Source organism: Streptomyces sp. NPDC043812 (assembly GCF_056436245.1).
The window spans coordinates 1-57,671 of the sequence record NZ_JBWKCY010000032.1; the positions used below are offsets into that span (position 1 = coordinate 1).

Sequence of the window (57,671 nt, forward strand, 5' to 3'; positions counted from 1 at the left end):
CGTTCGGGCCGAGCAGCGCGAACACGGACCCGGCCGGCACCACCAGGTCGACGCCGTCGAGCACGACCTTGTCACCGTAGGACTTGCGCAGCCCGTTCGCCGCGATGGCCAAGTTGGTCATGATGGGTGCTCCTTTAGAGGCTGCGGGCGGCGATGTCGCCGTAGGCGGTGGTCGCGTGGATGTTCAGGCCGGCGGCGCCGTCGGTGTTCTTGAGCGCGTTGTGGATCCGGCCGTAGGTGGTGCCGGCGTCCAGGGAGGCGGAGACTCCGCGGGCGGCGCCGACCGAGATCTCGCCGGACTCGGTTCGCAGTTCGACCGTGCCGCGCACGGCCTCGGCGATGTGGATGTCGCCCTTCTGGGTGCTGATCTCCGCGGGGCCGCCCAGGCGGCCGACCGAGACGTCGCCGGCGAGGAGGGTGAGGCGGGCGCTCGCGGCCTCGTCGAGCTTGACCGAGCCCTGCGCGCCCTCGAAGGCGACGTCACCGAGCCGTCCGACGCCCCGGAACTCGGCGCCGGCCGCCTTCGCCTCGATGCGGGACCCGGCGGGCAGCTGGATGGTCACCTCGACGGATCCGGAGCTGCCGAGGATCCGGTTCTTCGCCGGTGAGGCCTCGATCCGCAGGACACCGTCGCCGTATTCGACCGTGGTCTGCTCCGCCGCCTTCACATCGCGGCCGTTCGAAGCGTCCGCGGGCAGTACCTCGACCGTGGTGTCGGCCCGGTCGGCGGCGATGAACCGGATGCGTCCCGCAGGGATGTCGAGGACGGCAGACACCGGGGCGGGGGTGTCGAACTTCTGCATCGTGCGCTCCTTCGATCCGTTGTTTCCGATGACGGAAACGCTACGTTGCGTTCATGGATCCAGCAATAGCGTCGTTGCGCAGGATTGACATCAGAGCAGGTAGATGCCGAGATTTCGTTGCAATGGTTTTGACTCTAATGCAACAACCCTCGCTCCATTCGTTGCAATAGATTAAGAGTGAACGCTATACTGGAGACACCACGGACCACGAAGGAGACCTCGATGCCGGGAGGCAGGCTCACCCAGCAGGAACGCCAGCAGATCGCGCTGGGGCTGGCCGACGGGCTCGCCTACGCGGAGATCGCCAGGCGTCTCGACCGTCCGACCTCGACGATCACGCGTGAGGTGATGCGGAACGGCGGCCCCACCGCCTACCGCGCCGACCTGGCCCACCGCGCCACCGAACGCCGCGCCCACCGGCGCAGGCAGGCCACGCCCCGGGGGCCGGAGGCACTCCCACAGGCCCACGGACGCGACGCCGAGGCCGTGCGCGAGTACGAGGAGATGTTCAGCACCGTCCTCATGCAATCGGGCCTGTCCAACAAGATGATGTCCCGAGTGCTGGTCTGCCTCTACACCACCGACGCGGGCAGCCTCACCGCGTCCGAACTCGTCCAGCGCCTCCAGGTCAGCCCGGCGTCCATCTCCAAAGCGATCACGTTCCTCGAGAGCCAGGGCCTCGTCCGCCGGGAACGCGACGAACGCCGCCGCGAGCACTACATCGTCGACGACGACGTCTGGTACCAGTCGATGATGGCCAGCGCCCGGTCCACCGCCCAGCTCGTCGAGACCGCACGGCAGGGCGTCGGCATCCTCGGCCCCGAAACCCCGGCCGCCGTCCGCCTCGAGAACATCGCCCGCTTCCTCGACTTCGTCACCGAGAGCATCACCCGCGCCGCGGAGCAGGCCCGCGAGATCCTCTACACCAAAGCCGAAACGACCTCAGGCGGCACTGCCGAGCCACGTTCAGATCGCGGATAGACAACCGACTTGATGCTCACGGCCAGTGGTGTACGCGCCGGAACCTTCGACCTGAGCCGACCCATCGCCCGCCCCCAGGCGGCCTCGTTCATGGGCCCATCTCGACCAAGCGCAGCAGGTGCACCGGCCCGGCAGGGCGTCGTCCCGCTCGGAAGTCTCGCCGCCGATGGCATGTCGATCTTCTGTGACCTGCTGGTTGTCTGTTGTCTCACCGCGATGTCACCCAAGATCAGTCTCAGATCGATGCCTTTCCTCGGCGGAACGATGAGTCTGCGGCTGAGCCACCGAGCACGAGGACTACCTGTGGGCTCAGATCGCGCAGATGATTTTCCCGCGCCGCGCCGGTCTGTACGCGTGAGACCGATTCACGGAAGGCTGGCGCCATGCGGAAACTGATCTACGGCATGAACCTGAGCCTGGACGGCTACATCGCCGCGCCCGGCGACGACATCGGCTGGAGTGTGCCGAGCGACGAGCTGTTCCAGTTCTGGTCTAACCAGTTGCAGGCGACCGACCTGTCGCTGTACGGGCGCAGGCTGTGGCAGACGATGAGCTCCCACTGGCCGACCGGCGACCAGCAGCCCAACGCCACCCCGGCGGAGATCGAGTTCGCGCGCCGCTGGCGGAACATGTCGAAGGTGGTGTTCTCCTCGACGATCGACAAGGTCGACTGGAACACCCGCCTGGTCACCGGCGACGCGGTCGCCGAGATCACCCGGCTCAAAGCCGAGGACGGTGGCCCGATGGCCATCGGCGGCGCGACGCTCGCCGGGGCGGCCATGCGGGCCGGGCTGATCGACGAGTACATGCTGGCCACCGCGCCGGTCCTGGTGGGCGGCGGCACGCCGTTCTTCACCGCGCTGGACAACTGGGTGAACCTGAGCCTGGTGGAGACGCGGACGTTTCCCGGCGGCGTGATCCTGACCAGGTACGAGACGAGGCGCTGAGCTGCTGGTCTCACTTCAGCTGCATAAATGTCGTCCATATGCAGCTGGAGTTGAGATTACCGGCTCAGGTCTGTGCCATGTCCACGAAGCGCGAGTAGTGGCCCTGGAAGGCAACAGTGATCGTCGCTGTCGGACCATTACGGTGCTTGGCCACGATCAGGTCCGCCTCTCCCGCACGTGGGGACTCCTTCTCATAGGCATCCTCGCGGTGCAGCAGGATGACCATGTCCGCGTCCTGCTCGATCGAGCCCGACTCACGCAGGTCCGAGACCATCGGCTTCTTGTCGGTGCGCTGCTCCGGACCACGGTTCAGCTGGGAGAGCGCGATGACCGGCACCTCCAGTTCCTTGGCCAGCAACTTGAGGTTTCGCGACATGTCCGAGACCTCCTGCTGTCGGCTCTCGGCCCGCTTGGAGCCGCCCGACTGCATCAGCTGGAGGTAGTCGATGACCACGAGTTTCAGGTCGTTGCGCTGCTTGAGCCGACGGCACTTCGCGCGGATCTCCATCATCGAGAGGTTCGGCGAATCGTCGATGTAGAGCGGCGCCTGCGATACATCGGGCATCCGGCGTGCCAGCCGGGTCCAGTCCTCATCGGTCATCGTGCCGGAGCGCATATGGTGCAACGCCACGCGTGCCTCGGCCGACAGCAGGCGCATCGCGATCTCGTTGCGCCCCATTTCGAGGGAGAAGATCACGCTGGGAAGGTTGTTCTTGATCGAGGCGGCGCGCGCGAAGTCCAGGGCAAGAGTCGACTTACCCATCGCGGGACGTGCCGCGATCACGATCATCTGGCCGGGGTGCAGGCCGTTCGTCAGCGAATCGAAGTCGGTGAAGCCGGTCGGCACACCGGTCATCTCACCACTGCGGGAGCCGATCGCCTCGATCTCGTCGAGCGCTCCCTCCATGATGTCGCCGAGCGGCAGATAGTCCTCACTGGTCCGCTGCTCGGTGACGGCGTAGATCTCGGCCTGGGCGGAGTTGACGATCTCGTCGACATCGCCGTCGGCGGCGTATCCCATCTGCGTGATCTTGGTGCCGGCCTCCACAAGCCGCCGGAGCACGGCGCGCTCGTGCACGATCTCCGCGTAGTACGAAGCGTTGGCCGCGGTCGGCACGGACTGGACCAGCGTGTGCAGATAGGGAGCTCCGCCGACCCGCGTGATCTCACCGCGTTTGACCAGTTCGGCGGCGACCGTGATGGGGTCCGCCGGCTCACCCTTGGCGTAGAGGTCCAGGATGGCCTGGTACACCGTCTCGTGGGCGGGCCGGTAGAAGTCGTGGCCCTTGATGATCTCGACGACGTCGGCGATGGCGTCCTTGGAGAGCAGCATTCCGCCGAGCACGGACTGTTCGGCGTCCAGGTCCTGCGGGGGGACCCTCTCGAAGCCGGGCCCGCTGTCCCAGGCACTCTCCCGGCCCCGGTCGTGCTGGTCCTCGCGGCCCCCACGGCCCTCGCTACCGCGTCGACGGGAGGCGGGCAGACGGTCTCCGGGGGTGTCGGCCGCCCACGGGTCGTCCAGGGGCTCGGAAATGCTCACCCGCGGCCACCTCCTCCCGTCCGCTCCGCGGACCTTTGCCGTGGCACTCTTTCTACGGCACGACACTGACAAAATGAGTCGCCTGACTCCGCTTCCGGCGCGTCGGGCGACGGTCCACGGTAGGCCCGGCGGCACCGTCAGCCAATCTGGTTATCCACAGGCGTTGTGGACGAACGACCAGATGCTGTGGAGAACCCTTCGGAACCTGTGCACGGACCGGGGGACAGCACTGTGGACAAACTCATAGCCCACCCCGGCTACCCCTTCTGACCTGCACTCTTTCCGTCCACCGGCTGTGGGGGAGAAAAACTTTTCCCCCCGGACCAAGATCAGAACAAACGGCACACGAGGTAGCCCTCGACCCGCCAGCAAGTAATGGTCACAAGGCCATTGCATCTCTTACCTGTGGAAGATTACATTGCTGCCATGACACAGGCCCCCGCCGCCCAGAAGGCACGCCGCCGCAGGCACGACCGAGAGATCGTCGCGCTGGCCGTTCCGGCCTTCGGCGCGCTCGTCGCCGAGCCGCTTTTCGTGATGGTCGACAGCGCCATCGTCGGCCATCTGGGCACCCCGCAACTGGCGGGTCTCGGTGTCGCGGCGGCCCTCCTGATGACGGCCGTGAGCGTGTTCGTCTTCCTCGCCTACGCCACGACGGCCGCGGTTGCACGCCGCGTCGGCGCGGGTGATCTGCAGGCGGCCATCCGACAGGGCATGGACGGCATCTGGCTGGCACTCCTGCTGGGGATCGCGGTCATCACCGTCACGCTGCCCTCAGCCCCATGGCTCGTCGATGTCTTCGGAGCCTCGGACACCGCGGCGCCGCACGCCATCACTTATCTACGGATCTCCAGCCTCGGCATCCCGGCCATGCTGATCGTGCTCGCGGCCACCGGTGTACTGCGCGGCCTCCAGGACACGCGGACTCCGCTGTACGTCGCCATCGGCGGCTTCACCGCCAACGCCGCCCTCAACGTCGGCCTGGTCTACGGCGCCGGCCTCGGCATCGCCGGTTCTGCCTGGGGCACGGTGATCGCCCAGTGCGGCATGGCGGCCGCCTATCTCGTCGTCGTCGTACGCGGAGCCCGCAGGCACGGTTCGTCGCTGCGCCCGGACGCGGCCGGAATCCGCGCCAGCGCACAGGCCGGCGCACCGCTGCTCGTCCGCACACTGTCGCTGCGCGCCGTGCTGATGATTGCCACCGCAGTGGCGGCCCGTCTGGGCGACACCGATATCGCGGCGCATCAGATCGTCCTGTCCCTGTGGAGCCTGCTGGCCTTCGCACTCGATGCCATCGCGATCGCCGGGCAGGCGATCATCGGCCGCTATCTGGGAGCGGGTGATGCCGAGGGCGCGCGGCAGGCATGCAAGCGCATGGTCCAGTGGGGCATCGCGGCGGGGTTGGTGCTGGGAACTCTGGTCGTTCTCGCACGGCCGCTGTTCATCCCTCTGTTCACCACCGATCAGGCGGTTCAGGACACCCTGCTCCCCGCGCTCCTCGTCGTCGCCGTGAGCCAGCCGATCGCCGGCGTCGTCTTCGTGCTGGACGGAGTCCTGATGGGCGCCGGTGACGGGCCCTATCTGGCGGGGGCGATGGTCGTCACGCTCGCGGTCTTCGCGCCGGTCGCCCTGATGGTGCCGGCACTCGGCGGAGGTCTGACCGCCCTGTGGTGGGCGATGACGGTGATGATGACCGTGCGGCTGCTGACCCTGTGGTGGCGGGCAAGGTCAGGGCGCTGGATAGTGACGGGCGCGACGCGCTGACCGAGCGTTTCACGTGAAACACCGCACCAGACATCGCAGAAGGGCCGCACCCAATGGGTGCGGCCCTTCCTGCTACTCAGTCGAGTGTGCTGCTCAGGCGGCAACGACCTCGACGCCGAGCTGCGCAGCGACCTCGGGGTGCAGACGCACAGACACCTGGTGCGAGCCCAGGGTCTTGATCGGCGAACCGAGCTCGACACGACGCTTGTCGACCTCCGGGCCACCGGCAGCCTTGATCGCCGAGGCGATGTCGGCCGGGGTGACGGAGCCGAACAGGCGGCCGGCGTCGCCGGAGCGAACAGCCAGACGCACCTTCACGGCCTCGAGCTGCCCCTTGATGGAGTTGGCCTGCTCGATGGTCGCGATCTCGTGGATCTTGCGGGCGCGGCGGATCTGCGCCACGTCCTTCTCGCCACCCTTGGTCCAGCGGATCGCGAAACCACGCGGGACCAGGTAGTTGCGAGCGTAGCCGTCCTTGACGTCAACGACGTCACCTGCGGCACCGAGGCCGGAGACCTCGTGGGTGAGGATGATCTTCATGTTTCGGTCACCCTTCCCTTATCGCGCGGTGGACGTGTAGGGCAGCAGCGCCATCTCACGGCTGTTCTTGACTGCCGTGGCGACGTCACGCTGGTGCTGCGTGCAGTTGCCGGTCACGCGGCGGGCACGGATCTTGCCACGGTCGGAAATGAACTTCCGCAGCATGTTCGTGTCCTTGTAGTCCACGTACACGGTCTTGTCCTTGCAAAAAGCGCAGACCTTCTTCTTAGGCTTGCGCACAGGCGGCTTCGCCATGGTGTTTCTCCTGTGTGATCAAGAAGTGGGCTACGAGCTGCCCTTAGAAGGGCGGCTCGTCCGAGTAGCCGCCGCCAGAACCACCGGAGCCGCCGGAGCTTCCGCCCCAGCTGCCTCCGCTCTGCTGGCCGCCGCCGGCCGGCGCACTGGTGGCCCAGGGGTCGTCGGCGGGTGCACCGCCGCCGCCCTGCTGCTGACCACCACCGGGGCCGCCGCCCCAGTTGCCGCCGCCCTGCTGGCCGCCACCGCCGTATCCACCCTGGCCGCCGCGGCCGGTGGTCTTGGTGACCTTGGCCGTGGCGTTCTTGAGGCTGGGGCCGACTTCCTCGACATCCAGCTCGTAGACCGTGCGCTTGACGCCCTCGCGGTCCTCGTAGGACCGCTGCTTCAGACGCCCCTGCACGACGACTCGCATGCCGCGCTGGAGCGACTCGGCGACGTTCTCCGCCGCCTGCCGCCAGACCGAGCAGGTGAGGAACAGGCTCTCGCCGTCCTTCCACTCATTGGTCTGCCGGTCGAAGGTGCGGGGAGTGGACGCGACGCGGAACTTCGCGACCGCCGCACCGGACGGGGTGAAGCGCAGCTCGGGGTCGTCGACGAGATTGCCGACGACCGTGATGACGGTCTCGCCTGCCATGGGTGAACCTCTCGGCGGGGATTGCTTCTGGCTGCTTGCTGCTACTCGAACCCGATGACCTCTGAGCTAGATGCTCAGTGGGTCTCGGGACGGAGGACCTTGGTCCGGAGGACCGACTCGTTCAGGTTCATCTGGCGGTCGAGCTCCTTGACGACCGCAGGCTCGGCCTGCAGGTCGATGACCGAGTAGATGCCCTCGGGCTTCTTCTTGATCTCGTAAGCGAGACGACGACGGCCCCAGGTGTCGACCTTCTCCACCTTTCCGTTGCCCTCACGGACGACGGAGAGGAAGTTCTCGATCAGCGGGGAGACAGCGCGCTCCTCGAGATCGGGGTCGAGGATGACCATCACCTCGTAGTGACGCATGTGGAACCCACCTCCTTTGGACTCAGCGGCCACGGTCGTTCCGTGGCAGGAGGGTCGTGATGCGTAAGCAACGGTATCCGCCGCCACTGACAATCCCCCTCGATCGAGAGAGACCGCGTCATGGCCTGGGCAGACACCGGTGCAGACCGTACAGAGTACCTGCACACCGGCTTCCGGTTGAAATCCGGCGGCCGATGGCCCCACTCTGTACACATCGGGTGCGCGCGGCGCTACCATGCGCCGCCTTCCGGCACAGCCAGGAGGTGCCACATGGCACAGGCAATGCGACGTCAGTCCCCCGCTTCTCTCCTCGCCACGGACGGCAAGCCTCATCCCCTTCAGGACACCCTGATGGCGGTGACGCTGGTGCTCGGCGCCATTGCTTTCGTCTCGGCGATGTTCCACAGCCTCCATCTGCTGAGCTCGTGGACCGGGCTCATCGGCATCGTCACGGGCGGCTACGGACAGTTCATCTCTGCGACCACCCGCGAACGCTTCGCGCTGATCATCGGCCTGGGAGCATCAGCCGTCGGCTTCTTCCTCGGCATGGCACACGGCGGGCTGTTCGGCGGGGTCCTCGGTTAGAACGGCGAAGCGGTAGCGGGCCCGGTGCGGCCCGCTCTTGCGTACGCCCATTCGGGGCGCTCCCACAGCGCAGTAGGCTTCGGCGCGAGAGCCGGAGCCCCTGTACCCATGGGGACACACCTGCCGAGGAGCGCCCCGCATGAGCCTGACCCTGAGGACCATCAGCCGTGAGCAGCATCTGGCATATATCCAGAGCCTGCCGTCGGCGAGTCACTGCCAGGTCCCGGCGTGGGCGGATGTGAAGACGGAATGGCGCTCGGAGAGCCTGGGCTGGTTCGACAAGAGCGGCGAACTGGTCGGTGCCGGCCTGGTGTTGTACCGCCAGCTGCCCAAGATCAAGCGCTATCTCGCCTACCTTCCCGAGGGCCCGGTCATCAACTGGTACGCCCCGAACCTGGACGACTGGCTGCAGCCGATGCTGGCGCACCTGAAGCACCAGGGTGCGTTCTCCGTGAAGATGGGCCCGCCCGTGGTGATCCGGCGATGGGACGCCCCGGCGATCAAGGCAGGCATCCAGGACCCGGACGTGAAGCGGCTGCGCGATGTCGAGGCGACCCACATCGAGCCCCGCGCCTTCGAAGTCGCCGACCGCTTGCGCAAGATGGGCTGGCAGCAGGGCGAGGACGGCGGCGCCGGCTTCGGTGACGTACAGCCGCGCTACGTCTATCAGGTGCCTCTCGCGAACCGCTCCCTGGACGACGTCCTCAAGGGCTTCAACCAGCTGTGGCGCCGCAACATCAAGAAGGCCGAGAAGGCCGGTGTCGAGGTCGTCCAGGGCCGCTACGAGGATCTCGCCGAGTGGCAGCGCCTGTACGAGATCACCGCCGAGCGGGACCGCTTCCGGCCGCGGCCGCTGTCGTACTTCCAGCGCATGTGGACCGTCCTCAACAACGAGGACCCCAACCGCATGCGGCTGTACTTCGCACGCCACAACGGCGTGAACCTGTCGGCGGCGACGATGCTCGTCGTCGGCGGGCACGTCTGGTACTCCTACGGCGCCTCGGACAACATCGGGCGCGAGGTCCGGCCCTCGAACGCGATGCAGTGGCGGATGCTGCGCGATGCGTACGCCATGGGCGCGACGGTCTACGACCTGCGTGGCATCAGCGACTCGCTCGACGAGACGGATCACCTCTTCGGCCTGATCCAGTTCAAGGTCGGCACTGGCGGTGAGGCCGTGGAGTATGTCGGCGAGTGGGACTTCCCGCTCAACAAGCTGCTCCACAAGGCACTCGACATCTACATGTCGCGCCGCTGAGGGCAGCACCGACCGCTCCGAAAACGTGGGCGACTCCGTAGTCTCGTTCATACCTCTGATACACCGCAGCCACCAGAAAGGTTCCGGGCCGGCCATGGCGCTCTCCCTCTACGTAGACACCGCGCGCTGGCGGGCGCACCAGAAGTCCGTTATCGACCATTTCCCCGGCCTCGTTCCGGTCTGCAAGGGCAACGGCTACGGTTTCGGCCACGAGCGCCTCGCGGACGAGGCGGCGCGGTTCGGCTCCGACATCCTGGCCGTGGGCACGACCTACGAGGCGGCGCGGATCAAGGACTGGTTCGGCGGCGACCTGCTCGTCCTCACCCCCTTCCGCCGCGGCGAGGAGCCCGTTCCGCTGCCGGACCGGGTGGTCCGTTCGGTCTCGTCGGTGGACGGCGTGCACGCCCTGGTGGGTGCCCGGGTGGTCATCGAGTGCATGAGCTCGATGAAGCGCCACGGGGTCACCGAGCAGGAGCTCGGTCAGCTGCACGCGGCGATCGAGGACGTGCGACTGGAGGGCTTCGCCCTGCATCTGCCGCTGGACCGCACCGACGGCTCCGACGCCGTCGAGGAGGTCATCGGCTGGATGGACCGGCTGCGTGCGGCACGGCTGCCGCTGCACACGATGTTCGTCAGCCACCTCCGCGCGGACGAACAGGCGCGGCTGCAGCAGCAGTTCCCGCAGACCCGGTTCCGTGCGCGGATCGGCACGCGGCTCTGGCTCGGCGACCACGAGGCGACGGAGTACCGCGGCGCGGTGCTGGACGTGACCCGCGTGGCCAAGGGGGACCGGTTCGGCTACCGGCAGCAGAAGGCGGCCTCCGACGGCTGGCTGGTCGTCGTCGCGGGCGGCACGTCGCACGGCGTGGGGCTCGAGGCGCCCAAGGCGCTGCACGGCGTGATGCCGCGCGCCAAGGGCGTGGCCCGTGCGGGTCTGGCGACGGTGAACCGCAATCTCTCGCCGTTCGTCTGGGCGGGCAAGCAGCGATGGTTCGCGGAGCCGCCGCACATGCAGGTGTCGATCCTGTTCGTGCCCGCGGACGCCCAGGAGCCGAGGGTCGGCGACGAGCTCGTGGCGCACCTTCGGCACACCACGACGCAGTTCGACCGTCTCGTGGACCGCTGACGCCACTCGGCCACCCGCTCGGTTGCCGATGACGGGGCGGCTGCTCTCAGGACGACCGCTGAGGCTGGTTCCCTCCGGCCGCCCCCTGCTGCGTACCCCATTCGACGAGCGGCGCCTCCACAGCCTTCGCGCCATGGCGCGAAGGCGTGGCCGCGCGGCCCAGGACGAAGACGTCCTGCGCACCGTCGAGCACCCCGCCCGAGGGGTCGTCGGAGCCGTCCACGCGCACGTCGTCGCGCTCCGGCATCAGGATGTCCCGCATGATCACTGCGCAGAGGTAGAGCGTGCCGAGCAGGTGCAGGGCGATCGCGACCTGGTAGCCCTCGGGCGGCAGTCCCTGGTGCTTCTCGCTGGTCGTGTGCGCGAGGTACAGCCAGATACCCAGGAAGTACATGACCTCGCATGCCTGCCACACCAGGAAGTCCCGCCAGCGGGGCCGTGCCAGCGCGGCGAGAGGAATCAGCCACAACACGTACTGCGGTGAGTAGACCTTGTTGGTCAGGATGAACGCGGCGACGACCAGGAACGCGAGCTGTGCGAAGCGTGGGCGGCGCGGCGCGGTGAGGGTGAGTGCCGCGATGCCCGCACAGGCCAGCAGGGTCAGCAGCAGTGCGAGCGTGTTGACCGTTTCGGCCTCGATCTGCTCGCCGGTCCGCTGGGTGATGATCAGCCAGAAGGACCCGAAGTCGACCGGCCGTTCCTGGCTGAAGGTGTAGAACTTCTTCCAGCCTTCCGGCGCGAGCAGCATGACCGGGACATTCACCACCAGCCAGGCCGCCACGGCGCCGAAGAGCGCCGTGAGGAACGCGCGCCACTTGCCCGCCCGCCAGCACAGCAACAGCAGCGGACCGAGCAGCAGGAACGGGTAGAACTTGGCGGCCGTCGCCAGCCCGATGAGGATGCCGGCGGCGAGTACGCGGCTTCGCGACCACATCAGCATCGCCGAGGCGGTGAGGGCCACTGCCAGCAGATCCCAGTTGATCGTGGCTGTCAGTGCGAAGGCGGGTGCGAGCGCCACAAGCAGCCCGTCCCACGGCCGGTGGCGGTGTGTCCGGGCCACACACACAGCGATGATCGTCGCGCAGATCATCAGCATGCCGGCGTTGACCAGCCAGTAGAACTGCTCCTGCTGCACCATGTCGTCATCGGCCACGCCCAGCCACACCGCCGCGTCGGTCACCCACGCGGCAACCTGCATGAACAGGCCGGTCAGGACCGGGTACTCGAGGTACTCCATGTCGCCGGGCAACCGGTCGAAGTACGGAATCCGGCCGTCCGCGAACCCCCGGCCGAGAAACAGGTGCGGGATGTCGGAGTAGCAGGCGTGGGTGTACTGCGAGCTGACGCCCCGGAACCAGGCCCAGTTGTAGCAGGGCAGCTTCTGCACCATGCCGAGCGCGAACATGCCGATGGCCACGAGGGCCACCACACGCACGGGCGTGAGCCGGCTGTTGCCCCCGGGCAGCGCCCAGCGCCCGGCCGGACCGCCGATCAGCTCACTGCCGGCCGCGGCGACCGGGTCGCGCCGCGTGGGGCGCACGTCGGCACTCTCCCGCCGGGCGGACAGCGCACCGCGCCGGTCCTGGTACATGCTCGTCTCTTGTGCGCTGGGCATGGTGCACATCCTGCCGTAAGGGGTGGGGGATACGGCGAGGGCCGCCGTCCCGACAGGCACGGCAGCTGGTGCCATGCGTGTCGGGTACGGCGGCCCTGCAGCCTCACAGAGGCGTTCAGCCGCTGCTATGTGCCGTCGGAGCCTCCGATGAAGCCGCCGCCGTTTCCTCCACCGTTACCGCCCCCGTTGTTGCCTCCACCGCCGTCCGTGCCTGGTGAGGTCGAGGGGCTGGTGGTGACCCCGCCGTTGGTCGCCCCCTGGTCGGTGCCTGCGTCAGTGCCGCCGGTGGGCTCGCAGCTCCAGTCCTGCCACGGGTCACAGGACGCGGAGGGGTCCGGGCTCGTCGAGGGGCTTCCGGATGGCGTCTGGGACGGCGTCTGCGAGGGGGTCTCCGAGGGCGAGTTGCTCGGCGTCGGGGAGGGGCTCACCGCGCCACCGCCCCAGATGGCTTCGCCGTCGATGGGCTCCGGCGGGTCGAACGCGACGATCTTCTCGTTCTTCAGCGCGCTCGACATGTAGTCCTGCCAGATCCGGGACGGGAACGACGATCCGTGGATCTTGGGCTGGTCGCCCGTGCCGTACATGTCCTCGAACTTGCGCGTCTTGCTCTTCTCGTCGTCGTCGAGCCGGTACATGTCGATGGCGGTCGACAACTGCGGCGTGTAGCCGACGAACCAGGCCTGCTTGTTGCCGTCCGTCGTTCCGGTCTTGCCGGCGACCTGGCGCCCGGGAAGCCGGGCCTTGCGACCCGTGCCCTCCGGGTCTTCGACGACGTCCCGGAGCACGTCCGTCACATTGGTGGCGACGGCCTTGGTGAAGGGCCGCTCGACCTCGTCCTCGTGCTCGTAGATCGTCGAACCCTTGTATTCCACGCGGGTCACCGAGTACGGGTCGCGCTGCTCGCCGTTGGCCGCGAAGGTGCCGTACGCCCCTGCCATCCGGATGGCGCTGGGGGCGGAGATGCCGAGAGAGAAGGAGGGCACGTTCGACGTCACAAGGCTGTCCTCGAGCAGGCCGGCGTCGATGGCCGACTGGCGGACCTGCGGGATGCCGATGTCCATGCCGAGCTGCACATAGGGCGAGTTGGCGGAGTGGATCATGGCTTCGCGCAGGCTGATGTTGCCGTAGCTCTGGTCGTCGTCATTGGTCTGGAGCCACTCCTTTCCCTTCTCGTTGTGCCAGATGGAACCGTCATAGTTCTTGATCTTGAGCTCGTTCTTGCCGCTGTAGCGGCTCTTGTCCGGGTCGACGATCCTGCGTTCGCTGGAGCCCTGCTCCTCCTGGAGCTCGGGGTCACGCACACCGTCCCGCATCGCGGCGGCCAGTACGAAGGGCTTGAACGTCGATCCGACCTGGGCACCGGTCGAGTCGGCGTTGTTGGTGAAGTGCGTCGTCGCGTTCGTTCCGCCGTACGTGGCGACGATCTTCCCGGTCTCGGGCTCGACGGATGCGCCACCGAACTGGACGTGGGTGTCCGTATCCGGCCGCTTCTTGGGGTCGATGTACTCGTCCTGGATCTTCTTGACGGACTTCTCGAGCTCGTCGACCTTCTTCTTGTCGAAGGTCGTGTGGATCTCGTAGCCGCCCTGCGCCAGCCTCTTGGCCGTCATGCCCTCGTGATTGTTGATGAAGTTGGCCTTGGCCAGGTCCACGAGGTAGCCGATCTGGCCACCGAGTTGCGCGTTCTTCTTCGGCTTCTTGGGCTCCGGGAACTCGCGGAACTCCTCGCGGCTCTCCAGGTGCTTGTCCTTGACCATCTCGTCGAGGATCCAGTTCCAGCGCTTTTCGGCACGGGCCCTGTTGGCCTCCGGCGTCGCTGCGGCGTCGATGGACTCGGCACCGGCCGGGTCGTAGTACGTCGCGCCCTTCAGCAGCGCAGCGAGGAACGCGCACTCGCTGGCGTTCAGCCTGTCCGCGTCCTTGTGGTAGTACGTGCGGGCCGCGGCCTGGATGCCGTACGCACCTCGGCCGTAGTACGCCGTGTTGAGGTAGCCCGCCATGATGTCGGGCTTGTCCATCTGGCTGTCGATCTTTATGGAGATGAACAGCTCTTTGAACTTGCGGCCGAAGGTCTGGTCCTGATCGTCCAGTCGCGCGTTCTTCACATACTGCTGCGTGATCGTGGAGCCACCCTGGGTCTCCTGCCCCCTGGCCATGTTGAACAGGGCACGCGAGATACCCATCGGGTCGATGCCCGAGTCCTTCTCGAATGTCTTGTTCTCGGCCGAGATCACCGCATGCTGCATGTCCAGCGGGATCTTGTCGATGCCCACGATCTGCCGGTTGACCTCACCCCCGGTCGCCACCATCTGCGATCCGTCGGCCCAGTAGTACACATTGTTCTGTGCCTCGGCCGCCTCGGCTTCCTTGGGGATGACGACCATGGCGTACGCGATGGTCGCAGCTCCCATCAGTGTTGCCACGAACGCGATGCACAGACCCGAAACGAGCTTCCAGGACGGCACCCAGCGCCGCCATCCGTACTTGTTGTGGCGCGGGTAGTCGATGAGCCGCTTCTTCCCGGGCCCGCGGCCGGAGGCGCCATAGCCTCCGCCACCCCCACCGCCGGTGCCGCGTCGGCCACCGCCGCGGCCTCCGTGGCCGGCACCCGCCGACTCGTCCATGCGTCGGCGGCCTCCCCGCTGGGCGGCGCGCCGCGCCTCGGCACGGCCGCCATAGGGGCGTTCCTCGCCGTAGGAGGCGGAAGGGGAGGCTGACGTGGCGCCCCGGCCGGGCGCTGCACGGCGGCCCGAAGGCTGCTGGGCGGCGCGCCGGGCCGCGGCGCGCCCGCCACCCTGCGGCTGCTGCGGCGGTTTGCGACGGTGCTCGCTCATCGAACGACTACTCCTCGGGCAGGCGAGACGCCTGGAAGCGGCAGTTGATTTCCGGTCCCCCCGAAATGGATACGGACGAGCTCGGTGAAGGGCTCATCCGCTGTGCATCCACGGCGATGACGCACAAGGGCGTCACATGGTTCCCGGTGGTCTGCATGCCGCACAGACTACGCACGGTCAAAACCCACCTAGACCTGAAGTTCACCCCAAATCAGGCAACTCATTGCCTATGAATTGACGATGTGACGCCGTTCACTATGGCCCCCCTTGTCGCAGCGGGAACGTACCCCTATCGTGCTGATGTATCGAGTCGATACATCAGCACGACACATCGGCACGGCATACGGACCCGGGACAGCGAGGGAGGAAGCAGTGAGCAGACGCTCAGGCATCCTTGAGTTCGCCGTGCTCGGCCTGCTCCGTGAAGCCCCGATGCACGGATACGAGCTGCGCAAGCGGCTCAACACCTCGCTGGGAATCTTCCGGGCCTTCAGCTACGGAACCCTCTATCCCTGTCTCAAGACGCTGGTCGCGAACGGCTGGTTGATCGAGGAGCCGGGAAACGCACCCGAGGACGCCCTCGCCGCCTCGCTTGCCGGCCGGCGCGCAAAGATCGTCTACCGGTTGACGGCGGAAGGTAAGGAGCACTTCGAGGAGCTGCTCTCGCACACCGGCCCCGACACCTGGGAGGACGAGCACTTCGCCGCCCGTTTCGCCTTCTTCGGCCAGACGGAACGAGAGGTGCGGATGCGGGTGCTGGAGGGCCGACGCAGCCGGCTGGAAGAGCGCCTGGAGAAGATGCGCGCCTCTCTCGCCCGCACCCGCGAGCGCCTCGACGACTACACGCTCGAGCTGCAGCGCCACGGCATGGAGTCCGTGGAGCGCGAGGTGCGCTGGCTGAACGAGCTCATCGAGAGCGAGCGGGCAGGGCGGGATCAGCGGCCCTCCCCCGAGAACACCGCTCAGCAGGACAACACATCTGGAGCGACGGGCGGCCTGCCCCGGCACGAGGGGACAGGACCTTCCGGAGGAACACCTCCCGAAGGCTCCACTCCGCCGGATCCGTCCGACGACACCGCCAAGTGAGGCCCTGCGCTCCGCAGGGTTTCATCCGGAATACCGAGATCACACACAGGGAGCAACCGGAATGGGTTCCGTTCGCGTAGCCATCGTCGGCGTGGGTAACTGCGCCGCCTCGCTGGTGCAGGGCGTCGAGTACTACAAGGACGCCGACCCGGCCGGCAAGGTGCCGGGTCTCATGCACGTCCAGTTCGGCGACTACCACGTTCGCGATGTCGAGTTCGTGGCCGCCTTCGACGTGGATGCCAAGAAGGTCGGCCTCGACCTCTCGGACGCCATCGGCGCCAGCGAGAACAACACCATCAAGATCTGCGACGTGCCGTCCACGGGCATCACCGTGCAGCGCGGCCACACCCTGGACGGTCTGGGCAAGTACTACCGCCAGACCATCGAGGAGTCCGCCGAGGCCCCGGTCGACATCGTCCAGACCCTCAAGGACAAGCAGGTCGACGTTCTGGTCTGCTACCTGCCCGTCGGTTCCGAGGACGCTGCGAAGTACTACGCGCAGTGCGCCATCGACGCCAAGGTCGCGTTCGTCAACGCCCTCCCGGTCTTCATCGCCGGCACCAAGGAGTGGGCCGACAAGTTCACCGAGGCCGGTGTCCCGATCGTCGGCGACGACATCAAGTCGCAGGTCGGCGCCACCATCACGCACCGCGTGATGGCTAAGCTCTTCGAGGACCGGGGCGTGATCCTGGACCGCACGATGCAGCTGAACGTCGGCGGCAACATGGACTTCAAGAACATGCTCGAGCGCGAGCGCCTGGAGTCCAAGAAGATCTCGAAGACGCAGGCCGTCACCTCGCAGATCCCCGACCGCGAGCTTGGCGAGAAGAACGTCCACATCGGCCCGTCGGACTACGTGGCCTGGCTGGACGACCGCAAGTGGGCGTACGTGCGCCTCGAGGGCCGCGCCTTCGGCGATGTCCCGCTGAACCTCGAGTACAAGCTCGAGGTCTGGGACTCCCCGAACTCCGCGGGTGTCATCATCGACGCCGTGCGCGCCGCGAAGATCGCCATGGACCGCGGCATCGGCGGCCCGATCCTCTCCGCGTCCTCGTACTTCATGAAGTCCCCGCCGGTGCAGTACTTCGACGACGAGGCTCGCGAGAACGTCGAGAAGTTCATCAAGGGCGAGGTCGAGCGCTAAGCGTTCTCCCCGTCCGTCCGAGGAGGGTCCCCGGGTCATCGACCCGGGGACCCTCCTCGTGTGTGACCCTTGCTCGCATGCCCGCTGTACGTGATCTGCGCGTACTACTGCGCCTGAGGAATTTCCGCCGACTGTTGGCAGTCCGCCTGCTGTCCCAGTCCGCCGACGGTGTCTATCAGGTGGCCCTTGCCACATACGTGGTCTTCTCGCCGGAACGGCAGACGTCCCCGGCCGCGATCGCGTCCGCCATGGCCGTGCTGCTTCTCCCCTATTCCTTTGTCGGCCCGTTCGCAGGGGTCCTCCTCGACCGCTGGCAGCGCCGACAGGTACTCCTCTACGGCAACTCGCTCCGCGCCCTTCTCGCCGGCTGCACTGCCCTCCTCATCCTCGCCTCGGTTCCCGACTGGCTCTTCTACGCCTCCGCGCTGTCCGTGACCGCTGTCAATCGTTTCGTGCTGTCCGGACTCTCGGCAGCCCTGCCGCGGGTCGTCGACGCCGACCGCTTGGTCATGGCCAACTCCTTGTCCCCCACCGCGGGGACGCTCGCCGCGACGGCGGGCGGTGGGCTCGCCTTCGTCGTGCGCTTCGTGGCCGACGACTCGGACGCCGCGGTCGTAGTGCTCGGGGCGGTCCTGTACCTCTGCTCGGCGCTGGCGTCTCTGCGTATGCCCCGCGAACTCCTCGGCCCGGATCCCGAGCTGGTTCAACCCCGCTTGACCGCAGCAATCGCGTCGACCGCGCGCGGGCTGACGGCCGGATTGCGGCACCTGTCTCAGCGGCGCGAGGCGGCGCAAGCGCTCGCAGCCATGACGCTGCTGCGGTTTTGCTACGGCGCCCTCACCGTGATGGTGCTGATGCTCTGCCGCTACGCCTGGTCCGACAGCGAGGATGACGGGCTCGCCCTCCTCGGCCTCGCTCTCGCAGTGTCAGGCGCGGGCTTCTTCGCTGCGGCAGTGATCTCACCCTGGGCGATCGGGCGCCTGGGCCGTCACGGATGGCTGGTCGCCTGCGCCGGGGTTGCGGCAGTGCTCGAACCGGCGCTGGGCCTGCCTTTCGCGCCTGCACCGATGCTCGTCGCTGCCTTCGTCCTGGGACTCATCACCCAGGGCTCGAAGATCGCAACGGACACCATCGTCCAGACCTCTGTCGCCGACGAGTTCCGCGGCAGGGTGTTCTCCCTGTACGACATGCTCTTCAACGTCGCCTTCGTGGGAGCAGCCGGTATCGCGGCACTCATGCTGCCGCCGGACGGGAGGTCGGCCCCCTTGGTTGTGATGGTCGCGGCCATCTACGCGGCGGTTGCCGTCATGCTCGCGCGCTGGACACCCGCCCGGGGGACGTCCCGACAGTGACGGCGAGGGCGGATGTTTCACGTGAAACATCCGCCCTCGGCCCCACCGGTGCGATGTTTCACGTGAAACATCGCACCGGCGCCTGCTCAGTCCTGGGCCGCCCACCACTCCTTGAGTGCAGCCACAGCGGCGTCATGCTCCATCGGACCGTTCTCCAGGCGGAGCTCCAGCAGGAAGGTGTACGCCTTGCCGATGACCGGTCCCGGGCCGACACCGAGAATCTCCTGAATCTCGTTGCCATTGAGGTCCGGCCGGATCGCATCCAGCTGCTCCTGTTCCTGGAGCTGTGCGATACGCATCTCCAGCCCGTCGTACGCCCGCGAAAGCGCCTGCGCCTTCCGCTTGTTTCGCGTCGTGCAGTCCGACCGAGTCAGCTTGTGCAGGCGCGTCAGCAGCGGCCCCGCATCACGCACGTAACGCCGCACCGCAGAGTCGGTCCATTCGCCGGTCCCGTAGCCGTGGAAGCGCAGATGCAGTTCCACCAGCCTCGAGACGTCCTTGACCATCTCGTTGGAGTACTTGAGGGCGGTCATGCGCTTCTTGACCATCTTCGCGCCCACCACCTCGTGATGATGGAACGAGACCCGACCGTCACTCTCAAAACGCCGTGTCCGCGGCTTTCCGATGTCGTGCAGCAGGGCAGCCAGCCGAAGCACCAGGTCCGGGCCGCCGTCCTCCAGCTCGATCGCCTGGTCGAGCACGGTGAGTGAATGCTCGTACACATCCTTGTGCCGATGGTGCTCATCGCTCTCGAGGCGGAGCGCCGGCAGCTCAGGCAACACATGCTCGGCCAGCCCGGTGTCGACAAGGAGGGCCAGTCCCTTCCGGGGGTGCGCGGACACCAACAGCTTGTTCAGTTCGTCACGCACGCGCTCGGCGGAGACGATCTCGATGCGCTGTGCCATCGACGTCATGGCCGCCACGACGTCCGGCGCCACATCGAAATCCAGCTGGGCGGCGAAGCGGGCTGCTCGCATCATGCGCAGCGGATCGTCGGAGAAGGACTCCTCGGGGGTTCCCGGCGTCCGCAGGACGCGGGCGGCGAGATCCTCGAGCCCGTTGTGCGGGTCGATGAACGTCTTCCCCGGCAGGGCGACGGCCATGGCGTTCACCGTGAAGTCGCGGCGGACGAGGTCCTCCTCGATGGAGTCGCCGTAGGACACCTCGGGCTTGCGTGAGGTCCGGTCGTAGGCCTCCGAGCGGTACGTCGTCACCTCGATCTGGAAGCGCTGCACCTCGTCCCCGACGTGACCGTCCTTCTGGGATCCGACCGTGCCGAAGGCAATGCCCACATCCCATACAGAGTCCGCCCACGGCCGGATGATCTTCAGCACGTCTTCGGGGCGGGCGTCCGTCGTAAAGTCGAGGTCGTTGCCGAGCCTTCCGAGAAGTGCGTCACGTACCGAGCCGCCGACCAGGGCCAGACTGAACCCGGCTTCCTCGAAGCGGCGGGCAAGGTCGTCGGCTACAGGGGAGACGCGCAGCAATTCGCTCACCGCGCGGCGTTGCACCTGGCTCAGGGCAGTCGGGTTCTCTTCGTTGGCGTTCGGCACAACAGAAAAGGGTACGTGCCCGGGCCGACCGGAGCGTCCCCGTTTCCTGCGGCCCGGGGAGTTCCCCGCGATCTTGTGGGCGACTCCGCGGCACTTCGACACAGCGGGCATCGTTACCATGCGTGGACGCAGGAACCAGAGAACCACCCAAAGGCAACCAGACGACAAGGGACGGGCGGGCACGTGGCCAAGGCGGCAGACTTCCAGGGGATGGGTACTTCTCCTGCCCGCCGGTGGCTGCGTCGCACAGCCTCCCTGATCACCGGCGTTCCACTCGTGGCCGGACTGCTGTGCGGTCCCGCCGCGCCGGCTGCGCACGCCGCTGAGGACGCCACCGGTTCGAGAACCGTCGATGTGTCCCTGAACACGCTGACACCGGCAGCGCCGGGCGAGAAGGACAAGATCACCGTCTCGGGCACGGTGACCAACAAGGGCAAGCAGACGATCACGGACGCTCATGTCGATCTGCGGGTCGGGCAGAAGCTGACGGGCAGGATGTCCATCGATCGCGCGGCGGACCGGACCGGCTACGACCCGGGGCTGGACGGGCCGAAGATCGACGACAAGTTCGCCGTCGACATTCCCCGGCTGGCCTCCGGGATCAGCCGTGACTTCACGGTGACCGTTCCCGCTGATGAGCTCGACCTCGACGAGGACGGCGGTGTCTACCAGCTCGGCGTCTCGCTGTCGGGCGAAACCGAGACTCTGGCCTACGATCAGGTTCTGGGCATCGAGCGGACGTTCCTCCCCTGGCAGCCGGAAGCCCCGGAGAAGAAGACCCGCCTCACCTACCTCTGGCCGCTGATCTCCACGACCCACCTCACTTCCGAGACGGGGTCCGACGAGCAGCAGACACCCGTTTTCGAGGACGAATCGCTGGCCACCGAGCTGGCCACCGGCGGCCGTCTCGATCAGCTCGTTTCCCTCGGCAAGGAGCTGCCGGTCACCTGGGTCATCGACCCCGACCTGCTGGCCACCGTGGATGCCATGACCGGGAACTACCAGGTCAAGCAGGGGGACACCACAGTTCCCGGCAAGAACCAGGCCGTGGCGAAGCGGTGGCTGAGTTCACTCGATGCCGCCGTCGAGGGGCGCAAGGTGGTCGCGCTGCCCTTCGCCGACCCTGACCTGGCATCCCTGGCGCACCGGGGCAAGGCCGTCTCCGGGGCCCTCAGCCATCTGCAGTCCGCCACAGAGGTCGCCGAGACGACCGTGGAGACGATCCTCCACGAGTCTCCGTCCGTCGACTTCGCCTGGCCCGTGGACGGCGCCATCGACTCGTCGATCGTCGACGTGGCCACTTCGGCCGGCGCGCACAAGGTGATCGCCCGCAGCGACAGCCTGCAGGACAACCTGGGATACACGCCCACCGCGGCCCGGCCCATCGGTGGCGGTACGACCGCTGTGGTGGCGGACTCCCGGCTCTCCAAAGCCTTCCAGGGCGACATGACCCAGTCCGGCGACTCCACACTCGCCGTCCAGGAATTCGTCGCCCAGACGCTCGCCCTGACTCTCCAGGCCCCCGACAAGCAGCGGAGCATCGTCGTCGCCCCACAGCGGGTACCGACAGCCGCCCAGGCCCAGTCCATGGCCCGTGCACTGCAGGCCCTAGAAGGAAAGCGCTGGACCCAGCCTCTCGACCTTGTCGCCGCCGCGGACGCGAAGCCCGATGCGGACGCCAACACCACGGTGCCCTCCGGGTCCCGGTATCCCGGCGCTCTCCGCAAGCAGGAGCTCCCCGTGGAGGCGTTCCAGGACGTCCGGAGCACCCAGGAGAAGCTCGACATGTTCGAGGGCATCCTCACGCAGGCGGACCGCGTGAACACCCCGTTCGGCCGGGCGATCGACCGTGAGCTGTCGGTGTCCTGGCGCGGCAATCCAGTGGCGGCACAGCAGTACCGGGACGGCGTCGGAAGCTATCTGCGCGACCTCACCGAAGAGGTTCAGCTGATCGAGAAGACGGACGTGACTCTGTCGGGCCGCAGTGCGACGATTCCCGTCACTGTGCAGAACCAGCTCGTCCAGGGGATCGACCATCTGGTTCTGCGCCTTCGGTCACACAACCCCACCCGGCTGAATCTCGACGGCCAGGGCATGTCCGAGCAGCCGGTCCGGGTCGACGGCGGGCACAGCCAGACGGTGAAGTTCCCTGCCGCGGCCAACGCCAACGGCCAGGTCCAGATGACCGCGCAGCTGTACACCCAGGACGGCAAGCCCTACGGCAACGCCATGTCGTTCACCGTCAATGTCTCGGAGATCACCCCGGCGGTCATGCTCGTCATCGCCGGCGGCGTGCTGCTCCTTGTCCTGGCAGGCATCAGGATGTACACCCAGCGCAAGCGGGCGGCAGCCCTGGAGGCCGCTGCGGCAGAAGACACGAACGACGAAGGCGACGAAGGTACGGAGCGTACGGACGGTGACATCGACGGCCCGGATCCCGGGCAGGCGAGTGACCTGGCACCGGACACCCGACCGGAAAGCGGCAACCCGTCGGACGCTGGTGAGAAAGTGGACCGTTGAGCGATGTCGTGGCCGGTCGGCCGGGGACGATGAGGTGGGGTAGTCATGAACGCGCCGTACGACGGTGACCGGGGGCAGGACGCGGGTGGGAACCCGTCCGGCCCGGTCCCGCCGCCGCATCAGCCCACTTCCGAACAGCACGCGGAGAGCCCGTACGCACAGGATCCCTACCTCCAGGACGCCTACGCCCATGATCCGTTCCAGGCGCAGGATCTGTCGGCCCAGGACCCTGTGACCGAAGCGCTCTACGACCGCTCGGCGCATCCGCCACCGCCTCCGGGCACCTACCAGGCACCGCAGCCGCTCTACCAGCAGCCTGCGTCGCCCCAGCACGCCCCCGACCCACGTGTCTGGGCACAGACCCCGCCACCCGAACCCGAGGGCCCCTCCCGACACCTTCCGTACGGGGACGACGCCCGAACCACCCAGTTCACAGGCGTCGACGACCTCGTAACCCGGGCGAGCGAGGAACAGCCCGAGCCGGATGCGTTCGCCCACCTCTTCCGGGACCAGCAGGCCTCCGGCCGGCCGGCTCCCGCCCCTGAAGCCATGCCTGCGACCCCCGCACCCAAGAAGCCGGCCGGACGAGCCTCCGGCCTCCTCAAGTCCAGTGCGGTGATGGCGGCCGGCACGCTGGTCTCCCGCCTCACCGGATTCCTGCGCAGCCTGGTGATCACGGCTGCTCTCGGAGCCGCACTCCTCGGTGACACCTTCACCATCGCCTACACCCTGCCGACGATGATCTACATCCTCACCGTCGGCGGCGGGTTGAACTCGGTCTTCGTCCCGCAGCTGGTGCGTGCGATGAAGGATGACAACGACGGCGGCGAGGCCTACGCCAACCGGCTGCTGACGCTCGTGATGGTGGCGCTCGGCGCCATCGTCGGCCTTGCTGTCTTCGCCGCCCCGCTGCTCATCAGGCTGATGTCCGACACGATCGCCAGCGATCAGGCGGCGAACAGTGTGGCGGTCACCTTCGCCCGCTACTGCCTGCCCACGATCTTCTTCATGGGCATCCACGTGGTCATGGGGCAGATCCTCAACGCGCGGGGGAAGTTCGGCGCGATGATGTGGACTCCGGTCCTCAACAACATCGTCATGATCACCACGTTCGGCCTGTTCATCTGGGTGTACGGCACCTCCGCCGAGTCGCAGATGGGCGTGCAGACGATCCCGCCGGAGGGTGTACGCCTGCTGGGCATCGGCACACTGCTCGGTCTCGTCGTCCAGGCACTGGCGATGATCCCGTACCTGCGTGAGACGGGCTTCCGCTTCCGCCCCCGTTTCGACTGGAAGGGCCACGGACTCGGCAAGACGGTCAAACTGGCGAAGTGGACGGTGCTGTTCGTCCTTGCCAACCAGGCCGGCGTGCTCGTCGTCACACAGTTGGCGACCGCGGCAGGTCAGGCTTCGGGCCGACAGGGCGCCGGGTTCATCGCGTACGCCAACGCCCAGCTGATCTGGGGTATGCCGCAGGCGATCATCACCGTCTCCGTGATGGCGGCCCTCCTGCCGCGAATCTCACGCGCCGCCCACGACAACGATCCAGGCGCCGTACGGGACGACATCTCGCAGGGCCTGCGCAATTCCGCGGTGGCGATCGTCCCGGTTTCCTTCGCCTTCCTCGCACTCGGCGTCCCGATGTCGTCCCTGCTGTTCGCGTCCAGCGGTCACGAGGCCGCACAGGGCATGGGCTTCATCCTGATGGCCTTCGGACTCGGCCTCATCCCGTACTCCGTGCAGTACGTCGTGCTGCGCGGTTTCTATGCGTACGAGGACACCCGGACGCCCTTCTACAACACGGTCATTGTTGCTGCGGTCAACGCCGGTGCATCCGCCCTCTGTTACACATTGCTTCCCGCGCGGTGGGCAGTCGTCGGCATGGGCGCCTCCTACGGGCTCGCCTACGCCGTGGGCGTGGGCGTCGCCTGGCGTCGGCTCAAGAACCGCCTTGGCGGCGATCTGGACGGCTCCCATGTGATGCGGACCTATGCGCGGCTGTCGATGGCGTCCGTGCCGGCCGCAGTCGCAGCGGGCGCAGTCGCCTTCGGTATCACCAAGGGCCTGGGAAGCGGCGCCGGAGGTTCGCTGGTGGCGCTGGTGGCGGGCGGGGTCGTGCTGCTGGGCGTCTTCTTCGTTGCTGCGAAGCGGATGCGCATCGAGGAACTCAACGCCCTGGTCGGCATGGTCCGCGGCCGTCTCGGTCGCTAGGACAGTCGGGTTCTGGCACAACCATCGTCGGACCCCGCGTGTCGTGCATAGCGTCCGACTGTGGGCACAATTGGCATGGCGTTTGGATATGGCGCAACGGATGGGGAGGCAGGAACGACGGTGGCGGAACGTAGCACGGCTGCCGTCGACGTGGCCGACAACGGCGGGGACGAACCGCTGACCGCTCAGGCGGGCAAGGCCACGACCGACGGGGCGGCTGAATCCCAGAAGACTGCGGAGATGACCGCACCAGGGACGGACAGCGAGGCGCGGGGCGGGGAGCCCTCCACCTCTGCACCCGAACTGCACAGCGGGCACAAACTTGCCAGACGCTACCGACTCGAGGAGTGCGTCACCCGTCTGGACGGTTTCAGCAGTTGGCGTGCCGTCGACGAGAAACTGCGGCGGGCTGTCGGAGTCCACCTCCTGCCCGCCGATCACCCCCGGGCCCGGTCTGTGCTCGCGGCCGCACGGTCCTCCGCGCTGCTCGGAGACCCTCGCTTCGTCCAGGTCCTCGACGCCGTCGAGGAGAACGACCTCGTCTACGTCGTTCATGAGTGGCTCCCGGACGCGGTCGAACTCACCGCGCTCCTGGCGGCTGGGCCGCTCGAACCGCACGATGCCTACCAGCTCGTCGAGCAGGTGTCGTTGGCCATGGCCGCAGCCCACCGTGAAGGCCTCGCGCACCTGCGCCTCACCCCCGGCGCCGTTCTGCGAACATCGACCGGTCAGTACCGCATCCGCGGCCTCGCGGTGAATGCCGCCTTGCGCGGCATCTCCGCCGACGGCCCCCAGCGCACCGACACCGAGGCGATCGGTGCCCTGCTGTACGCCGCGCTCACCCAGCGCTGGCCGTACGAGAACGACGCCTATGGCCTCTCCGGGCTCCCCAAGGGCGTAGGCCTCGTCGCTCCGGACCAGGTGCGGGCCGGCGTGCACCGTGGGCTCTCCGAGCTCGCCATGCGAGCGCTCGTCAACGACGGCGCCACCGCCTCCCGCCAGGAGCCGCCCTGCACCACTCCCGACGAACTCGCGAAAGCCGTCGCGGAGATGCCGCGTATCCGCCCGCCGGAGCCGACGTTCACCGCCCCGCCGGACTATCAGCGCACGACCTACCAGCAGGGCAACTACGGACGTCCCGCCGTCCGCCCGGGCGGGGGCGCCACCCAGTCGGCACCGCTCCCTCCCGCACCGCTCCAGAGCCGCACCGGCAAGGCGCTGAAGTGGACTGTGTGCGCATTGTTGATCGCCGCACTGGGCCTCGGCAGCTGGCAGGTCGCCGACAAGCTCCTCGACGACGACAAGAACACCGGGGACACCAACACCACGCAGACACCGGGCGAGAGTGGCGACAAGCCCAAGAAGCCTCTGGCGGAGCTGCCCATCGACGCCGCCATGGAGTTCATGCCGCACGGCTCGGGCATCCAGCAGGATCAGGTCGACAACGCCATCGACGGCGATCCTCAGACCGCGTGGGTGACGCCTCAGTACCGAGGCTTCCCCAATTTCGGCAATCTCCCCAGCCGCAAGGAGGGCAGCGGCCTCATTGTCGACCTCGGGAGGGCGCAGGACCTGTCGGCGATCGAGATCGATTTCTACCGAGCCGGTCAGACCGTGGAGTTGCTGGCCGCCGACGCATCGGCTTCCCAACCGACCACCTTGGACGGGTTCGACCAACGGCTCACCGAGCTGGAGCAGGCAGGTAGCACGCTCACGAAGGAACTGGACGCGCCGGTGAAGGCGCGCTACGTGCTGATCCGCATAACGTCACTGCCGACTGATGGCTCCCCGGGCTCTTTCCGAGGCGGCATCTCAGAGATCAGAATCAAGGGCGAGCAGGCGGGATAGATCCCGCCCGCGTACCGATCTCTGGCACTCCGAACGGGAAGGGGAGGATCTCGGTGGATGCGGACACTGATCGAGATCTCCTGGCTCGCCATGTCGCCGGGGACCCCGATGCGTTCGGTGAGCTCGTCCGGCGGCACCGCGACCGGCTGTGGGCGGTAGCGCTGCGCACCCTGGGGGACAGGGAGGAAGCCGCGGACGCGGTCCAGGACGCCCTCATCTCCGCCTTCCGTGCGGCCCACACCTTCCGCGGGCAGTCCGCTGTCACCACCTGGCTGCATCGCATCACGGTGAACGCCTGCCTCGACCGTGCCCGCAAGGCGGCGTCCCGCAAGACCTCCCCCGTCGACGACCCCGAGCGCCTGGAACAGCTGCTGGAGCCGCATGAGTCGGCGGAGGCACCGGCTGAACGGCACGACCTCCATCGTGAGCTCCTGGCGGCACTGTCGAAGCTCCCACTGGAACAGCGGGCCGCACTCGTGCTGGTCGACATGCAGGGGTATCCCGTGGCCGAGGCGGCGCGCGTCCTGGAGGTCCCCACAGGGACGGTCAAAAGCCGGTGCGCCCGTGGCCGGGCCAGATTGCTGCCGATGCTCACTCACCTGCGGGCCGAGGGCGGGGATAACCCCGATCTCGGCAGGGGAAGGAACCGGACGCCGGGGACATCCGTCCCACCGGAGTCGGGAGCAAGCGAACCAGGGCCCAATGGCCCTGCAGCCGTGAAGGGCGGAGGTGGGCGCGCGTGACATCCTCGGCCGACACGACTCGGCACCCGGACGTATCGGAGATCTCCGACCTCACCGAGGGCCTTCTTTCTCCGTCCCGCGCGGGTGAGGTACGACGGCATCTCGATGGCTGCCCGCTGTGCGCGGACGTCCGCAGTTCTCTCGAGGAGATCCGCGGACTGCTCGGCACGTTGCCGGAGGCAGGCCGTATGCCGAACGACATCGCGGGCCGCATCGATGCCGCCTTGGCTGCCGAAGCGCTCCTGGATGCGACCACACCCATGAGGGCCGCCGATGTTTCACGTGAAACATCGGTTGCGCAGTCGGCCCTGGACACCACCTCGACAGCTACCGACCGGCCCGCGGGTCATTCACGTGCGGCAACCGGCCCCGGCCGGAACCGGCGGTCACGCCGGCGGCGCACAGCGGTTCTCGGCGCAGTCCTCGGTGCAGCCGCCATCGGCGTGAGCGTGATGCTCCTGCAGTCGGTCCAGAACCCCTCGGGCAGTGACAGCGGCGCAGCAAACGATGCGAGCGTCAGCGCCACGTCGGGGGACCCGACCGAATTCTCCGGCTCTCCGGTCCAGAAGCGTGTGAGCACCCTCTTGGCGGCCGACACCGCGGCCAACGAGCCGAAGATCGAGAAGGCGCCGTCGGTCGGCAGCGACTCCTCTCCGATCTCACCCAAGAGCTCACCTGGCGCATCCGTCCCCTCCTGTATTCAGCAGGGGACAGGTCGCTCGGATCGCCCCATTGCCTTCGAACAAGGCAGGTACAAGGGCGTCGCTGCGTACCTGCTGGTGCTGCCCCACGCCACGGACAGCGCTCGTGTCCAGGCCTATGTGGTCGATGCGGCGTGTGTCGGCAATGACGCCGAGCCTGCGGGAACGCTGCTGCTGACGGAGACCTACCCACGCCGCTGAGACCTTGTCTGTGCCGCTCCGACACCTAGGGAATGCAAGCCCCGTAGGATCCGTTGGGTGGGGTGAGAGTCCGTGAACCCACCCCGTAGGCAGTTGGCAGTCTGCAGAGACGAGGAAGAAACCCGTGAGCGACGTCCGTAATGTGATCATCATCGGCTCCGGGCCCGCGGGCTATACGGCCGCGCTGTACACCGCGCGCGCATCGTTGCAGCCGCTGGTGTTCGAGGGAGCCGTCACCGCCGGTGGGGCGCTGATGAACACGACCGATGTGGAGAACTTCCCCGGCTTCCGCGACGGCATCATGGGCCCGGACCTCATGGACAACATGCGTGCCCAGGCCGAGCGCTTCGGCGCAGAGCTCGTGCCGGACGACGTCGTGGCTGTTGACCTCACGGGTGAGATCAAGACCGTCACGGACACCGCCGGCACGGTCCACCGGGCCAAGGCAGTGATCGTCACCACCGGCTCGCAGCACCGCAAGCTGGGGCTGCCGAAGGAGGACGCCCTCTCCGGACGTGGCGTCTCCTGGTGCGCCACGTGTGACGGGTTCTTCTTCAAGGACCAGGACATCGCCGTCATCGGCGGCGGCGACACCGCTATGGAGGAGGCCACCTTCCTCTCGCGCTTCGCCAAGTCCGTCACGATCGTCCACCGTCGCGACACTCTGCGCGCCTCCAAGGCCATGCAGGAGCGTGCCTTCGCCGACCCGAAGATCTCCTTCGCCTGGGACAGCGAGGTGGCGGAGATCCACGGGGACCAGAAGCTGTCCGGTCTGACGCTGCGCAACACGAAGACCAGCGAGACGTCGCCGCTGGCCGTCACCGGCCTGTTCATCGCCGTGGGCCACGACCCGCGGACGGAGCTGTTCAAGGGCCAGCTCGAACTGGACGACGAGGGTTACCTGCAGGTGGCTGCGCCCTCCACGCGCACCAGCCTGACGGGTGTCTTCGGCGCCGGCGATGTCGTTGACCACACCTACCGCCAGGCAATCACGGCCGCGGGCACCGGCTGCTCCGCCGCTCTGGACGCCGAGCGATTCCTGGCTGCGCTCTCGGACAGCGAGAAGGCCGCCGAGCCCGAGAAGACCCCCGTGGTCTGACCCTCAACTCCTCTCCCCTCACACCCGCAGAAAGTTAGGAGGCCGCCGTGGCCGGCGCCCTGAAGAACGTGACTGACGACTCCTTCGAGGAAGACGTCCTCAAGAGCGACAAGCCTGTACTGGTGGACTTCTGGGCCGCCTGGTGCGGTCCGTGCCGTCAGATCGCGCCGTCGCTCGAGGCCATCGCGGCCGAACACGGTGACAAGATCCAGGTCGTGAAGCTCAACATCGACGAGAACCCTGCCACCGCGGCGAAGTACGGCGTCATGTCCATCCCGACGCTGAACGTCTACCAGAACGGCGAGGTCGCCAAGACCATCGTCGGCGCCAAGCCGAAGGCCGCGATCGTCCGCGACCTCGAGGGCTTCATCGGCGAGTAAGCGTGGGTCGTTGTTTCACGTGAAACACGTATGGGCTCATCCCCTCAGGGGATGAGCCCATCTTCGTGTGCGCATCACAGCGGACGCAGCACCGGTTCCTTCTGTACGGCGCCCAGCAGACGGTCCAGTGCCAGCTCCACGTCTTCCTTCCATGAAAGCGTGGTGCGCAGCTCAAGCCTCAGCCGGGGGTGCGAGGGATGCGGGCGCACTGTCTTGAACCCGACAGCCAGCAAGTGGTCAGCCGGCAACATACAGGCGGGCTCCTTCCAACGGGCGTCCCCGAAAGCCTCGATCGCCCGGAAGCCACGCCGCAACAGATCCTTGGCGACGGTCTGCACGATGACCCGCCCCAGCCCCTGACCCTGATATCCCGGCATGACCCAGGCCGTCATGAGCTGGACCGCGTCCGCCGCCACAGGGCTCGTGGGGAAGGCCATCGATCGCGGCACATAGGCCGGAGGAGCGTAGAGAACGAATCCCACCGGCACCTCGTCTACATAGACCACGCGACCGCAGGATCCCCACTCGAGAAGAACTGCGGAGATCCAGGCTTCCTTCTCGAGCTGAGGTGTCCCCGCTCTTACTGCGGCTTCTCCGCTGACCGGATCAAGTTCCCAGAAGACACACGCACGACAGCGCTTGGGAAGGTCCGAAAGGTTGTCCAGCGTGAGCGGTACGAGCCGACGCCCCATGAAGGCTGTTCCTCACTTCCCTGATATGCCGCACTACGCGCGGCTGCCAGAGCGCTCCTCTCCCGAAGCAGGCTGCTGACGAATCCGCCTACTGCCCCAAGTCCAAGACCTGCTGTCACCAGTTGGCCGCGGCTCACCGCTCGCATGTGGCCCCCGCCCTCCTTCCGAGATGGCTCAAGGTGGATGCGTCATACCAGAACGCATCGTATCCACCCAGCCCCGACACGGATACCGCACAACGGCAAAGGGCGGGTCGCATTCCCTGAAAGGAACGCGACCCGCCCTGCTGACAGTGGCAGCTGAGGTGCTCAGGTGTCCTCGCCCTCGCCGGGCTCGTCACCCAGCCCCTTCTCCAGGACTCGTCCCTCACCCGGGGCCAGTGTGCCGAGGATCCTCTCCAGATCGTCTATCGAGGCGAACTCGACGACGATCTTTCCCTTCTTCTGCCCGAGGTCGACCTTCACCCTCGTCTCGAAGCGGTCGGAGAGCCGCGAGGCAAGATCGCTCAATGCGGGAGACAGCCGCGTCCCGGCACGCGGTCCCTTCGGCTTGGGCGAGCTCTTCTGCTCCGAATTGAGCAGCGTGACGATCTCCTCCACGGCACGCACCGACAGCCCTTCGGCAACGATGCGGTGGGCCAGTCGGTCCTGCTCCGCGGAGTCGTCCACAGAGAGCAGGGCTCGAGCATGGCCGGCCGACAGAACGCCGGCGGCGACCCTGCGCTGCACGGGCGGGGAGAGCTTCAGCAGACGCAGCGTGTTGGAGACCTGTGGACGAGAACGCCCGATGCGGTCGGCAAGCTGGTCATGCGTGCAGTTGAAGTCCTTGAGCAGCTGGTCGTAGGCGGCTGCCTCCTCCAGCGGGTTCAGCTGCGCCCGGTGGAGGTTCTCCAGCAGGGCATCGAGCAGAAGCTTCTCGTCCTCGGTGTGCCGAACGATCGCAGGGATTCGCTCAAGACCCGCCTCACGGCATGCCCGCCAGCGCCGCTCACCCATGATGAGCTCATAGCGATCCGGTCCCAACTGCCGCACGACGACCGGCTGCAGCAGCCCGACTTCCTTGATCGAAGTGACCAGCTCCGCCAGAGCGTCCTCGTCGAACACCTCGCGCGGCTGGCGATGGTTGGGGGTGATCGCATCGAGGGGCACCTCGGCAAAGTGCGCTCCGGCCGGCTCGCTCGGCTGCGAGGCAGGCTCCGGATCAGCCGAGATGGCGGCGTCTGACGGCGCGGCAGCGGCGGGCAGCTTGGCGACCTTGGCCGCCGCCACTCCGCGTTCCGCGGTCAACACGGGAGTCGAGGACTGAGACCCCGTCGCCCCGGACGCCGGGGTCACCTGCTGCTCCTGGGGAGCCGCGGGAATCAGCGCACCGAGCCCACGCCCCAATCCTCTACGTCGCTCACTCACTGGATCCCCTCCGACATGTTCTGCTGAGTGTTCTGACCCGCATGCGCATGCTGCGGGTCGTAGTGGAGCCCGACACCCCGCAGTGCGATCTCACGGGCAGCCTCGAGGTACGACAGGGAACCACTGGAACCCGGATCATAGGTGAGCACCGTCTGGCCATAGCTCGGCGCCTCGGAGATACGTACCGATCGGGGGATGCTCGTGCGCAGGACCTCGTCACCGAAGTGGCTGCGCACCTCGTCCGCCACCTGCGAGGCGAGCCGTGTCCGACCGTCGTACATGGTCAGCAGAATCGTCGAGACATGCAGCGAAGGGTTCAGATGCCCTCGCACCAGGTCGACATTGCGGAGCAGCTGACCGAGCCCTTCCAGCGCGTAGTACTCGCACTGGATCGGGATGAGTACTTCCGCACCGGCGACAAGCGCGTTCACGGTCAGCAGCCCGAGCGACGGCGGACAGTCGATGAGGATGTAGTCCAGGGGCTGCTCGTACGCCTGGATGGCCCGCTGGAGTCTGCTCTCCCGCGCCACCAGCGACACCAGCTCGATCTCCGCACCGGCGAGATCGATGGTGGCGGGAGCGCAGAAGAGTCCTTCGACGTCGGGGACAGGCTGTACCACCTCGGAGAGTGGCTTGCTGTCCACCAGGACGTCATAGATCGAGGGAACTTCGGCATGGTGGTCGATCCCCAGCGCCGTGGAGGCGTTCCCCTGGGGGTCGAGGTCCACGACCAGAACGCGCGCTCCGTGAAGGGCGAGCGAGGCGGCGAGGTTGACCGTGGTGGTGGTCTTGCCTACGCCGCCCTTCTGGTTGGCGACAACCATGACGCGCGTCTGGTCAGGTCGGGGCAACCCCTCACCGGCACGCCCCAGCGCCTCCACAGCCAGCTGAGCAGCACGGCCAATGGGGGTGTCATCCATCGGAGGCGGTGTTTCACGTGAAACATCCTCCCCCGTGGACTCGGTACGGGGACCGGGGACCGGATCGGTCATCGGTCCCGCGATGTTGGCGTCGGACCGCAAGGATTCACTCTCCTCGACATCAGGCTCGCAATGAACAGAGCCTGCCATGCTTTCGGGGTCGTGAACCAGCGAGGCCCGTGGTTCTGTGGAGGAATCCACCTCTGTGGACAAGTCCGTAGCCCGCACGAGGGGCTTCCGACCCCTCGTCGGGGCGGCCGCACGGCCGCGGCTGATGATTCCCTGCAGCAGTGAGCGACGTTTCACGTGAAACACGATGCACGTGCCGCAGGAGCCAACCGGGACGACACTCCGAAATGCGTACGTATGGAAGCTTGTATGGCTCAGCGGAGTCGCAGCTCAGCGGCGACGGCGCGTTCGGCTGGTCCTGGCCGCCTTGGCTCGCTTGGCGGCGAACCTCACACCGCCCGGGCTCTCGCCCACCTCCACGCGCACGACGGTGGACAGCGGATCGACGATCCCCTCGCCGACCTGAAGGACCGAGGTCTCCACCACACCGAGCTTGCTCAGAGCGGCCCGAGCCCCCTGGAGCTCCTCTTCGGCCGTATCGCCCTTGAGTGCAAGCATCTCGCCGTAAGGACGCAGCAGAGGCACACCCCAGCCGGCCAACCGGTCCAGAGGTGCCACAGCGCGCGCTGTCACCACGTGGACAGGGGGCACCTTGCCGAGCATCTCCTCGGCGCGCCCACGGACCACGGTCACATGGTCGAGCCCCAGCAGCTCGACGACTTCCTGCAGAAAGTTCGTCCGCCGCAGCAGGGGTTCGAGCAGCGTGATCTTCAGGTCCGGCCGCACCAGAGCCAGCGGAATACCCGGAAGTCCGGCACCGGAACCGACGTCGCACACGGTCACGCCCTCGGGCACGACTTCCGAGAGCACGGCGCAGTTGAGCAGATGCCGCTCCCACAACCGAGGCACCTCGCGGGGGCCGATCAGGCCACGCTTCACCCCGGCGTCCGCGAGCAACTCCGCGTACCGCACAGCCTCCGGAAAGAACTCACCGAATACCCTCCGTGCAGCCTCGGGGGCCTGGGGAAGCTCTGCTGCCTCCGTCACGGGAACCGTCCTTCCGTACCGCACTGCCGCACATGCGGACTGTGGTGGCTGACTATCAGGCTGACAAAGATCGGCCCCGCCTGCGAACACAGACGGGGCCGACAGAACAACAGGCTCAGGCAGGGAGCACGACGACGAAGCGCTGAGGCTCCTCGCCCTCGGACTCGCTGCGCAGACCGGCGGCCGCAACCGCGTCGTGAACGACCTTGCGCTCGAAGGGCGTCATCGGGTCGAGCTTCACGGGCTGCCCCGTGGACTTGACCTCGTCGGCGGCCTTCGCACCGAGCTCGGCAAGCTCCGTGCGCTTCTGCGCCCGGAAGCCGCCGATGTCGAGCATCAGCCTGCTGCGGTCACCGGTCTCGCGGTGCACGGCCAGACGCGTCAGCTCCTGAAGGGCTTCGAGGACCTCGCCGTCCCGTCCCACGAGCTTCTGCAGATCCCGGCTGCCGGCATCGCTGATGATCGAGACTGCCGCCCGGTCCGCCTCGACGTCCATGTCGATATCGCCGTCAAGATCGGCGATGTCCAGCAGACCCTCGAGGTAGTCGGCTGCGATCTCCCCTTCCTGCTCAAGGCGGGTCAGGGTGTCGCCACCCTCGGCGGCGGCGGAGATGGTGCCTTCCGTCACGGATGGACTCCTTCTTACTTCTTGGACGACGGGTGCTTGGGGCGCTGCTGCCCCTTGCGCTGTCCGGACTTGGGCTGGCGAGCGGATCCGGCGGCCTTGCCACCGGCTGCCTTGGTCGAGGTGCCGTTGGCGGTCTCGCCCTTCTGCAGCGACGTCTTCGAGGCGGAATCGCTCACGTCCTCGGAGCTCTTGGCCACGCCGCCCTGGGCAGCGGCGGACTGGCGCTGTGCCTTGCTCTGCCGCTTGGGCTGCTGACGCCTCTGTGCGCCTGCGCCCTCGGCATCCTGGAGAGCAGTCTCACCCTTGATCACGGTGCCGTCCGCCTGAGCGGTCAGACCGGCCTTGGCCAGCCCGGTGATGAACCGGCGCTCGTTGTCGTTACGGTCCGTGCCCTTGGCCACGATTGCCTGAACGACACCGCGCTTGCGCCGCGAACGGACCGCGCCCTGCGAGTTGACGCTCTTGAGCAGACGCTGCAGGTACGCGTCCTGGGCCTTGCTGCCCGGGGTCGGGTTCTGGTTGATCACGTACATCTGCTGGCCCATGGTCCACACGTTGGTGGTCAGCCAGTAGACGAGAACACCGACGGGGAAGTTGATGCCCATGACGGCGAAGATCACCGGGAAGATGTACATCAGCATCTTCTGCTGCTGCATGTAAGGCGTCTTGACCGTGAGGTCGACGTTCTTCTGCATCAGCTGGCGCTGCGTGTAGAACTGCGACGCCGACATCATGATGATCATGATCGAGGTGACAATGCGGACGTCCGTCAGGGTGGCGCCCAGCGCCTCGACCTTGGCCGGGTTGTCCATGAACTTCGCGGCGATCGGAGCACCGAAGATGTGGGCTCGCTGAGCACTGTCCACCAGGCTCTGGTTGAGGACACCGATGGTGTCTCCCGAGGCGATCTTGCTCAGCACGTGGTACAGCGCGAAGAAGAACGGCGACTGCGCCAGGATGGGAAGGCACGAGGAGAGCGGGTTCGTGCCCGTCTCCTTGTACAGCTTCATCATCTCTTCGGACTGACGCTGCTTGTCGCTCTTGTAGCGCTCCTGGATCGCCTTCATCTTCGGCTGGAGCGCCTGCATGTTCCGGGTCGACTTGATCTGCTTCACGAAGAGCGGGATCAGGCAGATCCGGATGAGGATCACCAGCGACACGATGGACAGTCCCCAGGCCCAGCCCGTGTCCGGGCCGAAGATCGCCCCGTAGAGGGAGTGGAACTGGACGATGATCCACGAGACAGGTGTGGTGATAAAACTGAAGAGACTGGCAATCGTGTCCACTAATCAGGCTCCTTGAGCATTGGGCGAGGTCTCTGCGGCGGGGCTCGGGGCTTCGGGTGCCGATCCCGGGGCAGGCACATCAGCGGCGGAGTGCCCGCCCTTGCTGCCGCGCAAGGCATCGCGCAGCATTTCGTGCCACCGAGGGCGCTTGCGCGGCGGCACATGGTCCACACCGCCCGGCGACCACGGATTACACCGCAGGATTCGCCAGGCGGTCAGGGCTGTGCCTTTCACCACGCCATGCCGGTCGATGGCCGTAAATCCGTAGTGGGAACACGACGGGTAATACCTGCAGACAGGTCCCAGCAGCGGGCTGATCGTCCACTGGTACAGCTTGATCAGTGCCAGCAGTGGGTACTTCATCGCGCGCCCCCTCCCAGCAGCCGCTGCAGAGCGGCGTCCAGGTCTCGGGCCAGCTGTTCATATTCGGCGTCGCCCGCACCGGGCAGCGCCCGTACGACCACCAGGCTACCGGGGGGCAGCTTGGGGAGCCGATCGCGCATGAGGTGGCGCAGTCTCCGCTTGACCTTGTTGCGTATGACGGCTCCACCCACTGCCTTGCTCACGACGAAACCCGCACACGTCGGGGAGGCGCTCTCCCCAGGCGCGTGCGGGTCCGTTGCACCGCTTCGTAGGTGGACGACGAGTAGCGGGCGTCCTGCCCGGCGTCCTCGTCGTACCGCAGTCGCGAAGTCCTCGCGCCGCCTCAGCCGATTCTCGGTAGGCAGCACGTCATGACCTGTAAGTGATCAGGCGGACAGGTTGGCGCGACCCTTGCTGCGGCGGTTCGCCAGGATGGCGCGACCGGCACGGGTACGCATGCGCAGGCGGAAACCGTGGGTCTTCGCACGACGACGGTTGTTCGGCTGGAAGGTGCGCTTGCTCACTCGGGGGCTCCAGAAATGATTCGTTGATGGCGGGACATCGCCTGGCTGTCACCGTGCGCCCACGAGTAGCTCGCGTTTACGCCCGAGTGCACCGCTTCACAATCACAGATCGTGATCTTTGCCCATCGGAGGCAGGCGGCAGCAGCCATCGACAACTCGACCTGGTTACGGTACGCGCGGCTACGCCATTCGGTCAAACCAGGCCGACGGCAGTGCACACTGTGCACAGGCTGTGGACAACAACTTGAACCGCATGGGTCGGCCTGACTACCGTGGCTGAACTTGGAATCTTTTCCTGCCTGTCTTCCCATCCCGTCCCGAGAACCACACATTCGTGGGACCTGCGAGAGAGCGTGCTTTGTGGCTGACGTACCTGCCGATCTTGCCGCAGTGTGGCCACGAGTGCTGGAACAGCTCCTCGACGAGGGCCAGCAGGGCGTAGAGCCCAAGGACAAACAGTGGATCGAGCGATGCCAGCCGCTGGCGCTCGTGGCAGACACCGCGCTGCTCGCCGTCCCCAACGAATGGGGCAAGCGCGTACTCGAAGGCAGGCTCGCCCCGCTGATCAGCGAGACCCTCAGCCGGGAGTGCGGCCGCCCGATCCGGATCGCCATCACTGTGGACGACTCCGTGGGCGAGGCCCCGGCACCACAGGCTCCGCCGGCCCATCAGCAGCCGTCGCACTATCAGGGCCCGCAGCACGACGAGCCCCGGCAGAGCGACTCCTACGACGGCCCGCGCCAGAGCGACTCGTACGACAGCCCGCGGCGCAGCGACCCCTATGACGGCTACGGTCGCCGCCCGGCGCCCGACGACGGTCTGCCGAATGTGCGGCCTTCCTATCCCGAGTACCAGCAGCAGCGCCCCGAGCCGGGCGTCTGGCCTCGTGCCCAGGAGGACCTGTCCTGGCAGCAGCAGCGGCTCGGCGGCTTCCAGGAGCGCGATCCCTATGCCTCGGCGCCGCCGAGCAGGTCCCAGCACGACTACCGGCAGCCACAGCCACCGGAGCGGCAGCAGTACGATCCGCGGTCCGAGCGCCACGAGCTGCCCGAGCAGTCGGCTCCCCACCGCGGTCCTCATGGGGCGCCGGGCCCGCTCGGCGCGAAGCCGGCGCCCGCGCCCGGCCCGGGCGAGCCGCATGCCCGCCTGAACCCCAAGTACCTGTTCGACACGTTCGTCATCGGTGCGTCCAACCGGTTCGCGCACGCCGCTGCCGTCGCGGTCGCCGAGGCACCGGCCAAGGCGTACAACCCCCTGTTCATCTACGGGGAGTCGGGGCTGGGCAAAACGCATCTGCTGCACGCCATCGGGCACTACGCACGCAGCCTCTACCCCGGCACCCGCGTGCGGTACGTGAGCTCCGAGGAGTTCACCAACGAGTTCATCAACTCGATCCGCGACGGCAAGGGCGACACCTTCCGCAAGCGTTACCGCGATGTGGACATCCTGCTGGTCGACGACATCCAGTTCCTGGCGAGCAAGGAGTCGACGCAGGAGGAGTTCTTCCACACCTTCAATACGCTCCACAACGCCAACAAGCAGATCGTGCTGTCCTCGGACCGGCCCCCCAAGCAGCTGATGACGCTGGAGGACCGGTTGCGGAACCGCTTCGAGTGGGGCCTGACGACCGACGTCCAGCCTCCCGAGCTGGAGACGCGTATCGCGATCCTGCGCAAGAAGGCAGTCCAGGAACAGCTCAACGCCCCGCCGGAGGTATTGGAGTTCATCGCGTCCCGCATCTCCCGGAACATCCGGGAGCTGGAGGGTGCGCTGATCCGGGTCACCGCGTTCGCGTCGCTGAACCGGCAGCCTGTGGACCTCGGCCTCACCGAGATCGTCCTCAAGGACCTGATCCCCGGTGGTGAGGACGCCGCCCCCGAGATCACCGCGGGCGCCATCATGGCCGCCACGGCCGACTACTTCGGGCTGACGGTCGAGGATCTGTGCGGATCGTCGCGCAGCCGTGTGCTGGTGACGGCGCGCCAGATCGCGATGTACCTCTGCAGGGAGCTCACGGATCTGTCGCTGCCGAAGATCGGCGCCCAGTTCGGTGGACGGGATCACACGACCGTGATGCACGCCGACCGCAAGATCCGCGCGCTCATGGCCGAGCGGCGCTCGATCTACAACCAGGTCACCGAGCTCACCAACCGCATCAAGAACGGCTGACGCAGCCGCCGGCACGACCAGGGCGGCCTCGGGACGGGATCCCGAGGCCGCCCTTTGTCGTTCGCGGAGCCCGTCTTGTCGTCCGCGGAGCCCGTCGCGGCTCGTCCGTGGCGCCTCATGGGCACCTCCCGGGAGCAGGTTGTCCACTCGGCCGGACCCGCCGTGTTCGAATACGTGGCGCGGGCGGGGCCTTCTCCACAGAAGTGGGGACGATCTTCCTTCCACAGCCTGGGGACTGAAAAGTTGTCCAGGCTCAGTCCACAGGTCGGCCTGTGAGAACACGGTAGGACCAGGTCAGCCGGTTGTGGATTTGTGGCCGAACGCCGTCCACAGACTGTGGACCCAGAAACTGTCCACAGCTCTTGATCCACGTTGTCCACCGGCAGCCCACAGGCAGGGGCACGTTGCCCACAGCTTTTCCCCACCTCTGTCCACTGTTCGGCAACGCAACACCCCTCCTCACCGGGTCGAGTGAAAGCCGTCACACCAACGAGCCAGGTTGGCCTGTGGGGAACGTGGGTAAAGCTGGGGACAGCACTGGGGAGAAGTCCCTGTGGGCTGTGCATCGGGTGTGCAGAACTTTCCGCCGTCCACAGAAGCAGTGGGTTGTCCACTGGTCCCGCCCACAGGCGCGGTGGACAAAAAACCGGCCCTGACCTGCATGGACAGCGTTATCCACGGTTTCCACAGCCCCTACTACTACTCCCACTTAGAGTTACCGGGAAATTCGCTTGGAAGAGGGGCCTGTGCACAACTCGGGCCCGGACCCTCGCCTGCCGCTCGGCACGACTTGACCCCGACCCGCACCAGCTGTCGGCGCCGTGCGTCAGACTGGTCCCCGGCATCAAGCCGACGACGAAGGCCAGCAGGGCGAGCCAGCAACAGCAGGAGGCGGTTCCGGTGAAGATCCGGGTGGAGCGCGATGTACTCGCGGAGGCGGTGGCCTGGGTGGCCCGGAGCCTTCCGGCCCGTCCGCCGGCGCCCGTTCTCGCAGGCCTTCTTCTGAAGGCGGAGGACGGCGCCCTGAGCTTCTCGAGCTTCGACTACGAGGTCTCGGCGCGTGTCTCCGTGGAGGCGGAGGTCGACGAGGACGGCACCGTGCTCGTCTCCGGCCGCCTGCTTGCCGACATCTGCCGGGCCCTCCCCAACCGCCCGGTGGAGATTTCCACAGACGGTGTACGGGCGACCGTGGTCTGCGGATCCTCGCGATTCACACTCCACACCCTGCCTGTGGAGGAGTACCCCGCGCTGCCGCAGATGCCGACCGCGACGGGCACCGTCCCCGGTGAGGTGTTCGCCTCCGCCGCCGCGCAGGTGGCCATTGCTGCCGGCCGCGACGACACCCTCCCGGTCCTCACCGGTGTGCGCATCGAGATCGAGGGCGACACCGTCACGCTGGCGTCCACCGACCGCTACCGCTTCGCGGTCCGCGAGTTCCTGTGGAAGCCCGAGAACCCGGACGCCTCCGCGGTCGCCCTGGTGCCCGCCAAGACGCTTCTGGACACTGCCAAGGCGCTGACCAGCGGTGACACGGTCACCCTGGCGCTGTCCGGCTCCGGTGCCGGCGAGGGCCTTATCGGTTTCGAGGGCGCCGGGCGGCGGACCACGACCCGGCTGCTCGAGGGCGACCTGCCGAAGTACCGCACTCTGTTCCCGACCGAGTTCAATTCGGTGGCGGTCATCGAGACCGCGCCGTTCGTCGAGGCCGTCAAGCGCGTGGCCCTGGTCGCCGAGCGGAACACCCCGGTGCGTCTGAGCTTCGAGCAGGGCGTGCTCATCCTCGAGGCCGGTTCCAGCGACGATGCACAGGCTGTGGAGCGTGTGGACGCCCAGCTGGAGGGCGACGACATCTCGATCGCGTTCAACCCGACCTTCCTGCTGGACGGCCTGAGCGCCATCGACTCGCCGGTCGCCCAGCTGTCGTTCACCACGTCCACCAAGCCCGCGCTGTTGAGCGGCAAGCCCGCCATGGATGCCGAGGCGGACGAGGCGTACAAGTACCTCATCATGCCGGTACGGCTGAGCGGCTGAGCAGCGGCTTCTGAGCGCCTGACCCCACAGGTGTGCACCCGTGTCCGGGCGTAGTCTCGGACACGGGTAGGAACACGGCACACAACGATTGAGGAATCTCTGATGGAGCTCGGTCTCGTCGGCCTCGGCAAGATGGGCGGCAACATGCGCGAGCGCATTCGCCGCGCAGGCCACACCGTCATCGGCTACGACCGCAACCCGGATCTCGCGGATGTCCACAGCATTGAAGAGCTTGTGGGCAAGCTGAAGGGCCCGCGGGTCATCTGGGTGATGGTCCCGGCCGGTGCCGCGACCCAGTCCACGATCGACGAGCTCGCCGAGCTGCTGTCTCCCGGCGACGTCGTCGTCGACGGCGGCAACTCCCGCTGGACCGACGACGAGAAGCACGCCGTCGAGCTGGGCATCAAGGACATCGGCTTCGTCGACTGCGGCGTCTCCGGCGGCGTTTGGGGCCTGGAGAACGGCTACGCGCTGATGTACGGCGGTACCGCCGAGAACGTCGAGAAGGTTCAGCCGATCTTCGACGCGCTCAAGCCCGAGGGCGAGTTCGGCGCGGTCCACGCGGGCAAGGTCGGCGCCGGCCACTTCGCCAAGATGGTCCACAACGGCATCGAGTACGCCATGATGCAGGCCTACGCCGAGGGCTGGGAGCTGCTGGAGAAGGTCAACTCGGTCACCGACGTGCGCGAGGTCTTCCGCTCCTGGCAGGAGGGCACGGTCATCCGCTCCTGGCTGCTCGACCTCGCGGTCAACGCTCTCGACGAGGACGAGCACCTCGACCAACTGCGCGGTTTCGCACAGGACTCCGGCGAGGGCAGGTGGACGGTGGAGGCCGCCATCGACAACGCCGTGCCGCTGCCTGCGATCACCGCATCGCTGTTCGCGCGGTTCGCGTCCCGTCAGGACGACTCCCCGCAGATGAAGATGATCGCGGCCCTGCGCAACCAGTTCGGTGGCCACGCGGTGGAGAGCAAGAAGTAGTCCACAGGCTGTGCACCGCGCTGCACAGCCTCGCCGGGGGAAGGTCGGCGTCACACCATGCACGTCACGCATCTGTCGCTGGCCGACTTCCGCTCGTACGCCCGGGTCGAGGTCCCTCTCGATCCGGGCGTCACCGCGTTCGTGGGAGCGAACGGTCAGGGCAAGACCAACCTCGTGGAGGCGGTCGGCTATCTGGCCACACTCGCCAGCCACCGGGTGTCCTCGGACGCGCCATTGGTGCGCATGGGCGCCGACCGGGCGGTCATCCGGGCGGCCGTCACCCAGGGCGAGCGCTCCCAGCTCGTCGAGCTGGAGCTCAACCCGGGCAAGGCGAACCGCGCGCGTATCAACAGGTCCTCGCAGGTCAGACCGCGTGACGTGCTGGGGATAGTCCGCACCGTGCTGTTCGCTCCGGAGGATCTGGCGCTGGTGAAGGGCGATCCCGGTGAGCGCCGTCGTTTCCTCGACGAGCTCGTTGTGGCCCGCTCGCCGCGGATGGCCGGAGTGCGTTCGGACTACGACCGGGTACTGAAGCAGCGCAACACCCTGCTGAAGTCGGCGGCGATGGCGCGCAGGCACGGCGGGCGTTCCATGGACATGTCCACGCTGGATGTGTGGGACCAGCATCTGGCACGGGTCGGGGCCGAGGTGCTCGCCCAGCGTCTGGACCTGATCAGCACCCTGCAGCCGCTGGCCGACAAGGCCTACGAGGCCCTTGCTCCCGGCGGCGGCCCGATTGCCCTGGAGTACCGTTCCTCCTCCGGCCCGCAAGGTGGGGAACACGGCGGCCCCACCACGCGCGAGGAGCTGCTCGAGCAGCTGATGTCCGCACTGGCCGAGGCGCGGAAGCAGGAGATCGAGCGGGGGGTGACCCTGGTGGGTCCCCATCGCGACGAGCTGCTGCTCAGGCTGGGACAGATGCCGGCGAAGGGGTATGCGAGCCACGGCGAGTCCTGGTCGTACGCGCTGGCGTTGCGGCTCGCCTCCTACGACCTGCTGCGCGCGGAGGGCAACGAGCCGGTGCTGGTGCTCGACGACGTGTTCGCGGAGCTCGACACGCGGCGGCGTGAGCGGCTCGCCGAACTGGTGGCCCCGGGCGAGCAGGTGCTGGTGACCGCGGCCGTCGACGACGACGTCCCCGGAGTCCTGACCGGCGTGCGGTACGCGGTGGCCGACGGAACCGTGGAGCGCGTATGAGCGAGAACGAGAGCCCCAAGGTTCCCGAGGCGTCCGGCGTGGACCTCGCGCGGGTCGCGCTGCGCGCGGCCAAGGAGCAGGCGAGGGCCCGCGGTGCGGCCGCGCAGCAGAAGAAGCAGGCGAGGCGCGGTGGCGGGCTGCGCTCCGGAGCCCGGGCGGACGGGCGTGACCCCCTGCCGCTGGGTGCGGCCATCAACCGGCTGATCACGGAGCGCGGCTGGGAGACCCCGGCCGCGGTGGGCGGTGTGATGGGCCGCTGGCCGCAGATGGTCGGCGAGGACCTGGCCAAACACTGCGTGCCGCTGCGCTACGACGAGGATCCCGACGAGCGCGTGCTGACGGTGCAGTGCGACTCGACCGCGTGGGCGACGCAGCTGCGGCTGTTGGCTCCCCGCCTGGTGGCGCGGCTGAACGAGGACCTCGGGCACGGCACGGTCCGGGTGATCAAGGTGCTGGGGCCCGGTGGCCCGCAGCGCAGATACGGGCCCCTCCGTGCCCCCGGCAGTACGGGTCCTGGCGACACCTACGGCTAGCGCACGGGCGCGGCCTCGTGATGATGCGCGGAACAGGGGCTGCGGTGTCAGGAAGTTCTTGTCGCTGCGGCGAAGAACCGTCCCCTCCTGCGGCTGCGATCCATCGGCCGCTTCGACGGACGACCGCATCGCCGGCGTCTGCGAACGGAGCGCCGAGCTCCACCGGCCAAGGGCGCCGGGAGCCCGGTGCGGTCATGGGTTGAGGCGGTTGAAACCGGCCGGTGCGGGTGAGGTGTCCCTCACGGTAGTGGGAGGTTGACAGGCCGAAGCGCTCAAAGCCGGTGTGAGCCTCTTGGAGCCCCTTCCCGAATATGGGGAGTCGGACGGAGGCGGTTCAGGGCGGCACGTGCGGACTCAGCCACCGGCAAACCCCCATTCGGGTCGCCGATACCGGTAGACTGGTGCAGAATCCCGCGCCTCTTGCGGGACACGTCGATTAGATGCCGAACGACGCAGCCGGTCCCGCTAGCCCGGAGAACGGCTTGTGCTGTGCCAGAAAGGGCGCTTCGTGGCCGATTCCGGCAACCCCAACGAGAACACCCCGTCCACTCCTGCCGGTGGAAACGGCGAGGTCACCGCCTCGTACGACGCCAGCGCGATCACCGTCCTCGAGGGTCTGGACGCGGTCCGCAAGCGGCCCGGCATGTACATCGGCTCGACCGGTGAGCGGGGACTTCACCACCTTGTGTACGAGGTCGTCGACAACTCCGTCGACGAGGCCCTCGCCGGCCACGCCGACACCATCGATGTCACGATCCTGGCTGACGGTGGCGTGCGGGTCGTCGACAACGGCCGCGGTATCCCGGTGGGCATCGTCCCCTCCGAGAACAAGCCGGCCGTCGAGGTCGTCCTGACGGTCCTCCACGCGGGCGGCAAGTTCGGCGGCGGCGGCTACGCCGTCTCCGGCGGTCTGCACGGTGTGGGCGTCTCCGTGGTCAACGCGCTGTCCTCGAGGGTCTCCGTGGAGGTCAGGACGGACGGCTACCGCTGGACGCAGGACTACAAGCTCGGCGTGCCCACGGCTCCGCTGGCACAGAACGAAGCGACCACCGACAGCGGTACGTCGGTTACCTTCTGGGCCGACCACGACATCTTCGAGACCACCGACTACTCCTTCGAGACGCTCTCGCGCCGCTTCCAGGAGATGGCCTTCCTCAACAAGGGCCTGACCCTGACGCTGACGGACGAGCGCGAGTCCGCGAGGGCAACCGTGGGCGCCGACGACCCGGACGCGGAGGCCGTCGAGGAGCCGCCGGCCCGCAGCGTGAAGTACCACTACGAGGGCGGCATCGTCGACTTCGTGAAGTACCTCAACTCCCGCAAGGGCGAGCTGATCCACCCGACCGTGATCGATGTCGAGGCCGAGGACAAGGAGCGCATGCTCTCGGTCCAGATCGCGATGCAGTGGAACTCCCAGTACAGCGAGGGCGTGTACTCCTTCGCGAACACGATCCACACGCATGAGGGCGGCACGCACGAGGAGGGCTTCCGGGCCGCTCTGACGGGCCTGGTCAACCGCTACGCGCGCGACAAGAAACTGCTGCGCGAGAAGGACGACAACCTCTCCGGCGAGGACATCCGCGAGGGTCTCACCGCGATCATCTCGGTCAAGCTGGGCGAGCCGCAGTTCGAGGGACAGACGAAGACCAAGCTGGGCAACACCGAGGCGAAGACCTTCGTGCAGAAGGTTGTCCACGAGACGCTCACCGACTGGTTCGACCGCAACCCGAACGAGGCCGCGGACATCATCCGCAAGGGCATCCAGGCGCAGACGGCACGCGTGGCCGCCCGCAAGGCCCGGGATCTGACACGCCGCAAGGGTCTGCTGGAGTCGGCGTCGCTGCCGGGCAAGCTGAGCGACTGCCAGTCCAACGACCCCACCAAGTGCGAGATCTTCATCGTCGAGGGTGACTCCGCCGGCGGTTCGGCCAAGTCCGGCCGCAACCCGATGTATCAGGCGATCCTGCCGATCCGGGGCAAGATCCTGAACGTCGAGAAGGCGCGGATCGACAAGATCCTTCAGAACACCGAGGTCCAGGCGCTGATCTCCGCCTTCGGCACCGGGGTCCACGAGGACTTCGACATCGAGAAGCTCCGCTATCACAAGATCATCCTGATGGCGGACGCCGACGTCGACGGCCAGCACATCAACACGCTGCTGCTGACGTTCCTGTTCCGCTTCATGCGACCGCTGGTCGAGGCCGGACACGTGTACCTCTCCCGTCCCCCGCTCTACAAGATCAAGTGGGGCCGCGACGACTTCGAGTACGCGTACTCCGACCGGGAGCGCGACGCGCTCGTCGAGATCGGCAAGCAGGGCGGAAAGCGCATCAAGGAAGACTCGATCCAGCGCTTCAAGGGCCTCGGCGAGATGAACGCCGAGGAACTGCGCATCACCACCATGGACCAGGACCACCGGGTGCTCGGCCAGGTCACCCTGGACGACGCTGCGCAGGCCGACGACCTGTTCTCGGTGCTGATGGGTGAGGACGTGGAGGCGCGGCGCTCGTTCATCCAGCGCAACGCCAAGGACGTCCGCTTCCTCGATATCTGAGTCGGTCTCAGCTGACCGCACGAAAGGACTGAAGACCAGCAATGGCCGACGAGAACACTCCTGCCACGACCGGTGAAGAAGAGCCCCTGGCCCTGCGTGTCGAGCCCGTCGGGCTCGAAACGGAGATGCAGCGCTCGTACCTCGACTACGCGATGTCCGTCATCGTGTCGCGTGCGCTGCCCGACGTACGGGACGGTCTCAAGCCCGTCCACCGCCGCGTGCTGTACGCGATGTACGACGGCGGCTACCGGCCCGAGAAGGGCTTCTACAAGTGTGCCCGCGTCGTCGGTGACGTCATGGGCACCTACCACCCGCACGGCGACTCCTCGATCTACGACGCCCTGGTCCGCCTGGCGCAGCCGTGGTCGATGCGGATGCCGCTGGTGGACTCCAACGGCAACTTCGGCTCCCCGGGCAACGACCCGGCGGCGGCCATGCGCTACACCGAGTGCAAGATGATGCCGCTGGCCATGGAGATGCTCCGGGACATCGACGAGGAGACCGTCGACTTCCAGGACAACTACGACGGCCGCAACCAGGAGCCGACGGTTCTGCCGGCGCGTTTCCCGAACCTGCTGATCAACGGCTCGGCCGGTATCGCGGTCGGTATGGCCACCAACATCCCGCCGCACAACCTGCGCGAGGTCGCGGCCGGCGCCCAGTGGGCGTTGGACCACCCGGAGGCCACCCACGAGGAGCTGCTCGACGCCCTGATCGAGCGGATCAAGGGGCCCGACTTCCCGACCGGCGCCCTGGTCGTGGGCCGCAAGGGCATCGAGGAGGCGTACCGCACGGGTCGCGGCTCGATCACCATGCGCGCGGTCGTCGAGGTCGAGGAGATCCAGAACCGCCAGTGCCTGGTGGTCACCGAGCTTCCGTACCAGACCAACCCGGACAACCTCGCGCAGAAGATCGCCGATCTGGTCAAGGACGGCAAGATCGGCGGCATCGCCGACGTCCGTGACGAGACGTCCTCGCGTACCGGCCAGCGACTGGTCATCGTGCTGAAGCGGGACGCGGTCGCCAAGGTCGTGCTCAACAACCTGTACAAGCACACCGACCTGCAGACCAACTTCGGCGCCAACATGCTCGCCCTGGTCGACGGTGTGCCGCGCACGCTGTCCCTCGACGCCTTCATCCGCCACTGGGTGACGCACCAGGTCGAGGTCATCGTCCGGCGGACCAAGTTCCGTCTGCGCAAGGCGGAGGAGCGGGCGCACATCCTGCGGGGTCTGCTCAAGGCGCTCGACGCCATCGACGAGGTCATCGCGCTGATCCGGCGCAGTGACACGGTCGAGGTCGCGCGCGAGGGCCTGATGGGCCTGCTGCAGATCGACGAGATCCAGGCGAACGCCATCCTCGAGATGCAGCTGCGCCGTCTGGCCGCCCTGGAGCGTCAGAAGATCGTGCAGGAGCACGACGAACTGCAGGCGAAGATCAACGACTACAACGCGATTCTCGCCTCGCCGGAGAGGCAGCGCACCATCATCAGCGAGGAACTGACCGCGCTGGTCGAGAAGTTCGGCGACGACCGCCGCTCCAAGCTGGTGCCCTTCGACGGTGACATGTCCATCGAGGACCTGATCGCCGAGGAGGACATCGTCGTCACGATCACGCGTGGCGGCTATGTGAAGCGAACCAAAACCGACGACTACCGCTCGCAGAAGCGCGGCGGCAAGGGCGTGCGCGGGACGAAGCTCAAGGAAGACGACATCGTCGACCACTTCTTCGTGTCCACCACGCACCACTGGCTGCTGTTCTTCACCAACAAGGGCCGGGTCTACCGGGCCAAGGCGTACGAGCTGCCGGACGCCGGCCGGGACGCCCGGGGCCAGCATGTCGCCAATCTGCTGGCCTTCCAGCCGGACGAGCAGATCGCCGAGATCCTGGCGATCCGTGACTACGAGGCCGCGCCGTACCTGGTGCTCGCCACGAAGGCCGGTCTGGTCAAGAAGACGTCTCTGAAGGATTACGACTCTCCCCGCTCGGGCGGCGTCATCGCGATCAATCTCCGCGAGACGGACAGCGGCGCGGACGACGAGCTGATCGGTGCGGAGCTGGTGTCCGCGGACGACGATCTGCTGCTCATCAGCAAGAAGGCGCAGTCGATCCGGTTCACCGCGACGGACGACGCGCTGCGCCCGATGGGCCGCGCGACGTCCGGCGTCAAGGGCATGAGTTTCCGTGAGGGAGACGAACTGCTCTCGATGAATGTCGTTCGGCCGGGTACGTTCGTCTTCACTGCCACCGACGGTGGGTACGCGAAGCGGACCGCCGTCGACGAGTACCGCGTCCAGGGTCGTGGCGGCCTCGGAATCAAGGCTGCGAAGATCGTGGAGGACCGCGGATCGCTCGTCGGTGCGCTGGTGGTCGAGGACACGGATGAGATCCTCGCCATCACGCTGGGCGGCGGTGTGATTCGTACGCGAGTCAATGAAGTCAGGGAGACGGGCCGTGACACCATGGGCGTCCAACTGATCAACCTGGGCAAGCGCGATGCCGTGGTCGGTATCGCTCGTAACGCCGAGGCAGGTCGCGAGGCCGAAGAGGTCGACGGGACTGCAGAGGCCGACGGTGAGGCGACCGAATCGGCAGTCGAGGGCACCCCGTCCTCGGCAGGGGAGCACGAGGAGTAAATCGTGAGTGGAGCCACGGGCGCCGGAGCGGCCGCTTCCGGAGCGAACGGTGCCCGTGGCCCAGCCGCGGACTCCCACGGCGGGGGAACCACCGCCGAAGGCAGGGGGACCACAGTGACGGACACCCGGGGGTCTCAGGCCCCGCAGCACATGTTCGGCGGCGAGCAGCCTGCGCAGCAGCAGGCCGGTCAGCAGCCGTACCACCCGCCGCAGGCGTATGCCTCGCCGGGCGGGACGCAGGGCGGGCAGACCGCCTCCGCCGTACGCCGACCGCGCACGGGCGCCCGCACGACGCCGCGTACGCGCAAGGCACGGCTTCGTGTGGCGAAGGCCGACCCGTGGTCGGTCATGAAGGTCAGCTTCCTGCTCTCCATCGCCCTGGGCATCTGCACCGTGGTCGCGGCCGCGGTGCTGTGGATGGTCATGGACGCGATGGGCGTCTTCTCGACGGTCGGCGGGACGATCAGCGAGGCGACCGGCTCCAACGAGAGCAACGGCTTCGACCTTCAGTCCTTCCTGTCGCTGCCGCGGGTGCTGGTCTTCACCTCGGTCATCGCGGTGATCGATGTGGTGCTGGCCACAGCGCTGGCCACGCTCGGCGCCTTCATCTACAACCTCTCCGCCGGGTTCGTGGGCGGTGTCGAGCTCACGCTCGCCGAGGACGAGTAGCTCCGGGCCGGGGTCCACGGATTCCGATTTTGGCGCTGCACCGCGTGTGCGCTAATCTTCAGAGGTCAGCGCGCAGCGCGGCGGGGCTATAGCTCAGTTGGTTAGAGCGCATCCCTGATAAGGATGAGGCCACAGGTTCAAATCCTGTTAGCCCCACCAGTTCGAAGACCCCCAACCGATCACGGTTGGGGGTCTTCGGCGTCCATGGCTGACATCAGCCGATGAGTGGATTCAGGGCCGTGCCGGGGGAGCCATGACGGATCACGGTTGGTCCGACAGCAGCGACGACGAAGACCCCTTCGAGCGCGGGAAGCCGGATTGGGCCTTTGTGCGCTGGATCCTTCTCGCGGGGCTTGTGATCTGTGTGCTCGGCGTGGCGTGGTTCACCTGGGCCTTCGCTCATCGGCACCCCTATGCCCTCTCGTTTGGATCAGGCTGGGTTCGCGTGCCCTGGTGCGGACGCTCGCTGATCCGGCCTGATGGACGAAAGACCCAGCCCTCTCGCCGATCATGGTGGGGCGCTCGTGATCGTGGGCCGGCATCGGCCGTTGGCTAAGGGGAGACCGGTGTTCGGTCAGGTCGTCGGCCGCTCCGGGGTCTCCACCGGGCCATGAGGATGTCCGAACCGGTGAATTGCCCCAGAATTAGTGGTATCCACTGTTTCTGTCGATCGGAGACCGCCGTGACGGACCTCAAGTTTGAGCAGAAGCGCTCGATGTCCCGCCTCGAGGCGGCCGATCAGCTCACGATGCTCGCCGACGCGCTGAGGGAAGGTGGCGATACCGAACTGGAAATCGGCCCCGGGACGCTGAGCCTGCGGATCCCCGACGACCTTCGCACCGAGATAGAGGTCGAGGTCGGTGACGGGGAGATCGAGCTGGAGCTCGAGTTCAAGTGGCCGACCGGATCGCCCCGGAACGCCTCGTCGCAGGCGGTGGCAGGTACAGAGGTGGCCGCGAAGAGACGGAAGACTGCGCCCGCCAAGCCTGCGCGGAGCGGCACCGCCACGAGGAGCAAGCGCGCGAAGCGGACCGCCGCGACAAAGGCCTGAGCCCCGCGAGGGCCCTCGGGCCGGCCGCCAGGGCCGCGCGGCAGGCCCGCGCCCAGGCGAATGAGGCTCGGCGGGCCGAGGGAGCCGTATCGCCCGCTGTCATCCGGTCACGGACCGTCGACTGCTGTGCCCGCGAGCCCGCAGGAGGCTGGAGCGCAGAAGGGGGGCATCACCGCGTCCGGCGACGCGCCGCCGACTTCCCCGGGCCGGGCAGCCGGTGGCGTTCACCCACTCGACCAGTCGCGCACGAGCAAGGTGAAGGCGGGACCGAGCCGAAAGCGCCAAGCACAGCGGGTCTCGCTGACATCAGTGCCTGAGACCAACAGCGGGGATCACCGGTGGTTACGGCCGATCACCAACGATCACCGAGGCCGGTGAACCGGCTGCATCCGCCGGCGTAGCGGCGCCGGCCGACCGGGCCCCGGACGGAATCTCTCCGTCCGGGCCGATCGCATTCTGCTGCCCAGGAGTTGGTCTCGGTCACCTGCGTCCGCGCGGGGTGCATAGGTCACCGATCGGTATCGGTCGGTGTGTATAGTCGGGCGCCAGAAGTCCTCATACGTCAAGGAAAGACGAGGTCGCGCGGTGAAGAAGCTTCTCCTGGTCGCACTGGCCGCCATCGGCGGGCTCCTCGTGTACCGCCAGATCCAGGCGGATCGCGCCGAGCAGGATCTGTGGACGGAGGCTACCGACTCCGTGCCCGCAGGTTCGGGTGTGTGAGACGCAGCGTCTTTGGATCAGAAGCCCCGGTCGCGGAAGCGGCCGGGGCTTCTTGCTGTCCGGGGGCGGGTCCGGAGGGCTGTGACGGCCGTCTCCACAGGTACTCGGATGCGGGCTGTTTCGGGACCGTGACGCAATCCACTTGAGTTCACCTCCGCAAATCACTAGCTTGCGAGAGCAAACTTCGGGATTCGGGGATTCAGGAGGGGGACCGAGGTGACAGCACGACACAACCGCCGTGCGAACGCGGTGACGATCGGTGCGGCACTGCTCGCACTGGCGGCGGGGGCGCTGCCGTCGGCGAGTGCGGCCGAGCAGGCGGGGCACCCCGGGAACGGGGCCGGGGCGGCGCGGGCGACCGGTGACACCGGATTGGTGATGGTTCTCGACTCCTCCGGCTCGATGGCGGACGACGACGGTGCGGGCAGCACACGGATGGAGTCGGCCCGTGCGGCAGTGGGCACCGTCGTCGACGCGCTCCCCGACGGACACCCGACCGGTCTGCGCGTCTACGGCGCGGACCGGACCGCGGGCTGTACGGACACACGAGCGGTGCGGCCCGTGCAGCCGCTCGACCGTGCCGGGCTGAAGCGGGCCGTGCAGGCCGTGGAGCCCAAGGGCGACACGCCCATCGGCCTGTCGCTTCAAAAGGCCGCACAGGACCTGCCGAAGCCCGCGGACGGCGCCATCGGCACCCGCACGATCCTGTTGATCTCGGACGGCGAGGACAACTGCGGTACGCCGCAGCCCTGTCAGGTGGCCGAGCAGCTCGCCAAGGAAGGTGTGGGACTGCGGATCGACACCGTCGGTTTTCAGGTGCGCGGGTCGGCACGCAAGCAGCTGGAGTGCATCGCCGAGGCGGGCAACGGGCGTTACTACGACGCACCTGATGCCGATGCGCTGGCCAGGCAGCTGCAGAGGTCGGCCCAGCTCTCGGCGGACGGCTACCGCTTCAGCGGCGAGCAGGTTCGTGGCACGCCGACGCGCGACGCCGCGCCAGGGCTGACCCCCGGTCAGTACCTGGACACGATCGGTCCCGGCGAGAAGCGTTTCTACGCCGTCGATCTCGACGCCACGTCCACGGTGGACTTCTCCGCGACGGCCGTGCCGCAGCCGGGAGCCGCGGTCGACACTCTCGACGCGCTGCGGACCCGGATCGCGTACGGCGCCGACAGTGCCTGCGAGAGCAGCACCGAGCACTTCTTCCAGAAGGAAGGCGCGACACCACTGACCTCGGCCGTCGCCAGGATCCCCGGCCCGGAGGGATCGGGCGGCTGCGACGAGGCGGGCCGCTACTGGTTCGTGGTGGAGCGTGAGAGCAAAGCGGGCTCGGACGCGGCGCGCTGGCCGCTGGAGCTGACGTACGGCGTCGAGAAGCCGCTTGCGGCCGGTGTGACGCCGGCCGAGTCGCAGCCGGAGTACGGGCAGGGTGACAAGAACGCCGCCCTGCCGACCGGCGATCCCCAGGATGTGCGCGGCGGCACCGGGTTCAACGACGCCGCGGAACTCGGACAGGGCGTGTGGCGGGACACGGTCCTCCCCTCGCAGACCCTCTGGTACAGAGTTCCGGTCGGCTGGGGGCAGCAGCTGCGGTACGACGTGGAGTTCGCCAACGAGCCCACATTGAACGGCTCGTCTTCGGTGTGGTCGTACGGCGCCACCCAGGTGTTCACTCCTGCCCGGTCACCGGTCGGGGGCGGCACCGGGGAGTTCAGCCCTCGAACGCTCTACAACGGCCGCCCTGCGGTACTGGAGATGGGCACGGTGCCGGTCGCCTGGACCAACCGTCACGAGTCCAATGCGACGGTCGTTCCCGTGCACACCACCGGTGGCTTCTACATCGCCGTCACGCTCGGCGCGAGGGCGGCCGAGATCGCCGAGAACCCGCAGATCGGTCTGGTGCTGCGGGTCGCCGTCCTCGGCGAGAAGCTTGCCGGACCGCAGCACGACGCTCCCGTCGCGGCGGGCAGTGCGGGCGATCGGGCGGACAAGAGGGGTGATTCCCCCGCGCGCGCAGACAGCGCACCCGCCGGCGGGGCAGGATGGTCCGGCGTCGCGCTCGCCGCGGCCGTGGGCGGCGGTGCGGTGCTGATCGCAGCCTTGGTGCTGGTGCTGCTGAGGCGCAGGACCGCGGCCGCCACCGGCCCGTCCGGCTACGCGGCGACTACGACGACGGGCTCGTCGGACTCATCGACCACAGGGAGAAGCGCGTGAACAGGCAGCGCGGCAAGGGCCGGGTGACGCTGGCCGCGATGGCGGCGATGTGCGCCGTGGCGGCGCTGCCGGGGCAGGCGTGGGCGGCGGGTGAGCCCAACCCCTACGCGTTCGACAGCGAGGCCAAGGCGGTCCAGGGCACGGCTGTCAACAGCAACGGTCCCGAGCTCACCGCCGGATCGACCTACAAGGACACGATCAAGCCGGGCGAGAAGCGGTACTACCGCCTCGACCTGGATGCCAGGTCCAACGCGTACGTCTCCGCGGTTGCCGTCCCGAAACTGGCGACCAAGGTCGAGTACGCGGACAAGCTCTCGGTCAGCATCGAGGACCGCTCGGGCACGGAGTGCAGCGACGGCGAGGCCTCGTTCGGCTCGGCGACGTATGCCCGGCCGGTCGCCGATTACGCGAGCCGGCGGATCGACAAGGACCGCTCCAGCTGCCAGGAGGCGGACGCCTATTACGTGCTGCTGGAGCGGACGAGCGCGGCGACCTCGTCACCCGAGCCGTGGGACGTGGAGATCCGTTACGTCTCCGAGCCGGGACTGAAGGAGGCCGCACCCACCACGGCCCCGGAGAACTGGCCGTCGGCCTCCCCCGCGGCACCGGGCGGCGGGCCCCAGAAGCGGGCGGGAGGCACCAGCTTCCACGAGGCGACGAGCCTCAAGCAGGGTGAGTGGCAGGACGAGATCAAGCCCGGACAGACACTCTTCTACCGGGTGCCGGTCGACTGGGGACAGCAGCTGTTCGTCAGCGCCGATCTCGGCAACAGCACGTCGGGCGACGAGTTCGCGAGTGTCGGCAACGCGCTGGCCCTCGCCCTGCACAACCCGGCGCGAGGGCTCGTCGACAGCGCGTCCGGCGTGTACTACGACGGGAAGCAGAAGACCCTCGCGCTCGACCCGCTGCCCCCGGTGAAGTACGAGAACCGCTACGACTCCGACAGTGCTGTCACTGCCGTGCGGTTCGCGGGCTGGTACTACGTGTCGGTGACGCTCAGCCCGGAGATGGCCGAGGCGTTCGGCGACAAGCCGATTCCCCTGGGGCTGCGCATCAACGTCAAGGGTGAGGCCACGTCCGGTCCGGCGTACGACGGATCCGCGGGCGATTTCCAGGTCACCGATGACGACCAGGAGGCGGCCGACAGCGGCAAGTCCGCCGACGCGGCGGCGAAGAGCGACACGATGACGCTGGTTGCCGCCGCGGGCATCGGCGCCGGCACCGTGCTGGTGCTCGGGCTCGGTGCGTGGACGCTGCTGGCACGTCGGGGCAGCGGTACACAGGGGGAGCCGGTCGCGGTCCCCGCACAGGGGCAGGCACAGGGCACCCCGACGGCGTACGCACAGGGCGGCCATCCACAGGACGCGGCAGCGGCGTACGGGAACGGGCCTGCGCCCGGCTACGGCTATCCGCCCGTGCAGGGGCAGCAGGCTCAGGGACAGCCCGGCCAGGGGTACGGGTACGGGCAGTACGGTCCGCCGCCCGGCCAGTAGGCCAGGGCGGCGGGGAGCGCCGGGGCGGGCCTCAGGCCTGGACCATCGCCCAGATACCCACGGCGAAGCACAGCAGAGCGACGATCAGGACCGGGACCGCGACCTTCGGGGGCGGTCCCGGCTTCTTTCGTGCGGTCGTCGCGGGCGCCGCGGGAGCGGGCGCGGATGTGGCCGACGGCGCGGCTGCGGCGCCCAGGGGGCCGAGAGCGGCCGGATCGGGTGCTCCGGAAATCTGAGCCCCGGGGTGGGGAACCTGCGGGCCCTGAGCGGTGTAAGCACGAGTAGAAGGCTGTGCGTACTGCACCGGAGCGGTCGGGGCCTGGGGGCTCTGATCGGCTGCCGGCGCGAGATGGGGGGAGGCGCTATGCGCAGGTGCGGCACCGGGGACGGGCGTCGGGGCCGGCGTGGACTCCGACTGGAGGGGCATGGGGGGAGGAGTGGTCGGCTGCGGCGTGTACGGATGCTGTGCCGACGGCTGCTGAGGGGGCGGGGCCAGATGGAAGCTGCCCGTCTCCGAGGAGGCGGCTGGCTGCGCGGCATCGGGAGCCGCGGGCGCGTTCTGCCGTGGCGGCCCCGCGGCCGCCTCGGGACCGGCCGGTCCGAATCCGGCAGGCAGCGGGCCGAGTTGATCGAAGATCTCGACAGGCTCGTCGTCGGGACCCGGCTCGGGCAGCATCTCGACGGCGGTGGTGAGCGCCTTGCGCGCGCCCGTGGCGGTGCGGAAGCGGGCCTGGGGGTCGGGCTGCAGCAGGCCGGCGAGCACCTGCCACAGCGGTTCGGGAATGCCCTGGGGGGCGCCCGGGGTGCCGTAGTGGGCGAAGTGTTCGATCAGCGCCTGGGAGTCGGGCTTCTTCCCCTCGAGGAGATACAGCCCGACGAGGCCGACTGCGAACAGGTCGGCGGTGAAGTCGGGCTCCGCACCCATCATCTGCTCGGGTGCGAAGTAACCGGGCGTGCCCACCACATAGTTGGTCTCGGTCAGCCGGGGCTCACCCTTGCGCATGGAGATGCCGAAGTCGGAGACCCGCAGATGTGGGCGGCCCGTCCCCGTGGCCTCCATGAGGATGTTGGCCGGCTTGATGTCGCGGTGCACGACCCCCTCCGCATGCACCGCGGCCAGTCCGGACAGCAGCTGATCGAGGAGGGTGCACACGAAGCGCGGGGGCAGCGGACCGTAGTCGCCGATGACATGGGCCAGCGACCCGCCGCTCACCAGGTCCATGGTGAAGAGCACCTTGTCGTCGTCCGCGGCCCAGCTGGCCGGGGCGAGGACATGCGGGTGATCGATGCGCAGGGCCTGCTCGCGCACGAAGCGCAGCAGAGTGTGGGCATCGCTCTGCTGCAGGACCTTCGCCGCCACATAGCGGCGGCGCCGGTGGTCCCAGGCGCGCCAGACGGCGCCCACACCGCCGCGTCCGATCGGGTCGATCAGTTCGTACCGACCAGCGAAGACCTCACCCATGGTGCTGTGCCCGCTCCTGGTTCCCTCGTGGAGGCGTCCGCCTCGCTCAGCTCTGGTGCGACTCGTAGTGGGCGACCGCATCGGCGGTACGCCCGGCCCCGTACACCCGGAGGAACTCTGCCAGTTCCGGGTGGGTCGGGGCGAGGGAGTCCGCCGCATCGATGATGTCGCCCGCTGCCGAGACCGACCGCAGCAGCGACTGGATCTCCCTGACCACACGGCGCACGGTCGGTGCTCCCGACGTGCCGGTGGACTGGCTGGTGCCGGTGAGAACGGAGCCGCCCTGCGACTTCTTGATCTCTTCCATCCGGTCGGTGGCCTCCACGGCGCTCACGCTGCCGTCCGCCACTTGGCTCGACAGTTCCTGGAGCGCCTGGACGCGCTGGACCACCGCGGGGTTGCCGATCTTGGCGCGCTGGCCGCTCATCAGCTGGGAGAGCATCGGAGCGGAAAGACCGAGGACGCCCGCCAGTCGAGCCTGGTTGAGTCCCAGGTCGTCGATGAGCCGGCGGAAGAGCGCGCCGAGGGGCTCGCCGTACCAGCTGCGCTGCAGTTCGCGGGCTCTTGCGGTCGTCTCCTGCTGCGCTGCGTCCATTGCGTCTCCCCATCGCTTCCCCAAGCGGCTTCGCTGCTGCGAACCTTGTCGTGCATCTTACGGAGCGTGGTCGCGGACCGGGAGTCCCATAGATGGTCCCAATCCTTTTGCAGGATCATGGGGGTGACCCGGTACTCTGGTGCCCGGTGGTGGCCGAGGAGCGTTCGGGCGCGGTCGCAACCAACCCTTCCGGGGCCTTAGCTCAGTTGGTAGAGCGCTGTCTTTGCATGGCAGATGTCAGGGGTTCGACTCCCCTAGGCTCCACTTCGTACATGCCCTCCGATCTGCGGAAACGCGATCGGAGGGCATTTTTCGTATCAGGCGCCGCCTGCGCGCGCCCGTC

The 57,671-nt window shown here is 67.6% G+C and carries 48 protein-coding genes, 2 tRNA genes and 1 pseudogene; 30 read left to right on the top strand and 21 right to left on the bottom strand.

What is annotated here, in order from left to right; all coding sequences use genetic code 11:
* Both AC067Z_RS33115 and AC067Z_RS33120 read right to left on the bottom strand, forming a co-directional pair.
* Window positions 1–121, bottom strand: a pseudogene (locus AC067Z_RS33115) (ABC transporter); the annotation flags it as partial.
* A 13-nt stretch (window positions 122–134) separates the two neighbouring features.
* Window positions 135–803, bottom strand: a complete 669-nt coding sequence (locus tag AC067Z_RS33120; protein WP_478793358.1) for a DUF4097 family beta strand repeat-containing protein — start codon at window positions 801–803, stop codon at window positions 135–137.
* A 222-nt stretch (window positions 804–1,025) separates the two neighbouring features.
* On the opposite strand from AC067Z_RS33120, the gene AC067Z_RS33125 reads away from it, so the two are divergent.
* Both AC067Z_RS33125 and AC067Z_RS33130 read left to right on the top strand, forming a co-directional pair.
* Complete coding sequence (locus AC067Z_RS33125) at window positions 1,026–1,784, top strand: GbsR/MarR family transcriptional regulator (RefSeq protein ID WP_478793359.1); 759 nt, start codon at window positions 1,026–1,028, stop codon at window positions 1,782–1,784.
* A 383-nt stretch (window positions 1,785–2,167) separates the two neighbouring features.
* Window positions 2,168–2,731 (top strand): dihydrofolate reductase family protein, encoded by a 564-nt coding sequence (locus AC067Z_RS33130; protein ID WP_478793360.1) that lies wholly within the window; start codon window positions 2,168–2,170, stop codon window positions 2,729–2,731.
* 64 nt (window positions 2,732–2,795) lie between these two features.
* Here the strand turns inward: AC067Z_RS33130 and dnaB are convergent, their stop codons facing one another.
* Complete coding sequence (gene dnaB, locus AC067Z_RS33135) at window positions 2,796–4,253, bottom strand: replicative DNA helicase (RefSeq protein WP_478793418.1); 1,458 nt, start codon at window positions 4,251–4,253, stop codon at window positions 2,796–2,798.
* Between the two features lie 444 nt (window positions 4,254–4,697).
* On the opposite strand from dnaB, the gene AC067Z_RS33140 reads away from it, so the two are divergent.
* Entirely contained in the window at window positions 4,698–6,035 is a 1,338-nt protein-coding gene (locus AC067Z_RS33140; protein ID WP_478793361.1) for an MATE family efflux transporter, read from the top strand.
* A gap of 93 nt (window positions 6,036–6,128) precedes the next feature.
* On the opposite strand, the gene rplI is transcribed toward AC067Z_RS33140, so the two are convergent.
* From rplI to rpsF, 4 genes are all read right to left on the bottom strand, one after another.
* The gene (gene rplI, locus AC067Z_RS33145; protein WP_005315027.1) at window positions 6,129–6,575 is read right to left on the bottom strand and encodes a 50S ribosomal protein L9; all 447 of its coding nucleotides are present in this window, start codon (window positions 6,573–6,575) and stop codon (window positions 6,129–6,131) included.
* Window positions 6,576–6,593: 18 nt separating this feature from the next.
* Entirely contained in the window at window positions 6,594–6,830 is a 237-nt protein-coding gene (gene rpsR / locus AC067Z_RS33150; RefSeq protein ID WP_003956534.1) for a 30S ribosomal protein S18, read from the bottom strand.
* A 43-nt stretch (window positions 6,831–6,873) separates the two neighbouring features.
* Window positions 6,874–7,467 carry a single-stranded DNA-binding protein gene (locus AC067Z_RS33155; protein WP_478793362.1) on the bottom strand — a complete coding sequence of 198 codons (594 nt, stop codon included), beginning with the start codon at window positions 7,465–7,467 and terminating at the stop codon, window positions 6,874–6,876.
* A gap of 74 nt (window positions 7,468–7,541) precedes the next feature.
* Window positions 7,542–7,832, bottom strand: a complete 291-nt coding sequence (gene rpsF / locus AC067Z_RS33160) for a 30S ribosomal protein S6 (protein ID WP_004950685.1) — start codon at window positions 7,830–7,832, stop codon at window positions 7,542–7,544.
* 270 nt (window positions 7,833–8,102) lie between these two features.
* Between rpsF and AC067Z_RS33165 the strand changes: the two genes are divergently transcribed.
* The 3 genes from AC067Z_RS33165 to AC067Z_RS33175 all read left to right on the top strand — a co-directional run bounded on the left by AC067Z_RS33165 (window position 8,103) and on the right by AC067Z_RS33175 (window position 10,801).
* Window positions 8,103–8,417, top strand: coding sequence for a hypothetical protein (locus AC067Z_RS33165; RefSeq protein WP_478793363.1), 315 nt, complete (start codon window positions 8,103–8,105; stop codon window positions 8,415–8,417).
* 139 nt (window positions 8,418–8,556) lie between these two features.
* Window positions 8,557–9,675 carry a lipid II:glycine glycyltransferase FemX gene (locus AC067Z_RS33170; protein ID WP_478793364.1) on the top strand — a complete coding sequence of 373 codons (1,119 nt, stop codon included), beginning with the start codon at window positions 8,557–8,559 and terminating at the stop codon, window positions 9,673–9,675.
* Window positions 9,676–9,769: 94 nt separating this feature from the next.
* Complete coding sequence (locus AC067Z_RS33175; RefSeq protein WP_478793365.1) at window positions 9,770–10,801, top strand: alanine racemase; 1,032 nt, start codon at window positions 9,770–9,772, stop codon at window positions 10,799–10,801.
* A gap of 46 nt (window positions 10,802–10,847) precedes the next feature.
* Here AC067Z_RS33175 and AC067Z_RS33180 read toward each other — a convergent pair whose 3' ends face one another.
* Both AC067Z_RS33180 and AC067Z_RS33185 read right to left on the bottom strand, forming a co-directional pair.
* Window positions 10,848–12,416: a glycosyltransferase family 87 protein gene (locus tag AC067Z_RS33180; RefSeq protein WP_478793366.1), complete on the bottom strand. Its 1,569-nt coding sequence runs from the start codon at window positions 12,414–12,416 to the stop codon at window positions 10,848–10,850.
* 125 nt (window positions 12,417–12,541) lie between these two features.
* Window positions 12,542–15,250 carry a transglycosylase domain-containing protein gene (locus tag AC067Z_RS33185; protein ID WP_478793367.1) on the bottom strand — a complete coding sequence of 903 codons (2,709 nt, stop codon included), beginning with the start codon at window positions 15,248–15,250 and terminating at the stop codon, window positions 12,542–12,544.
* Window positions 15,251–15,622: 372 nt separating this feature from the next.
* On the opposite strand from AC067Z_RS33185, the gene AC067Z_RS33190 reads away from it, so the two are divergent.
* From AC067Z_RS33190 to AC067Z_RS33200, 3 genes are all read left to right on the top strand, one after another.
* On the top strand, window positions 15,623–16,336 hold the full coding sequence (locus AC067Z_RS33190) for a PadR family transcriptional regulator (protein WP_478793368.1): 714 nt from the start codon (window positions 15,623–15,625) through the stop codon (window positions 16,334–16,336).
* A 61-nt stretch (window positions 16,337–16,397) separates the two neighbouring features.
* Window positions 16,398–17,480 (top strand): inositol-3-phosphate synthase, encoded by a 1,083-nt coding sequence (locus AC067Z_RS33195; protein ID WP_478793369.1) that lies wholly within the window; start codon window positions 16,398–16,400, stop codon window positions 17,478–17,480.
* A gap of 77 nt (window positions 17,481–17,557) precedes the next feature.
* Window positions 17,558–18,832, top strand: a complete 1,275-nt coding sequence (locus tag AC067Z_RS33200; RefSeq protein WP_478793370.1) for an MFS transporter — start codon at window positions 17,558–17,560, stop codon at window positions 18,830–18,832.
* Window positions 18,833–18,918: 86 nt separating this feature from the next.
* Here AC067Z_RS33200 and AC067Z_RS33205 read toward each other — a convergent pair whose 3' ends face one another.
* Window positions 18,919–20,385, bottom strand: coding sequence for a CCA tRNA nucleotidyltransferase (locus tag AC067Z_RS33205; RefSeq protein ID WP_478793419.1), 1,467 nt, complete (start codon window positions 20,383–20,385; stop codon window positions 18,919–18,921).
* A 183-nt stretch (window positions 20,386–20,568) separates the two neighbouring features.
* Here AC067Z_RS33205 and AC067Z_RS33210 point away from each other — a divergent pair, with 183 nt between their 5' ends.
* The 7 genes from AC067Z_RS33210 to trxA all read left to right on the top strand — a co-directional run bounded on the left by AC067Z_RS33210 (window position 20,569) and on the right by trxA (window position 30,088).
* A complete protein-coding gene (locus AC067Z_RS33210; protein WP_478793371.1) occupies window positions 20,569–22,905 on the top strand; it encodes a DUF6049 family protein in 2,337 nt (778 codons plus the stop codon).
* A 45-nt stretch (window positions 22,906–22,950) separates the two neighbouring features.
* On the top strand, window positions 22,951–25,116 hold the full coding sequence (gene murJ / locus AC067Z_RS33215; RefSeq protein WP_478793372.1) for a murein biosynthesis integral membrane protein MurJ: 2,166 nt from the start codon (window positions 22,951–22,953) through the stop codon (window positions 25,114–25,116).
* Window positions 25,117–25,236: 120 nt separating this feature from the next.
* Window positions 25,237–26,964, top strand: a complete 1,728-nt coding sequence (locus AC067Z_RS33220) for a protein kinase family protein (protein ID WP_478793373.1) — start codon at window positions 25,237–25,239, stop codon at window positions 26,962–26,964.
* 53 nt (window positions 26,965–27,017) lie between these two features.
* Entirely contained in the window at window positions 27,018–27,707 is a 690-nt protein-coding gene (gene sigM, locus AC067Z_RS33225; protein ID WP_478793374.1) for an RNA polymerase sigma factor SigM, read from the top strand.
* Window positions 27,704–28,609, top strand: a complete 906-nt coding sequence (locus tag AC067Z_RS33230; RefSeq protein WP_478793375.1) for a zf-HC2 domain-containing protein — start codon at window positions 27,704–27,706, stop codon at window positions 28,607–28,609. Before sigM ends, AC067Z_RS33230 begins: the two co-directional genes overlap by 4 nt.
* A 124-nt stretch (window positions 28,610–28,733) precedes the next feature.
* Entirely contained in the window at window positions 28,734–29,708 is a 975-nt protein-coding gene (trxB, locus tag AC067Z_RS33235) for a thioredoxin-disulfide reductase (RefSeq protein ID WP_478793376.1), read from the top strand.
* 47 nt (window positions 29,709–29,755) lie between these two features.
* Window positions 29,756–30,088 carry a thioredoxin gene (trxA, locus tag AC067Z_RS33240; protein WP_264245425.1) on the top strand — a complete coding sequence of 111 codons (333 nt, stop codon included), beginning with the start codon at window positions 29,756–29,758 and terminating at the stop codon, window positions 30,086–30,088.
* A 74-nt stretch (window positions 30,089–30,162) separates the two neighbouring features.
* Here trxA and AC067Z_RS33245 read toward each other — a convergent pair whose 3' ends face one another.
* From AC067Z_RS33245 to rpmH, 9 genes are all read right to left on the bottom strand, one after another.
* Window positions 30,163–30,780, bottom strand: a complete 618-nt coding sequence (locus AC067Z_RS33245; protein WP_478793377.1) for a GNAT family N-acetyltransferase — start codon at window positions 30,778–30,780, stop codon at window positions 30,163–30,165.
* A gap of 308 nt (window positions 30,781–31,088) precedes the next feature.
* Window positions 31,089–32,186 carry a ParB/RepB/Spo0J family partition protein gene (locus AC067Z_RS33250; RefSeq protein WP_478793378.1) on the bottom strand — a complete coding sequence of 366 codons (1,098 nt, stop codon included), beginning with the start codon at window positions 32,184–32,186 and terminating at the stop codon, window positions 31,089–31,091.
* Entirely contained in the window at window positions 32,183–33,256 is a 1,074-nt protein-coding gene (locus AC067Z_RS33255; protein ID WP_478793379.1) for a ParA family protein, read from the bottom strand. Before AC067Z_RS33255 ends, AC067Z_RS33250 begins: the two co-directional genes overlap by 4 nt.
* Window positions 33,257–33,505: 249 nt before the next feature.
* Window positions 33,506–34,222: a 16S rRNA (guanine(527)-N(7))-methyltransferase RsmG gene (rsmG, locus tag AC067Z_RS33260; RefSeq protein ID WP_478793380.1), complete on the bottom strand. Its 717-nt coding sequence runs from the start codon at window positions 34,220–34,222 to the stop codon at window positions 33,506–33,508.
* A 115-nt stretch (window positions 34,223–34,337) separates the two neighbouring features.
* The gene (locus tag AC067Z_RS33265) at window positions 34,338–34,850 is read right to left on the bottom strand and encodes a Jag family protein (RefSeq protein WP_478793381.1); all 513 of its coding nucleotides are present in this window, start codon (window positions 34,848–34,850) and stop codon (window positions 34,338–34,340) included.
* A gap of 14 nt (window positions 34,851–34,864) precedes the next feature.
* Window positions 34,865–36,136 (bottom strand): membrane protein insertase YidC, encoded by a 1,272-nt coding sequence (gene yidC / locus AC067Z_RS33270; protein ID WP_478793382.1) that lies wholly within the window; start codon window positions 36,134–36,136, stop codon window positions 34,865–34,867.
* Between the two features lie 3 nt (window positions 36,137–36,139).
* Window positions 36,140–36,499, bottom strand: a complete 360-nt coding sequence (gene yidD, locus AC067Z_RS33275) for a membrane protein insertion efficiency factor YidD (RefSeq protein WP_478793383.1) — start codon at window positions 36,497–36,499, stop codon at window positions 36,140–36,142.
* Window positions 36,496–36,867 (bottom strand): ribonuclease P protein component, encoded by a 372-nt coding sequence (rnpA, locus tag AC067Z_RS33280; RefSeq protein ID WP_478793384.1) that lies wholly within the window; start codon window positions 36,865–36,867, stop codon window positions 36,496–36,498. The genes yidD and rnpA overlap by 4 nt, the downstream gene beginning before the upstream one ends.
* Window positions 36,868–36,885: 18 nt before the next feature.
* A complete protein-coding gene (gene rpmH, locus AC067Z_RS33285) occupies window positions 36,886–37,023 on the bottom strand; it encodes a 50S ribosomal protein L34 (protein WP_018846094.1) in 138 nt (45 codons plus the stop codon).
* Window positions 37,024–37,383: 360 nt separating this feature from the next.
* Between rpmH and dnaA the strand changes: the two genes are divergently transcribed.
* The 13 genes from dnaA to AC067Z_RS33350 all read left to right on the top strand — a co-directional run bounded on the left by dnaA (window position 37,384) and on the right by AC067Z_RS33350 (window position 55,271).
* Window positions 37,384–39,192: a chromosomal replication initiator protein DnaA gene (gene dnaA / locus AC067Z_RS33290; RefSeq protein ID WP_478793385.1), complete on the top strand. Its 1,809-nt coding sequence runs from the start codon at window positions 37,384–37,386 to the stop codon at window positions 39,190–39,192.
* A 900-nt stretch (window positions 39,193–40,092) separates the two neighbouring features.
* Complete coding sequence (dnaN, locus tag AC067Z_RS33295) at window positions 40,093–41,223, top strand: DNA polymerase III subunit beta (RefSeq protein WP_478793386.1); 1,131 nt, start codon at window positions 40,093–40,095, stop codon at window positions 41,221–41,223.
* A gap of 102 nt (window positions 41,224–41,325) precedes the next feature.
* Entirely contained in the window at window positions 41,326–42,204 is an 879-nt protein-coding gene (gene gnd / locus AC067Z_RS33300; protein WP_478793387.1) for a phosphogluconate dehydrogenase (NAD(+)-dependent, decarboxylating), read from the top strand.
* A 57-nt stretch (window positions 42,205–42,261) separates the two neighbouring features.
* Window positions 42,262–43,401 carry a DNA replication/repair protein RecF gene (gene recF / locus AC067Z_RS33305; protein ID WP_478793388.1) on the top strand — a complete coding sequence of 380 codons (1,140 nt, stop codon included), beginning with the start codon at window positions 42,262–42,264 and terminating at the stop codon, window positions 43,399–43,401.
* On the top strand, window positions 43,398–43,934 hold the full coding sequence (locus AC067Z_RS33310; RefSeq protein ID WP_478793389.1) for a DciA family protein: 537 nt from the start codon (window positions 43,398–43,400) through the stop codon (window positions 43,932–43,934). The genes recF and AC067Z_RS33310 overlap by 4 nt, the downstream gene beginning before the upstream one ends.
* 484 nt (window positions 43,935–44,418) lie before the next feature.
* Window positions 44,419–46,488 carry a DNA topoisomerase (ATP-hydrolyzing) subunit B gene (gene gyrB / locus AC067Z_RS33315; protein ID WP_478793390.1) on the top strand — a complete coding sequence of 690 codons (2,070 nt, stop codon included), beginning with the start codon at window positions 44,419–44,421 and terminating at the stop codon, window positions 46,486–46,488.
* A 41-nt stretch (window positions 46,489–46,529) separates the two neighbouring features.
* Complete coding sequence (gyrA, locus tag AC067Z_RS33320) at window positions 46,530–49,124, top strand: DNA gyrase subunit A (protein WP_478793391.1); 2,595 nt, start codon at window positions 46,530–46,532, stop codon at window positions 49,122–49,124.
* 3 nt (window positions 49,125–49,127) lie between these two features.
* On the top strand, window positions 49,128–49,793 hold the full coding sequence (locus tag AC067Z_RS33325; RefSeq protein ID WP_478793392.1) for a DUF3566 domain-containing protein: 666 nt from the start codon (window positions 49,128–49,130) through the stop codon (window positions 49,791–49,793).
* An 82-nt stretch (window positions 49,794–49,875) separates the two neighbouring features.
* Window positions 49,876–49,952 (top strand) — tRNA-Ile (locus AC067Z_RS33330).
* A 523-nt stretch (window positions 49,953–50,475) separates the two neighbouring features.
* Entirely contained in the window at window positions 50,476–50,844 is a 369-nt protein-coding gene (locus AC067Z_RS33335) for an amphi-Trp domain-containing protein (protein ID WP_478793393.1), read from the top strand.
* A gap of 585 nt (window positions 50,845–51,429) precedes the next feature.
* The gene (locus AC067Z_RS33340; RefSeq protein WP_003958712.1) at window positions 51,430–51,564 is read left to right on the top strand and encodes a DLW-39 family protein; all 135 of its coding nucleotides are present in this window, start codon (window positions 51,430–51,432) and stop codon (window positions 51,562–51,564) included.
* 216 nt (window positions 51,565–51,780) lie between these two features.
* Window positions 51,781–53,778: a vWA domain-containing protein gene (locus tag AC067Z_RS33345; protein ID WP_478793394.1), complete on the top strand. Its 1,998-nt coding sequence runs from the start codon at window positions 51,781–51,783 to the stop codon at window positions 53,776–53,778.
* The gene (locus AC067Z_RS33350; protein WP_478793395.1) at window positions 53,775–55,271 is read left to right on the top strand and encodes a hypothetical protein; all 1,497 of its coding nucleotides are present in this window, start codon (window positions 53,775–53,777) and stop codon (window positions 55,269–55,271) included. Before AC067Z_RS33345 ends, AC067Z_RS33350 begins: the two co-directional genes overlap by 4 nt.
* Before the next feature lie 31 nt (window positions 55,272–55,302).
* Here the strand turns inward: AC067Z_RS33350 and AC067Z_RS33355 are convergent, their stop codons facing one another.
* On the bottom strand, window positions 55,303–56,733 hold the full coding sequence (locus AC067Z_RS33355) for a serine/threonine-protein kinase (RefSeq protein WP_478793396.1): 1,431 nt from the start codon (window positions 56,731–56,733) through the stop codon (window positions 55,303–55,305).
* 46 nt (window positions 56,734–56,779) lie between these two features.
* Complete coding sequence (locus AC067Z_RS33360) at window positions 56,780–57,328, bottom strand: helix-turn-helix domain-containing protein (RefSeq protein ID WP_478793397.1); 549 nt, start codon at window positions 57,326–57,328, stop codon at window positions 56,780–56,782.
* Between the two features lie 191 nt (window positions 57,329–57,519).
* On the opposite strand from AC067Z_RS33360, the gene AC067Z_RS33365 reads away from it, so the two are divergent.
* Window positions 57,520–57,592: transfer RNA gene (locus AC067Z_RS33365), tRNA-Ala, on the top strand.
* The last annotated feature ends 79 nt before the right edge of the window (window positions 57,593–57,671 follow it).

What these genes read in the sequence shown, in the direction of transcription:
- AC067Z_RS33120 (WP_478793358.1), bottom strand. Translation starts at nt 803, where the DNA reads ATGCAGAAGTTCGACACCCCCGCCCCGGTGTCTGCCGTCCTCGACATC.
- gnd (WP_478793387.1), top strand. Translation starts at nt 41,326, where the DNA reads ATGGAGCTCGGTCTCGTCGGCCTCGGCAAGATGGGCGGCAACATGCGC.
- yidD (WP_478793383.1), bottom strand. Translation starts at nt 36,499, where the DNA reads ATGAAGTACCCACTGCTGGCACTGATCAAGCTGTACCAGTGGACGATC.
- rpsF (WP_004950685.1), bottom strand. Translation starts at nt 7,832, where the DNA reads ATGCGTCACTACGAGGTGATGGTCATCCTCGACCCCGATCTCGAGGAG.
- rpsR (WP_003956534.1), bottom strand. Translation starts at nt 6,830, where the DNA reads ATGGCGAAGCCGCCTGTGCGCAAGCCTAAGAAGAAGGTCTGCGCTTTT.
- AC067Z_RS33360 (WP_478793397.1), bottom strand. Translation starts at nt 57,328, where the DNA reads ATGGACGCAGCGCAGCAGGAGACGACCGCAAGAGCCCGCGAACTGCAG.
- AC067Z_RS33310 (WP_478793389.1), top strand. Translation starts at nt 43,398, where the DNA reads ATGAGCGAGAACGAGAGCCCCAAGGTTCCCGAGGCGTCCGGCGTGGAC.
- AC067Z_RS33195 (WP_478793369.1), top strand. Translation starts at nt 16,398, where the DNA reads ATGGGTTCCGTTCGCGTAGCCATCGTCGGCGTGGGTAACTGCGCCGCC.
- AC067Z_RS33255 (WP_478793379.1), bottom strand. Translation starts at nt 33,256, where the DNA reads ATGGCAGGCTCTGTTCATTGCGAGCCTGATGTCGAGGAGAGTGAATCC.
- AC067Z_RS33165 (WP_478793363.1), top strand. Translation starts at nt 8,103, where the DNA reads ATGGCACAGGCAATGCGACGTCAGTCCCCCGCTTCTCTCCTCGCCACG.
- rplI (WP_005315027.1), bottom strand. Translation starts at nt 6,575, where the DNA reads ATGAAGATCATCCTCACCCACGAGGTCTCCGGCCTCGGTGCCGCAGGT.
- AC067Z_RS33175 (WP_478793365.1), top strand. Translation starts at nt 9,770, where the DNA reads ATGGCGCTCTCCCTCTACGTAGACACCGCGCGCTGGCGGGCGCACCAG.
- murJ (WP_478793372.1), top strand. Translation starts at nt 22,951, where the DNA reads ATGAACGCGCCGTACGACGGTGACCGGGGGCAGGACGCGGGTGGGAAC.
- recF (WP_478793388.1), top strand. Translation starts at nt 42,262, where the DNA reads ATGCACGTCACGCATCTGTCGCTGGCCGACTTCCGCTCGTACGCCCGG.
- AC067Z_RS33170 (WP_478793364.1), top strand. Translation starts at nt 8,557, where the DNA reads ATGAGCCTGACCCTGAGGACCATCAGCCGTGAGCAGCATCTGGCATAT.
- AC067Z_RS33125 (WP_478793359.1), top strand. Translation starts at nt 1,026, where the DNA reads ATGCCGGGAGGCAGGCTCACCCAGCAGGAACGCCAGCAGATCGCGCTG.
- AC067Z_RS33200 (WP_478793370.1), top strand. Translation starts at nt 17,558, where the DNA reads ATGCCCGCTGTACGTGATCTGCGCGTACTACTGCGCCTGAGGAATTTC.
- AC067Z_RS33130 (WP_478793360.1), top strand. Translation starts at nt 2,168, where the DNA reads ATGCGGAAACTGATCTACGGCATGAACCTGAGCCTGGACGGCTACATC.
- AC067Z_RS33245 (WP_478793377.1), bottom strand. Translation starts at nt 30,780, where the DNA reads ATGGGGCGTCGGCTCGTACCGCTCACGCTGGACAACCTTTCGGACCTT.
- AC067Z_RS33155 (WP_478793362.1), bottom strand. Translation starts at nt 7,467, where the DNA reads ATGGCAGGCGAGACCGTCATCACGGTCGTCGGCAATCTCGTCGACGAC.
- AC067Z_RS33185 (WP_478793367.1), bottom strand. Translation starts at nt 15,250, where the DNA reads ATGAGCGAGCACCGTCGCAAACCGCCGCAGCAGCCGCAGGGTGGCGGG.
- gyrA (WP_478793391.1), top strand. Translation starts at nt 46,530, where the DNA reads ATGGCCGACGAGAACACTCCTGCCACGACCGGTGAAGAAGAGCCCCTG.
- AC067Z_RS33140 (WP_478793361.1), top strand. Translation starts at nt 4,698, where the DNA reads ATGACACAGGCCCCCGCCGCCCAGAAGGCACGCCGCCGCAGGCACGAC.
- AC067Z_RS33355 (WP_478793396.1), bottom strand. Translation starts at nt 56,733, where the DNA reads ATGGGTGAGGTCTTCGCTGGTCGGTACGAACTGATCGACCCGATCGGA.
- AC067Z_RS33180 (WP_478793366.1), bottom strand. Translation starts at nt 12,416, where the DNA reads ATGCCCAGCGCACAAGAGACGAGCATGTACCAGGACCGGCGCGGTGCG.